The sequence below is a fragment of the Bacillus sp. iso_77 genome, assembly GCF_056173625.1.
The window spans coordinates 57672-115342 of sequence record NZ_CM149683.1 but is presented as its reverse complement, the minus strand read 5'-3'; the positions used below and the strand labels follow the sequence as shown (position 1 = coordinate 115342).

The window sequence follows — 57671 nt, the reverse complement described above, 5'->3', positions numbered from 1 at the left end:
CAATTGCTCGTGGTATAGAGAAATGAGTTTGCGCACCCACGTGTTTTCTTCTTCTGTCAGCTGCTCACTTACCTTGCCTGCCTTTTGAAGATGTGGAAGTGTAAGTGCCACAACTTGATCAAGATCAAGTGCTTTTACGTATTGGTTATTCACCCATTTTAGTTTATGCATATCAAATAGAGCTGGTGACTTAGAAAGTCGATTGACATCGAAAATATCAATGAACTGCTCTTTTGTAAATAGTTCCTCTTCACCAACTGGAGACCATCCAAGCAGTGCAATGAAGTTAAACAAAGCTTCTGGTAAATAGCCCAAGTTCTTATACTGTTCGATGAACTGGATAATTGATTCATCACGCTTGCTTAATTTCTTGCGGTTCTCGTTTACAATCAGCGTCATATGTCCGAACAGCGGAACATCCCAGCCAAATGCATTGAAGACCATAATTTGTTTAGGTGTATTCGAGATGTGATCCTCACCGCGAAGAATATGAGTCATTTTCATCAAATGATCATCCACCGCTACAGCGAAGTTATACGTTGGCGTACCATCTTTCTTCACAATAACAAAGTCACCGATGCCGTCTGTTTCAAATGAAATCTCGCCTTTGACCATATCGTCAAATTTGATGATTTCTCCTTTAGGCACTCGGAAGCGGATGCTTGGCTCTCTTCCTTCCGCAATCAGCTTGTCCTCTTCTTCTTTTGATAAATGACTGCATTTACCAGAATATCGAGGCATTTCACTGCGGGCAATTTGTGCTTCTCGCTCTTCTTCTAGTTCTTCAGCCGTACAATAGCACTTATATGCCAAATCTTTCGCTAGTAGCTCGTCATAATATTTTTTGTAAATATCATTACGCTCTGATTGTCTGTAAGGACCGTAGCCGCCATCTTTATCAATGCTCTCGTCCCAATCAATCCCGAGCCATTGCAGGTGGCGAAGCTGACTTTCTTCTCCGCCTTCTACATTACGCTTTTGATCCGTATCCTCGATTCGAATAATAAATTTGCCGCCTTGACTGCGTGCGAACAAATAGTTGAAAAGAGCCGTTCTAGCATTCCCAATATGTAAATGACCAGTTGGACTCGGTGCATAACGAACACGCACTTCATTTCCCATGAGTTTAACTTCCTTTCATCTGCATCATGTTGTCTGACACCAATTTTTTATAAACGTATTTTATCATCAAAACCCATTCTCATCAAAACGGATTTTACTTTTTCTGAAGAAGTACGGTTGCTTGAGAGGCAATTCCTTCGCCTCTTCCTGTAAATCCAAGTTTCTCTGTCGTTGTTGCTTTGACATTCACCTGTGTGACATCTGCCTCAAGGGCTTCTGCGATTTTCTCACACATTGGCTGAATGTATGGTGCCATCTTTGGTTTTTGCGCCATGATCGTGCAATCGATATTCACCAGTGTATAGCCTTTTTCTTTTACAAGTGCCCACACGTGCTGAAGTAATTTAAAAGAGTCTGCATCTTTAAACTCCGGATCCGTGTCTGGGAAATGTCTGCCGATATCTCCTTCTGCAATCGCACCTAGGCAGGCATCCGCCACAGTATGAAGCAGTACATCCGCATCTGAATGCCCAAGTAGACCCTTTTCATAAGGGATCGTCACACCGCCAATAATAAGAGGTCTTCCCTCTGTTAATTGATGCACATCAAAACCTTGTCCTATTCTAAACATGTTCTAGTACCCTCTTTCCGCATCCATAATTGCCTTGGCAACCAATAAATCATCCGGTGTTGTCAGTTTAATATTGGTATAGTCTCCTTGGACAATATAAACACTCTCACCGTGTAATTGTTCCACAAGACTGGCGTCATCTGTTCCAAGAAAGCCTGTCCGCTCCGCGTGTTCATGCGCTTCTTTTAAAATAGAATGACGAAAAGCTTGTGGGGTCTGGACTGCCCACAAGCTCTGACGTTCAATGGTTTGTTCCACTTTGCCTTCTTGAACGCGTTTGATTGTGTCTTTCACTGGTACCGCTACGACTGCGGAGCCTTTTTCAATCGCTGCTTTAACGAGCAAGTCAATCTGTGTATGCTTAATAAAAGGCCTTGCGCCATCATGAACAAGCACGATGTCCGCATCTTGCACAGCCTTCAACCCTTCGTATACACTTTGCTGCCGTTCTTCACCGCCAGTGACAAGTGAAACAGGCGTTTGAAAAGCGTGTACCTTCAGTAGCCTTTCAAAGTCACGACGCTCTTCTTCATTGATCGCTAAGATCATGCGTCTGCATTGTGAATGAGCGTCAAACACCTTCAGTGTGTGGATGATGACCGGCATTCTTTTCAATTCAATAAAAAGTTTATTGCGGCCGGCCTTCATTCGCTTCCCCTGCCCCGCAGCCGGAATAACTACTTCATAATACATGTTCGTTCTCCCTTTAGAGCGCCTTCTCCAGAAGTTTTGGCTTCGCAAAAATCATTCTTCCAGCAGCAGTTTGCAGCACACTCGTGACGAGCACATCAATGTCTTTTCCAATATAATTGCGTCCTTCTTCGACCACAATCATCGTACCGTCATCTAAGTAAGCAACACCTTGGTTATGCTCTTTCCCATCTTTGATGACCTGTACCTTCATTTCTTCCCCAGGCAGTACAACCGGTTTGACTGCATTGGCTAGATCATTGATGTTTAACACTGCTACTTTTTGAAGTTCGCATACTTTATTTAAATTAAAATCATTTGTCACAACAACACCTGAAGTTAACTTAGCGAGTTTCACAAGCTTGCTGTCAACCTCTTGAATATCTTCAAAGTCACCTTCGTAAATTTCAACTTTAATATCCAGTTCTTTTTGGATACGATTTAAAATATCAAGACCTCTTCGGCCTCTATTTCTCTTTAATACATCAGAAGAGTCTGCAATATGCTGTAATTCCTCGAGTACAAATTGAGGAATGACCATCACACCTTCTAGGAATCCAGTTTGACAAATATCTGCGATTCTTCCATCAATGATAACACTTGTGTCTAAAATTTTCAGCTTTTTATCTTCTATTTCAGGTTCATCATCAGCTGCTCCTTTTTTCTTTGTGACCTTTGCAGATCGGGAGAACAGCCCCATCATTTCATCCTTCTTCTTAAACCCTACCTGAAATCCAAGGTATCCTAAAAAGAAAGCCAGGAAAATCGGAATAATGGTACCAAAAATATGATATGGGATATTGTTTAGCGGGATCACGTTTACAATAAGATATGCTAGAATAAGTCCAAATACTAAACCGAAACTTCCAGATATAAGATCAGGAAGAGGCGCCTTCAATAGAGAATCCTCGATCCATTTCACCCAATTAACCACATAGCCTGTGCACCATTTACCAATGATAAAGAACACAGCGGCTCCTATTAGTGCTGAAGAGTAAGCATTTGTTATGAAAGGTATGTCCTTCACATTTAACAGCAGAAATAACTCTGGAATGATAAAAATCCCTACAACTGCACCGAAAATGATAAAAAACGCCTGAACGATTCTTTTTAACATACCTTCACCTCCTTTATTTTTCATCTGTCAATCCACCTTCATCTGACATTGATATATGCTTAAGTTTCCTATCATCATGAACAGAAAACAAAACCATCATTAATATACCCATATTCATCCATTTTTAACCGTATTTAAGAAAAATTTCTCTTTTTATAGCTGACGGTCGATATAATGTTTTTCTTGCAGTCTTTTTAATCCTTTTTTTATCTTTTTCGCTCTTACTTCTCCAATTCCTTCTACTTCATCCAAATCTTGTACATCTGCTTCCATAATTCGATCTAGCACACCAAATGCTTCGACCACGTTTTCAACGATTGGCATAGGCAGTCTAGGGATTTTATGAAGTAATCTGTATCCTCTAGTGTACACATATTCGTCAATATTTGTAGATGCTGGATAGCCGAGTAACTTGTACAAAATGGAATCATCTAAAAGTTCAAAGCTCGACATATCTTGGAGCTGTTTCAACAGCACATATGGATCTTTGATCTTTTCTTTCACGTAATCTTTAATAAATAACGCCGCTTCCTGCTCCATATCTGTAATCAGCTCATTGACTTGCAGACGGATCAAGTGTCCTTCTGTCCCAAGCTCTTTGATATACATATTGATTTCATTTTTGATTCTAAGTACCATTTCATAACGATGTAGCACGGATAATACATCACCAAAGGTCACAAGCTCTTCAAATTCTAAGGCGCTTAACGCAGAAATGGCGTGGTCTAAAATGGTTTTATATTTCTCAAGTGTTTGTATCGCTTGGTTGGCCTTCGTCAAAATAAAACCAATATCTTTCAACGTATATCGTCGATTCCCTTGGTATAAGGTAATGACGTTCCGACGTTCAGAAATGGCAATGATTAAGCAACCTGTCTGCTTTGCTACACGTTCAGCCGTTCGGTGTCTCATACCTGTTTCTGATGAATGAATGGTTGCATCCGGCATGAGCTGTGTATTCGCATACAAGATCTTTTGACCAGAGTCACTTAAAATAATCGCCCCATCCATCTTCGCCAATTCATATAAATGTGCTGGGGAGAAAGCAGAATTAATATGAAATCCTCCATCTACCACACTTTTCACTTTATCATTATAACCAACAACAATGAGCCCTCCAGTATTGGCTCTTAGGACGTTTTCAATCCCTGCCCGCAGGGGTGTCCCCGGTGCCACAAACTGGACAATATCTAAGAGATCGACTTCTCTCGCTCCTTTTTTCTCTTTTTCCATTTCTATGATCCCCCTAGTGAAATACGAAGTGCCTCTGCTACATTTTCTACACCGACTAACTCAATCCCTCTCGGTTTTTTCCATCCATCTATATTCGCCTGAGGAATAAACATTCGCTTAAATCCTAGTTTAGCAGCTTCCTGCACACGCTGTTCAATTCTTGATACTCTTCTGACTTCTCCCGTCAGACCCACTTCTCCTATAAAGCAATCTGCTTGATGCGGCGCTGCATCTTTAAAACTTGATGCAATACTAACGGCAATAGCCAAGTCTATCGCTGGTTCATCAAGTTTCACACCACCTGCGACCTTTAAGTAGGCATCTTGGTTTTGCAGTAGCAGCCCTACCCGTTTTTCTAAAACGGCCATAAGCAATGACACTCGGTTATGATCAAGGCCAGTAGCCATTCTCCGTGGATTCCCAAAGCTCGTCGGTGAAATAAGTGCTTGTATCTCCACTAGAACAGGTCTTGTTCCTTCCATTGAGGCAACAACACACGATCCAGATACACCTGCTGACCGCTCTTCTAAGAAGATTTCTGATGGGTTTAATACCTCTGTGAGCCCTTCCTCTCTCATTTCAAAAATTCCTAATTCATTCGTTGAACCAAAACGGTTTTTCACTGCCCGTAAAATACGAAACGTATGATGGCGCTCCCCTTCAAAATAAAGAACTGTATCTACCATATGCTCTAAAAGGCGCGGCCCAGCAATCGAGCCCTCCTTCGTCACGTGACCAACGATAAAAATAGGAATACCATTCGTCTTGGCAATTTTCATCAGCTGGGCAGTGCATTCCCTCACCTGAGAAACAGATCCAGGAGCTGACGTGATATCGCTTTGATAAACGGTTTGAATTGAATCGACCACAACAAAAGCGGGTTTCATCTCTTGTATAGCAGACGTTATATACTCCATATCGGTTTCAGCCAAAACATGTAAAGAGGCACTTTCAATACCGAGACGGTCCGCCCTAAGCTTCGTTTGTTTGATTGATTCCTCACCAGATATGTATAACACATTCTGATTTTGATCTGATAGCTGTGCTGAAACTTGTAATAATAGTGTGGACTTCCCAATCCCAGGATCACCGCCAATAAGAACGAGTGAACCTTTGACAATTCCACTTCCTAATACTCGGTTAAATTCTTCTAAATTCGTTTTAATTCGGGGTTCTTCGGATGTTTCAATTGCAGATATAGGTGAAGGTTTTTGAATGGTTTGAACAGAATGATTAAACGCACTTCGACGATTTGCCGGCTCTTTACGAACGACCTCTTCTGTCATACTGTTCCAAGTGCCGCAGCCGGGACATTTCCCCATCCATTTGGCTGACTCATAACCGCACGATTGGCATATAAATTTTGATTTTGACTTAGCCATAGATTGAAGAATACAACTCCTTATACTGGTCAGAAAATAAGTAAAGGGAGGCATCCAACTTACTGGTATGCCTCACACTTTTTTCTTACTATATTAGTTCGTAGCAGCCGTTGCTTTTACGACAATTTCTCCATCTTCTACATCTAATACGATATGTTGGCCCTTTTCAATATTGCCTTTCAGCAATTCCTCAGAAAGTCGATCCTCGACGTGCTTTTGAATCGCTCTTCTTAACGGACGAGCACCATACTCAAGATCTACGCCTTCGTCGGCAATCTTGGCTTTTGCTGCTTCCGTCAATTCAATTGAAAGGTCCTGCTCTTTTAGTCGTTTTGTCAATTGATCAGACATGAGAGACACAATCTCTTTTAGATGTTTCTTTTCGAGTGAGTGGAAGACAATGATTTCATCAATACGGTTGATGAACTCCGGTCTAAACGCACGTTTCAGCTCACCCATAACTTTGCCTTTCATATCTTTGTAATTTTGACTTTCATCCTGCACGTTAAAGCCAACATATTTATTGCGCTTCAGCTCACTAGCTCCAACGTTTGAAGTCATAATCAAAATCGTATTTCTAAAGTCAACAGTACGACCTTTAGAATCAGTGAGACGACCATCTTCTAACACTTGAAGTAAGATGTTAAACACATCAGGGTGCGCCTTTTCAATCTCATCTAGAAGCACGACAGAATACGGCTTTCTTCTCACCTTTTCAGTCAGCTGACCACCCTCATCATAGCCCACATAGCCTGGAGGTGATCCAACAAGTCTTGAAGTCGAGTGTTTTTCCATGTACTCAGACATATCAATACGAATCATCGCTTCTTCATCACCGAAGATAGACTCAGCGAGTGCTCTTGCAAGCTCAGTCTTACCAACACCTGTTGGCCCTAAGAAAATAAAGGAGCCAATCGGACGTTTCGGATCTTTTAGTCCAGCACGGGCACGTCTTACAGCTTTTGCAACAGCAACAACTGCTTCATCCTGTCCAATGACGCGAGAGTGGAGCAATTGTTCCATGTTTAGAAGCTTATCTGTTTCTGTTTGAGCAATTTTTGAAACAGGTACTCCCGTCCAGCTAGAAACAACCATTGCGATATCATCCACAGAAACCTCTGAATTCTCTTGTCCCTGCTTTTCTTTCCAAGATTTCTTCGTCACTTCTACCTTTTCACGCAAACGTTGCTCCGTATCACGAAGTGAAGCGGCTTTTTCAAATTCTTGACTTTGAACAGCTGCATCCTTTTCCTTGCGTACTTCATCCAGCTTTTGCTCAAGTTCCTTTAGATTAGGCGGTGTTGTGAAAGAACGTAAGCGAACTTTTGAACCCGCCTCATCAATTAAGTCGATCGCCTTATCTGGAAGGAAACGATCGGAGATATAACGATCAGAAAGCTTTACCGCCGCCTCAATGGCTTCATCTGTAATAGACACACGGTGATGTGCTTCATAACGGTCTCTAAGCCCTCTTAAAATTTGAATACTTTCATCGACAGATGGCTGGTCCACTTGAATTGGCTGGAATCGACGTTCAAGTGCAGCATCTTTCTCAATATATTTACGGTACTCATCTAACGTTGTTGCCCCGATACATTGAAGCTCACCACGTGCTAAAGATGGTTTTAGAATATTAGAGGCATCAATCGCACCCTCTGCTCCACCTGCACCAATCAGTGTATGAAGCTCATCAATGAAGAGAATGATATTTCCAGCCTGACGGATTTCGTCCATGACTTTTTTCAAACGATCCTCGAATTCACCACGATATTTCGTTCCCGCTACAACGGTTCCCATATCAAGTGTCATGACTCGTTTATCACGCAGAATTTCAGGCACTTCGTTGTGAATAATTTGCTGTGCGAGACCTTCTGCGATCGCTGTTTTACCAACACCAGGCTCTCCAATCAAGACAGGGTTATTCTTTGTTCTTCTACTTAGGACCTCTATGACACGCTGAATTTCTTTGCTGCGGCCAATCACAGGGTCCAAGCTGTCCTCTTTCGCAATAGCCGTTAAGTCTCTTGCCAAGCTATCTAAAGTTGGTGTATTGGCATTGCTATTAGATCCTGACGCAGATGCACCCGTTTCATTGCTGCCTAGAAGCTGCAATACTTGCTGGCGTGCTTTATTTAAGCTCACTCCGAGGTTATTTAAGACACGGGCAGCTACACCCTCTCCCTCACGAATAAGACCTAAAAGAATATGTTCTGTCCCTACATAGGAATGACCAAGCTTTCTCGCTTCATCCATAGAAAGCTCCGTAACCTTCTTCGCTCTAGGTGTGTAATGAGGAATAGCTTGAGACACCTCTTGCCCTCTTCCAATCAAGCTCTCGACTTCTTTTTGGATTTTATCTGAAACAAGGCCCAGTGCTTCTAATGCTTTTGCGGCGATGCCCTCACCTTCACGTACAAGACCAAGTAAAATATGCTCTGTACCGATGTTCTTATGGCCTAGGCGAATGGCTTCTTCTTGTGCAAGTGCTAATACCTTTTGAGCTCTTTCAGTGAATCTTCCAAACATCATATCGTTTCATCCTCCTGTCCATTCCTATGCATTTCTAAGCGCAGCCTTTCTCTGATAATTGCTGCTCGTTTTATATCTCTTTCATTTGGTTCCAAGGCTCCTCCTGAATATTGCTGAAGGAAGCCAGGCTGTGTCAAAATCATGAGTTCATTCAGTATATTACTTGAAAGCCCCTTAATGATACCTAAATCAATTCCAAGTCGCACATCTGACAAACACTTAGCCGTTTCCTTAGATTCAATCATGCGACAATTAGCCAAAATCCCCAAGGAACGGTACACTCTGTCTTCAAGTTCAATTTTAGACGTCTGATATAATGCCTTACGTGCAGATCGCTCTTGTTCAATGAGCTGCGCCGTCACACTATTCAAGTCATCTACAATATCTTCTTCTGATTGACCCAGTGTCATTTGATTTGAAATTTGAAAGATGTTCCCTATTGCTTCGCTACCCTCACCATAAATTCCTCTGACCACAAGACCTAATTGATTAATTGCAGGAATAATGCGATTCATTTGTCTTGTCAGGGCTAATGCTGGTAAGTGCATCATGACTGAAGCCCTAATACCTGTACCTACATTGGTCGGACAGCTCGTTAAGTATCCTCGCTTTTCTGAAAACGCATAATCCACTTGCTCTTCAATCCAGTCATCTATTTGGTTAGCTGCTTTTAGTGCATTAGCCAGCTGAAATCCTGGGAACAAGCATTGAATACGAATATGGTCTTCCTCATTCAGCATGACACTGATTTCTTCATTTTCTGAAAGCAAACAGCCGCCAAATCTTGATTCTGCTAAATTGGGGCTAATCAAATGCTTTTCAACAAGTACCCTTTTAGCCAAAGGCTGCGTTTCATTCATTCGAATCAGAACAAAGTTTCCAATGTCCTTCACTTCCTGGCTCGCAAACTTTTGCTCGAATTGCTGAAGAACAGCTTCAGCCTCCTCTTGAGAAAACTGAGTTGGGAAACGAACATGCTCTAGATTGCGTGCCAGTCGAATACGACTGCTTAGAACAATGTCACTTTCTGGTCCTTTCTGTTTCATCCATTGACTTAATGCGTCTTGAATAAAATGCTGGAGCGACATGTCGTTAATCTCCCTCCCTCTGCTGAGATTGCTCATGCTCTAATGCACGAATTTGATCTCGAACTTCCGCTGCTTTTTCAAACTCTTCCTGTTCAATCAGCTGCTTCAGTTCTTGCTGCATTAACTCAAGTTTCCGGCGAACATGCAGACTGCCGGCAATCCGTTTAGGGACTTTTCCATTATGGACTGTATTTCCACTATGGACTTTCCTTAAAACAGGATTTAAATACTGATCAAAGGTTCGATAACATTCTGCACAGCCAAAACGGCCTGTTTTCCTGAATTGCTGAAAAGTTAAGCCACACTTAGGACATTGATCCACTTCTCTTGCCTCTTGAAAAATAGATGATCCTTTATTCGCACTTGTGGTAAAGCTAGGATCAATATTCAATAAGCCTGATAATAAGTTGTGAATCGAGAAACCTTGGTTTCCACTCATAGCATATGAATCACTGTTTTCTTTTGCACATTGTTCACATATGTGCATTTCTTGTTTTTCTCCATTTATTACTTTCGTAAAGTGAAAAGTGGCTGGTCTCTCATTGCATTCTTGACAAATCAATCTTTTCACCCGCTTTACTTTAATTTCAAAGCATTTAACATCGCTTTCATCATCCGAGCTCTCAGTTCATCTCGTTCAGGTAAATCAATGTGTAAAACAGAACGGTCCATGACACTAATCATCATCTTTGCTTCTCTTTCGGATAAAATGTTGTTCTCAACAAGACGCATGATGATATGATCAGATGCAGCCTGTGATAAACGATGATATATTTGGGAAATAATGTTGTTCAATAAATCGACTTCATCATTCATTTTGACTTTAATGATACGGATATAGCCACCGCCGCCACGCTTACTTTCAACGATATAACCTCTTTCGCTCGTAAAGCGTGTATTGATAACATAGTTAATTTGTGAAGGTACGCATTGAAACTTATCTGCAATTTCATTGCGTTTAATTTCTAATATTTCTCGACCATTCTGATCCAAGACTTCCTTCAAATACTGCTCGATGATATCAGAAATATTTTGTGCCACTCCGCCTCCTCCTCCATTGACTTTGACTATATTTGACTTTAATCTTACTATAAATTTTTTCGATCGATTTTTCAAGATAATCGCTCAACTAACAATATTATTTCCACATTTATCTGGTGCCAAACGTCCCAAAAACACAAAAAAGACCAGTTCCGATTGGAACTGATCCTTTGACAAGCTTGGCGGCGTCCTACTCTCACAGGGGGAAACCCCCAACTACCATCGGCGCTGAAGAGCTTAACTTCCGTGTTCGGTATGGGAACGGGTGTGACCTCTTCGCTATCGCCACCAAACCTGATGGAGAGAATGTTCTCTCAAAACTAGATAACAATGTTCATTTTTCACATTAGAATATAGGTTAAGTCCTCGATCTATTAGTATCTGTCAGCTCCACATGTCACCACGCTTCCACCTCAGACCTATCAACCTGATCATCTTTCAGGGATCTTACTTCCTTGCGGAATGGGAAATCTCATCTTGAGGGGGGCTTCATGCTTAGATGCTTTCAGCACTTATCCCGTCCGCACATAGCTACCCAGCGATGCCCTTGGCAGAACAACTGGTACACCAGCGGTGCGTCCATCCCGGTCCTCTCGTACTAAGGACAGCTCCTCTCAAATTTCCTGCGCCCGCGACGGATAGGGACCGAACTGTCTCACGACGTTCTGAACCCAGCTCGCGTACCGCTTTAATGGGCGAACAGCCCAACCCTTGGGACCGACTACAGCCCCAGGATGCGATGAGCCGACATCGAGGTGCCAAACCTCCCCGTCGATGTGGACTCTTGGGGGAGATAAGCCTGTTATCCCCGGGGTAGCTTTTATCCGTTGAGCGATGGCCCTTCCATGCGGAACCACCGGATCACTAAGCCCGACTTTCGTCCCTGCTCGACTTGTAGGTCTCGCAGTCAAGCTCCCTTGTGCCTTTACACTCTGCGAATGATTTCCAACCATTCTGAGGGAACCTTTGGGCGCCTCCGTTACATTTTAGGAGGCGACCGCCCCAGTCAAACTGCCCACCTGACACTGTCTCCCTGCCCGATAAGGGCAGCGGGTTAGAAGGTCAATACAGCCAGGGTAGTATCCCACCGATGCCTCCACCGAAGCTAGCGCTCCGGTTTCCAAGGCTCCTACCTATCCTGTACAAGCTGTACCAACATTCAATATCAGGCTGCAGTAAAGCTCCACGGGGTCTTTCCGTCCTGTCGCGGGTAACCTGCATCTTCACAGGTACTATAATTTCACCGAGTCTCTCGTTGAGACAGTGCCCAGATCGTTGCGCCTTTCGTGCGGGTCGGAACTTACCCGACAAGGAATTTCGCTACCTTAGGACCGTTATAGTTACGGCCGCCGTTTACTGGGGCTTCAATTCGCACCTTCGCTTACGCTAAGCGCTCCTCTTAACCTTCCAGCACCGGGCAGGCGTCAGCCCCTATACTTCGCCTTACGGCTTCGCAGAGACCTGTGTTTTTGCTAAACAGTCGCCTGGGCCTATTCACTGCGGCTTCTCGGGGCTTTAACACCCTAAGAAGCACCCCTTCTCCCGAAGTTACGGGGTCATTTTGCCGAGTTCCTTAACGAGAGTTCTCTCGATCACCTTAGGATTCTCTCCTCGCCTACCTGTGTCGGTTTGCGGTACGGGCACCTCTCACCTCGCTAGAGGCTTTTCTTGGCAGTGTGGAATCAGGAACTTCGCTACTAAATTTCGCTCGCCATCACAGCTCAGCCTTCACGGGAAACGGATTTACCTATTTCCCAGCCTAACTGCTTGGACGCGGATATCCAATACCGCGCTTACCCTATCCTCCTGCGTCCCCCCATTGCTCAAATGGTGAGGAGGTGGTACAGGAATATCAACCTGTTGTCCATCGCCTACGCCTTTCGGCCTCGGCTTAGGTCCCGACTAACCCTGAGCGGACGAGCCTTCCTCAGGAAACCTTAGGCATTCGGTGGACGGGATTCTCACCCGTCTTTCGCTACTCATACCGGCATTCTCACTTCTAAGCGCTCCACCAGTCCTTCCGGTCTGACTTCACTGCACTTAGAACGCTCTCCTACCACTGTTCGTAAGAACAGTCCGCAGCTTCGGTGATACGTTTAGCCCCGGTACATTTTCGGCGCAGAGTCACTCGACCAGTGAGCTATTACGCACTCTTTAAATGGTGGCTGCTTCTAAGCCAACATCCTGGTTGTCTAAGCAACTCCACATCCTTTTCCACTTAACGTATACTTTGGGACCTTAGCTGGCGGTCTGGGCTGTTTCCCTTTCGACTACGGATCTTATCACTCGCAGTCTGACTCCCAAGGATAAGTCATCGGCATTCGGAGTTTGACTGAATTCGGTAACCCGGTAGGGGCCCCTAGTCCAATCAGTGCTCTACCTCCGAGACTCTTACCTTGAGGCTAGCCCTAAAGCTATTTCGGAGAGAACCAGCTATCTCCAGGTTCGATTGGCATTTCACCCCTACCCACACCTCATCCCCGCACTTTTCAACGTGCGTGGGTTCGGGCCTCCATTCAGTGTTACCTGAACTTCACCCTGGACATGGGTAGATCACCTGGTTTCGGGTCTACGACCACGTACTCATGCGCCCTATTCAGACTCGCTTTCGCTGCGGCTCCGCATCTTCTGCTTAACCTTGCACGGGATCGTAACTCGCCGGTTCATTCTACAAAAGGCACGCCATCACCCGTTAACGGGCTCTGACTACTTGTAGGCACACGGTTTCAGGATCTATTTCACTCCCCTTCCGGGGTGCTTTTCACCTTTCCCTCACGGTACTGGTTCACTATCGGTCACTAGGGAGTATTTAGCCTTGGGAGATGGTCCTCCCGGATTCCGACGGAATTTCACGTGTTCCGCCGTACTCAGGATCCACTCTGGAGAGAACAACATTTCAGTTACAGGGCTGTTACCTTCTTTGGCGGGCCTTTCCAGACCTCTTCGCTTATATCGTTCCTTTGTAACTCCGTATAGAGTGTCCTACAACCCCAAGAGGCAAGCCTCTTGGTTTGGGCTGTTCCCGTTTCGCTCGCCGCTACTCAGGGAATCGCATTTGCTTTCTCTTCCTCCGGGTACTTAGATGTTTCAGTTCCCCGGGTATGCCTTCTCATACTCTATGTATTCAAGTATGGATACTACTCCATTACGAGCAGTGGGTTTCCCCATTCGGAAATCTCCGGATCAAAGCTTGCTTACAGCTCCCCGAAGCATATCGGTGTTCGTCCCGTCCTTCATCGGCTCCTAGTGCCAAGGCATCCACCGTGCGCCCTTTCTAACTTAACCATTTCTTACTTTAGAAAGAATCACTATGTGTGATGAACTTTGCATTGCATTCAATGTGAATGTATTACTTATTGTTATCTAGTTTTCAAAGAACAATCCTGTCTCGCTAGAGACATGTTTGAAGGAATGATCCTTCAAAACTAAACAAGACGAGAAACGTACGCTGCTCCATATATCCTTAGAAAGGAGGTGATCCAGCCGCACCTTCCGATACGGCTACCTTGTTACGACTTCACCCCAATCATCTGCCCCACCTTCGGCGGCTGGCTCCATAAAGGTTACCTCACCGACTTCGGGTGTTGCAAACTCTCGTGGTGTGACGGGCGGTGTGTACAAGGCCCGGGAACGTATTCACCGCGGCATGCTGATCCGCGATTACTAGCGATTCCAGCTTCACGCAGTCGAGTTGCAGACTGCGATCCGAACTGAGAACAGATTTGTGGGATTGGCTAAACCTTGCGGTCTCGCAGCCCTTTGTTCTGTCCATTGTAGCACGTGTGTAGCCCAGGTCATAAGGGGCATGATGATTTGACGTCATCCCCACCTTCCTCCGGTTTGTCACCGGCAGTCACCTTAGAGTGCCCAACTGAATGCTGGCAACTAAGATCAAGGGTTGCGCTCGTTGCGGGACTTAACCCAACATCTCACGACACGAGCTGACGACAACCATGCACCACCTGTCACTCTGTCCCCGAAGGGAAAGCCCTATCTCTAGGGTTGTCAGAGGATGTCAAGACCTGGTAAGGTTCTTCGCGTTGCTTCGAATTAAACCACATGCTCCACCGCTTGTGCGGGCCCCCGTCAATTCCTTTGAGTTTCAGTCTTGCGACCGTACTCCCCAGGCGGAGTGCTTAATGCGTTAGCTGCAGCACTAAGGGGCGGAAACCCCCTAACACTTAGCACTCATCGTTTACGGCGTGGACTACCAGGGTATCTAATCCTGTTCGCTCCCCACGCTTTCGCTCCTCAGCGTCAGTTACAGACCAGAGAGTCGCCTTCGCCACTGGTGTTCCTCCACATCTCTACGCATTTCACCGCTACACGTGGAATTCCACTCTCCTCTTCTGCACTCAAGTTTCCCAGTTTCCAATGACCCTCCCCGGTTGAGCCGGGGGCTTTCACATCAGACTTAAGAAACCGCCTGCGAGCCCTTTACGCCCAATAATTCCGGACAACGCTTGCCACCTACGTATTACCGCGGCTGCTGGCACGTAGTTAGCCGTGGCTTTCTGGTTAGGTACCGTCAAGGTGCAAGCAGTTACTCTTGCACTTGTTCTTCCCTAACAACAGAGCTTTACGATCCGAAAACCTTCATCACTCACGCGGCGTTGCTCCGTCAGACTTTCGTCCATTGCGGAAGATTCCCTACTGCTGCCTCCCGTAGGAGTCTGGGCCGTGTCTCAGTCCCAGTGTGGCCGATCACCCTCTCAGGTCGGCTACGCATCGTCGCCTTGGTGAGCCGTTACCTCACCAACTAGCTAATGCGCCGCGGGTCCATCTGTAAGTGACAGCCGAAACCGTCTTTCATCCTTGAACCATGCGGTTCAAGGAACTATCCGGTATTAGCTCCGGTTTCCCGGAGTTATCCCAGTCTTACAGGCAGGTTACCCACGTGTTACTCACCCGTCCGCCGCTAACATCCGGGAGCAAGCTCCCTTCTGTCCGCTCGACTTGCATGTATTAGGCACGCCGCCAGCGTTCGTCCTGAGCCAGGATCAAACTCTCCGAAAAAGTACAAAACCGAAGTTTTGCTTTTCGCCAGTTTGACTGACTACCTATGATGTATCATAGGATTTTTTTATAAAAACTCGAATTAACAGGTACGTTTTGTCTTGTTTAGTTTTCAAAGATCATATTGGTGGAGCCTAGCGGGATCGAACCGCTGACCTCCTGCGTGCAAGGCAGGCGCTCTCCCAGCTGAGCTAAGGCCCCATAAAAGATGGTCGGGAAGACAGGATTCGAACCTGCGACCCCTTGGTCCCAAACCAAGTGCTCTACCAAGCTGAGCTACTTCCCGATCTTAATGGCGCGCCCGAGAGGAGTCGAACCCCTAACCTTTTGATCCGTAGTCAAACGCTCTATCCAATTGAGCTACGGGCGCTTATTTTATAATGCCGAGGGCCGGACTTGAACCGGCACGGTAGTCACCTACCGCAGGATTTTAAGTCCTGTGTGTCTGCCAATTCCACCACCCCGGCGTGGATGGTATAAGCGGAAGACGGGATTCGAACCCGCGACCCCCACCTTGGCAAGGTGGTGTTCTACCACTGAACTACTTCCGCATTACAGGATTTCTTTATGTTGTTTGGCAATGCGGGTGAAGGGACTTGAACCCCCACGTCATAAAGACACTAGATCCTAAGTCTAGCGCGTCTGCCAATTCCGCCACACCCGCATGAAAATGGTGAGCCATGAAGGACTCGAACCTTCGACCCTCTGATTAAAAGTCAGATGCTCTACCAACTGAGCTAATGGCTCGCTTTTAAAGCGACTTGTCTATCTTACCATATGAAAGTGGTGCCGGCAAGAGGACTTGAACCCCCAACCTACTGATTACAAGTCAGTTGCTCTACCAGTTGAGCTACACCGGCTTTATCTATCCTAACATTATGTAAGAATAAATATGGTGGAGGATGACGGGCTCGAACCGCCGACCCTCTGCTTGTAAGGCAGATGCTCTCCCAGCTGAGCTAATCCTCCATATTATGTCGTTTCGAATGTCTCTCGATCTGACAAATAGTATTATATAACGATAAGATATTGTTTGTAAAGACTTTTTTAAAATAATTTTTGAATTTATTTTAAAGCTATTTTTTCACATCTTTTCGTTAAGGCACCTAAAGAATTTTACCACTTGTCTCTTCATTTTAAAAGTCTTTTTTTCATTTTTTTATGTTTTTTTGTTAAAAAGGGCATTAATAGCGCTTTTTCAATGTAAAAACAGCTCTTTTAAAGCTGAAAAATGTTTGTTTCATTCCTTAAATCCTCAGATAGCGTGCATATAGAAACGAATTTTTTTATTATTTTATTTTTCCGAGAAACCATTTTGTATATTTGCTTTATATTAAATTGATCCTGGTCATTTTCCAAAAATTCGTCTCAATGTTCCCTTGCCTCATCAAACATTGTGGTGCTTAACTCAAATCTTCCTCCCCTCTCTCATTAGCAAACCAAGATGCCCTTTGCTCTCTTATGTAGGTTTCAATGATCTAGCAGCAAGCGCAGTTCACTACATATGGTTGCCAGAAGAGAAGATCCTTTTTAGACATGTTTACTCTTTCGATGTTGACTCTTAGCAAGATGAGCGAGCGACGAGATTGGATGATAAGAATTTTATAGAATGTCTAGAATTCCAGTGAAGGGGATGAAATGAATGAGTTATTGAGAATGTAGTAAAAGACCACTATTTTCAATATAAATAGATATATCATTTATTAAAACACAAAAAAGACCAGTTCCGACTGGAACTGATCCTTTGAAAAGCTTGGCGGCGTCCTACTCTCACAGGGGGAAACCCCCAACTACCATCGGCGCTGAAGAGCTTAACTTCCGTGTTCGGTATGGGAACGGGTGTGACCTCTTCGCTATCGCCACCAAACCTGATGGAGAGAATGTTCTCTCAAAACTAGATAACAATGTTCATTTTTCACATTAGAATATAGGTTAAGTCCTCGATCTATTAGTATCTGTCAGCTCCACGTGTCACCACGCTTCCACCTCAGACCTATCAACCTGATCATCTTTCAGGGATCTTACTTCCTTGCGGAATGGGAAATCTCATCTTGAGGGGGGCTTCATGCTTAGATGCTTTCAGCACTTATCCCGTCCGCACATAGCTACCCAGCGATGCCCTTGGCAGAACAACTGGTACACCAGCGGTGCGTCCATCCCGGTCCTCTCGTACTAAGGACAGCTCCTCTCAAATTTCCTGCGCCCGCGACGGATAGGGACCGAACTGTCTCACGACGTTCTGAACCCAGCTCGCGTACCGCTTTAATGGGCGAACAGCCCAACCCTTGGGACCGACTACAGCCCCAGGATGCGATGAGCCGACATCGAGGTGCCAAACCTCCCCGTCGATGTGGACTCTTGGGGGAGATAAGCCTGTTATCCCCGGGGTAGCTTTTATCCGTTGAGCGATGGCCCTTCCATGCGGAACCACCGGATCACTAAGCCCGACTTTCGTCCCTGCTCGACTTGTAGGTCTCGCAGTCAAGCTCCCTTGTGCCTTTACACTCTGCGAATGATTTCCAACCATTCTGAGGGAACCTTTGGGCGCCTCCGTTACATTTTAGGAGGCGACCGCCCCAGTCAAACTGCCCACCTGACACTGTCTCCCTGCCCGATAAGGGCAGCGGGTTAGAAGGTCAATACAGCCAGGGTAGTATCCCACCGATGCCTCCACCGAAGCTAGCGCTCCGGTTTCCAAGGCTCCTACCTATCCTGTACAAGCTGTACCAACATTCAATATCAGGCTGCAGTAAAGCTCCACGGGGTCTTTCCGTCCTGTCGCGGGTAACCTGCATCTTCACAGGTACTATAATTTCACCGAGTCTCTCGTTGAGACAGTGCCCAGATCGTTGCGCCTTTCGTGCGGGTCGGAACTTACCCGACAAGGAATTTCGCTACCTTAGGACCGTTATAGTTACGGCCGCCGTTTACTGGGGCTTCAATTCGCACCTTCGCTTACGCTAAGCGCTCCTCTTAACCTTCCAGCACCGGGCAGGCGTCAGCCCCTATACTTCGCCTTACGGCTTCGCAGAGACCTGTGTTTTTGCTAAACAGTCGCCTGGGCCTATTCACTGCGGCTTCTCGGGGCTTTAACACCCTAAGAAGCACCCCTTCTCCCGAAGTTACGGGGTCATTTTGCCGAGTTCCTTAACGAGAGTTCTCTCGATCACCTTAGGATTCTCTCCTCGCCTACCTGTGTCGGTTTGCGGTACGGGCACCTCTCACCTCGCTAGAGGCTTTTCTTGGCAGTGTGGAATCAGGAACTTCGCTACTAAATTTCGCTCGCCATCACAGCTCAGCCTTCACGGGAAACGGATTTGCCTATTTCCCAGCCTAACTGCTTGGACGCGGATATCCAATACCGCGCTTACCCTATCCTCCTGCGTCCCCCCATTGCTCAAATGGTGAGGAGGTGGTACAGGAATATCAACCTGTTGTCCATCGCCTACGCCTTTCGGCCTCGGCTTAGGTCCCGACTAACCCTGAGCGGACGAGCCTTCCTCAGGAAACCTTAGGCATTCGGTGGACGGGATTCTCACCCGTCTTTCGCTACTCATACCGGCATTCTCACTTCTAAGCGCTCCACCAGTCCTTCCGGTCTGACTTCACTGCACTTAGAACGCTCTCCTACCACTGTTCGTAAGAACAGTCCGCAGCTTCGGTGATACGTTTAGCCCCGGTACATTTTCGGCGCAGAGTCACTCGACCAGTGAGCTATTACGCACTCTTTAAATGGTGGCTGCTTCTAAGCCAACATCCTGGTTGTCTAAGCAACTCCACATCCTTTTCCACTTAACGTATACTTTGGGACCTTAGCTGGCGGTCTGGGCTGTTTCCCTTTCGACTACGGATCTTATCACTCGCAGTCTGACTCCCAAGGATAAGTCATCGGCATTCGGAGTTTGACTGAATTCGGTAACCCGGTAGGGGCCCCTAGTCCAATCAGTGCTCTACCTCCGAGACTCTTACCTTGAGGCTAGCCCTAAAGCTATTTCGGAGAGAACCAGCTATCTCCAGGTTCGATTGGCATTTCACCCCTACCCACACCTCATCCCCGCACTTTTCAACGTGCGTGGGTTCGGGCCTCCATTCAGTGTTACCTGAACTTCACCCTGGACATGGGTAGATCACCTGGTTTCGGGTCTACGACCACGTACTCATGCGCCCTATTCAGACTCGCTTTCGCTGCGGCTCCGCATCTTCTGCTTAACCTTGCACGGGATCGTAACTCGCCGGTTCATTCTACAAAAGGCACGCCATCACCCGTTAACGGGCTCTGACTACTTGTAGGCACACGGTTTCAGGATCTATTTCACTCCCCTTCCGGGGTGCTTTTCACCTTTCCCTCACGGTACTGGTTCACTATCGGTCACTAGGGAGTATTTAGCCTTGGGAGATGGTCCTCCCGGATTCCGACGGAATTTCACGTGTTCCGCCGTACTCAGGATCCACTCTGGAGAGAACAACATTTCAGTTACAGGGCTGTTACCTTCTTTGGCGGGCCTTTCCAGACCTCTTCGCTTATATCGTTCCTTTGTAACTCCGTATAGAGTGTCCTACAACCCCAAGAGGCAAGCCTCTTGGTTTGGGCTGTTCCCGTTTCGCTCGCCGCTACTCAGGGAATCGCATTTGCTTTCTCTTCCTCCGGGTACTTAGATGTTTCAGTTCCCCGGGTATGCCTTCTCATACTCTATGTATTCAAGTATGGATACTACTCCATTACGAGCAGTGGGTTTCCCCATTCGGAAATCTCCGGATCAAAGCTTGCTTACAGCTCCCCGAAGCATATCGGTGTTCGTCCCGTCCTTCATCGGCTCCTAGTGCCAAGGCATCCACCGTGCGCCCTTTCTAACTTAACCATTTCTTACTTTAGAAAGAATCACTATGTGTGATGAACTTTGCATTGCATTCAATGTGAATGTATTACTTATTGTTATCTAGTTTTCAAAGAACAATCCTGTCTCGCTAGAGACATGTTTGAAGGAATGATCCTTCAAAACTAAACAAGACGAGAAACGTACGCTGCTCCATATATCCTTAGAAAGGAGGTGATCCAGCCGCACCTTCCGATACGGCTACCTTGTTACGACTTCACCCCAATCATCTGCCCCACCTTCGGCGGCTGGCTCCATAAAGGTTACCTCACCGACTTCGGGTGTTGCAAACTCTCGTGGTGTGACGGGCGGTGTGTACAAGGCCCGGGAACGTATTCACCGCGGCATGCTGATCCGCGATTACTAGCGATTCCAGCTTCACGCAGTCGAGTTGCAGACTGCGATCCGAACTGAGAACAGATTTGTGGGATTGGCTAAACCTTGCGGTCTCGCAGCCCTTTGTTCTGTCCATTGTAGCACGTGTGTAGCCCAGGTCATAAGGGGCATGATGATTTGACGTCATCCCCACCTTCCTCCGGTTTGTCACCGGCAGTCACCTTAGAGTGCCCAACTGAATGCTGGCAACTAAGATCAAGGGTTGCGCTCGTTGCGGGACTTAACCCAACATCTCACGACACGAGCTGACGACAACCATGCACCACCTGTCACTCTGTCCCCGAAGGGAAAGCCCTATCTCTAGGGTTGTCAGAGGATGTCAAGACCTGGTAAGGTTCTTCGCGTTGCTTCGAATTAAACCACATGCTCCACCGCTTGTGCGGGCCCCCGTCAATTCCTTTGAGTTTCAGTCTTGCGACCGTACTCCCCAGGCGGAGTGCTTAATGCGTTAGCTGCAGCACTAAGGGGCGGAAACCCCCTAACACTTAGCACTCATCGTTTACGGCGTGGACTACCAGGGTATCTAATCCTGTTCGCTCCCCACGCTTTCGCTCCTCAGCGTCAGTTACAGACCAGAGAGTCGCCTTCGCCACTGGTGTTCCTCCACATCTCTACGCATTTCACCGCTACACGTGGAATTCCACTCTCCTCTTCTGCACTCAAGTTTCCCAGTTTCCAATGACCCTCCCCGGTTGAGCCGGGGGCTTTCACATCAGACTTAAGAAACCGCCTGCGAGCCCTTTACGCCCAATAATTCCGGACAACGCTTGCCACCTACGTATTACCGCGGCTGCTGGCACGTAGTTAGCCGTGGCTTTCTGGTTAGGTACCGTCAAGGTGCAAGCAGTTACTCTTGCACTTGTTCTTCCCTAACAACAGAGCTTTACGATCCGAAAACCTTCATCACTCACGCGGCGTTGCTCCGTCAGACTTTCGTCCATTGCGGAAGATTCCCTACTGCTGCCTCCCGTAGGAGTCTGGGCCGTGTCTCAGTCCCAGTGTGGCCGATCACCCTCTCAGGTCGGCTACGCATCGTCGCCTTGGTGAGCCGTTACCTCACCAACTAGCTAATGCGCCGCGGGTCCATCTGTAAGTGACAGCCGAAACCGTCTTTCATCCTTGAACCATGCGGTTCAAGGAACTATCCGGTATTAGCTCCGGTTTCCCGGAGTTATCCCAGTCTTACAGGCAGGTTACCCACGTGTTACTCACCCGTCCGCCGCTAACATCCGGGAGCAAGCTCCCTTCTGTCCGCTCGACTTGCATGTATTAGGCACGCCGCCAGCGTTCGTCCTGAGCCAGGATCAAACTCTCCGAAAAAGTACAAAACCGAAGTTTTGTTTTTCGTCAGCGTTTGACTGACTACCTATGATGTATCATAGGATTTTTTTATAAAAACTCGAATTAACAGGTACGTTTTGTCTTGTTTAGTTTTCAAAGATCATCTTCGTTATCGCTCGTAAGCGACTTTAATATCTTAACATTTCGCTTTGGTTGAAGTCAAGAACTTTTTTCATTTTCTTTTTTCAACCTCGTTGCTGTTTTGCGGCAACGAATAATAATATACCATCTGAATTCTTTTCTTGCAATAGTTTTTTTGAAAAAAGTTTCATTTTATGAAAAATAAAAAGCGCCACAGATCAAATGGCGCTTTTGTTGATGTATTAACGGTTTCTCATTTGCGGGAAAAGCAGTACATCTCTGATTGATGGAGAATTTGTTAGCAGCATGATTAATCGGTCGATACCGATTCCTAGTCCGCCTGTTGGCGGCATGCCATATTCTAATGCTTCAACAAAATCGTCATCCATGAGATGCGCTTCGTCATTTCCTTCTTCACGTTCTTTTAATTGAGCTTCAAAACGTTCTCTTTGGTCGATTGGATCATTCAGCTCGGTGAATGCATTTGCATGCTCGCGACGCACGATGAATAGCTCAAAGCGGTCCGTGAAGCGCGGGTCTTCAGGATTTTTCTTAGCTAATGGAGAAATCTCAACTGGGTGCCCGTAAATAAAAGTAGGCTGAACCAGTGTTTCTTCTACTTTTTGCTCGAAGAACTCATTGATAATATGACCTACTGTCATGTTTTTTGTGATTTCAACATCGTGATCAGCAGCATGCTGTTTTGCTTCTTCTACAGACATCTCCTGCCAGAAGTCTACACCTGTTGCTTCTTTGACTGCTTCAACCATATGGAGTCTCTTCCATTCAGGTTTTAGATCAATTTGATCTTCTCCATATTGAATTGTTGTTGTTCCCAGCACCTCTTGGGCAATATGAGCAATCAAGTTTTCCGTTAGGTTCATGATGTCTTTATAGTCTGCATATGCTTCATACAGCTCAATCATAGTAAATTCCGGGTTATGACGAGTTGAGACTCCTTCATTACGGAATACGCGACCAATCTCGTATACTTTCTCTAGACCACCGACAATTAGACGTTTTAAATGCAGCTCGATCGCAATACGCATATAAAGTGGCATATCAAGTGCATTGTGATGAGTAATGAAAGGACGAGCTGATGCACCACCAGGGATGCTATGCATTGTTGGTGTTTCAACTTCTAGGTATCCTTTTGAATCTAAGTATCTTCTCATTGATTGAATGATTTTGCTTCGCATGATGAACGTCTGCTTACTTTCTGGATTGACAATCAGGTCAAGGTAACGCTGACGATAGCGTTGTTCTACATCTTTTAGTCCGTGATATTTATCAGGGAGCGGGCGAAGTGCTTTTGTAAGAACCTCAAAGCTAGTCGCTTTAATTGAAAGTTCTCCTACATTCGTTTTAAATACGGTTCCAGTCACACCGATAATATCGCCTAGGTCCGAGCTTTTGAATAATTCGTAAGCTTCTTCTCCTACACTATCTTTACGTACATAGATTTGAATTTGTCCTTCTAAGTCTTGAATGTGTGCAAAGCCAGCTTTCCCTTTTCCGCGTTTTGTCATCATACGGCCAGCAATTGTTACTTGAGCTGCTTTTTCTTCTAAGTCTTCTTTTGAAAACTCGTCATATTCAGCAATAATTTGTGCGGATTGATGAGAACGGTCATATCGTTCACCGAATGGATCGATACCCTCTTCTCTCATTTTATTCATTTTGTCACGTCTTACTTGGAATTGATCATTTAATTCTTCGTTATTAAGCCCTTCATTACTCATTTATATCACTCCAATAATGTATTTTGCAGAGAAAAGCAGAAAAACTGCCAGTACGTGCACTAGCAGTGAGCTACAAAAAGAAAGATAGTCTTATCCTACTTTTATTCTTTGAAGCTCTTTTGCCTCGGCTTCGATCGTAAAGTCATCTAGAACTTTTACAAGCTCCGCTCTCGTTTCACTTTGATTGATTTGGTTTCTTACATCAGCATTGCCTCGGACACCTTTTAAGTACCATGCTGCATGTTTTCTCATTTCTCTGACAGCCACATGCTCGCCTTTCAGGTCTATGAGTCTGTCTAAGTGAAGTTTGCACACAGACATTTTCTCACGCACATTAGGCTCTTCTTTTAGTTCACCCGTTTCTAAATAATGAACCGTCCGGTAAATCATCCACGGGTTTCCTAGTGCGGCTCTTCCGATCATGACAGCATCTGCACCCGTTTCATCAAGCATACGTTTTGCATCTTGAGGGGTTTTGACATCTCCATTGCCGATGACTGGAATGGAAACAGATTGTTTGACCTCTTTTATAATATCCCAATTCGCTGTTCCTTCGTACATCTGCACACGTGTCCGTCCGTGAAGCGCAACCGCTTGTCCACCTGCTCGTTCAACAGCACGGGCATTTTCGATAGCGAAAATATGGTCTTCGTCCCAACCCATTCTCATTTTCACAGTAACAGGTTTATCTACAGCTTCTACGACTGCGGATACCATTTCGTAAATCTTGTTTGGATCCAGCAGCCATTTCGCTCCTGCGTCACATTTCGTGATCTTTGGTACAGGACATCCCATATTAATATCAATAATGTCCGCCGTTGTATTCTGGTCTACAAACTTGGCCGCTTCTACGAGCGTGTCCTTTTCTCCCCCAAATATCTGAAGGCTCAACGGTTTTTCACGTTCATCAATGTACAGCATGCCCATCGTTCTGGCATTATTAATCAAGATCGCTTTGTCACTGACCATTTCAGCGCAGACTAAGCCCGCTCCAAACTCTTTCACCGTGAGTCTGAAAGCAGAGTTACACACACCAGCCATTGGTGCGAGCACTACTTTGTTTTTAATTTCGATATCTCCGATTTTAAACATCATGTCCCCTCCTTTCTTCTTCAAGAATTGGTGAAAGTTCTTCCACCGTTATATTTAAAGCATCTGCTATTTGACCAACCATTTGGTTTGTTGGTAATCGATTGCCTCGCTCAATTTCCCCTAAGACAGAGACAGAGATGCCCAGTCTTTTGGCGAACCCTTCCTGAGTATACCCTTTTAGCTTTCGGTATGCACGAATTCTTCTACCCCACATGTCTTTTTCCATATGCTTACACCTTCTTGGTCTGTTACGGCGTTTATCTGGGCTTCGCCGATTTCTGGGCAAATCTCACTCATCGGAACAAGAACGAATAAACGTTCGTACATTCTAGGATGCGGCACTACAAGTTGTTCTGTTTCAATATTTTCACGATTATAAAGTAAAATGTCAAGGTCAGCTGTCCGTGGACCCCACCTCACTTCTCTTGTTCTGCCTAACTCCTGCTCAATGTTCTGAGTCAGTGATAGAAGTTCTTCAGGACGAAGCGAGGTGGAAATCTTCACAGCCATGTTCAAGAAGTCATCCTGATTCTCGTAGCCTACAGGTGTTGTCTCATATATAGATGAAATGGATTCAACTTGAACACCTGGATGTTCGTGAAGTTTTTTGACAGCTTCTTTTAAGTAGGTTTCCTTTTTTCCTATGTTTGAGCCTAAAGCGATATATGCTGTATTGTTCATGCGCGTGATCTCGTCATTTCAATGGCAACGGACTGATAGTGTCCTGGAATTGGCGGATCTGGTTTGATTACTTTTACTGTACATTCTTGAACTGTCGGAAAGTCCTTTAACACTTGGTTTGCAATTCTTTCTGTCAGCGTTTCAACGAGGTTCACTGGGTTCCCTTCTACAATATTTTTGCAGATGTTGTAGAGCTCAGCATAGTTGATGGTCTCATTTAGGTCATCCGTTTGTCCTGCCTTACTTAAATCCAGTGAAGCTGTTAGGTCCACACGAAAGCGCTGGCCTAGTTTATTCTCTTCTGCAAATACACCGTGATAGCCGTAAAATTCCATTCCGTTTACATATACTTTATCGATGATAAGCGCCTCCTTTATTCAGCATGGCATCCATCATTTTTGCCATTCTTGCGATTTCTTTTACATCGTGCACTCGGACCATCGCGCTGCCCTTTTGAATCCCAAGACAGACCGTCGCACCCGTTCCTTCAGTACGTTCTTCAGGCGGCAGGTCTAAAACTGCACCGATGAATCGTTTGCGGGATGTTGCTAGAAGCAGCGGATACCCTAGGTGGCAAAAATGTTCAAGTTCATTCATGACCATGAGGTTGTCAGTTTTATTTTTCGCAAATCCTACACCAGGGTCTAATATAATCATGTCATCACCGACACCCGCTTGTTTTACAATTTGAACACTTTCTTTCAGATCTGCAATCATATCTGAAATCAGATGGGTGTAATTCCGCTCTGGTCGATTGTGCATTAAGATGATTGGCACGTTGTGCTTCGCTGCCACATGCGCCATTTGAGGATCAGCTTTCGCCCCCCATACATCATTAATGATTGAGGCTCCCGCTTTCACTGCCTCATCTGCGACATGGGCTTTATACGTATCAATAGAAATAGGTATGTCCAATTCTTTTGTGATCTTCTCAATGACAGGAATGACCCTTGAAAGCTCCTCTTGCTCTGAGACAAGTGCCGCTCCCGGCCGAGTCGATTCACCGCCAATATCAATAATATGCGCCCCATCTTCTATGAGCTGCGTTGCATGAGCTAGCGCTTTATCAATTTGATTGAATTTTCCTCCATCTGAAAAAGAGTCCGGTGTGACATTTAAAATGCCCATGACCAATGTCTTCTCTTCATAACTAAGGGTATGGTGCTTGGCTTGTATGATTTTAGGCTGTTTTATCAATTGTTGTGTCATTGTGTCCACCTACTCTTTATGTTCTAGACGTTCTTTTGTATATTCTGTTCTCAGCTTGGTCGAAATCGTTCGGTTGTGGTTTTGCAGAACGGTGTCTCCGATATTTTTAAAAGGCACAATTCCCTGAACCGAATTGGTCATCCACGCCTCATCAGCTGAGAGCAAGTGCGAGAGTGGATATCTTCCTTCTATTAGTGGGATCCCCGAAGCTTGCAGCGTTTCGATACAATATCGACGGGTAACCCCGTTTAAAATGCCGGTATCAAGTGAAGGTGTATAGATCACATCTTTTTTTCGCCAAAATAGATTTGACGTAATTCCTTCTGCCACATCGTCTTCTTTTGTTAAAAAGATCCCTTCTACAGACGGATCGTTCCCTACTTCTCTTTTCGCCAGCAGGTTGTTCATGTAATGATGCGACTTGAGCCGTCTTGGACCTTCCGGTGTGTTTCTTCTTGTATCAAGAATGATTCCCTGTTTTTCATCTACTATTGATTCTGGCCGGAATGGGGAGATCATCACAAAAACAACAGGCTCCTCATAAGGGTCTGCAGAAAATCCATTACCTCTGCCCGCAGAAACATTGAAGCGGATCCTCGCATGACCGTCCGTTATTTGGTTTTGATTGAATAATGTATGAATGATGTCGAGTACAAATGGTTTCTCTATTGTGGATTCGATGCAAAGGTCACGCAATGATTGATTGAGCCTTTCAAGATGCCAGTCTAACAAGAAGACTTGTCCTGCTAGAGAGGTAAATGTTTCGAATACACCGATGCCATATAGAAAACCATGATCAAAAGGAGAAAGAGTCGCATCTTTCTCCTCTATATACTGACCGTTCAGGTAAATGATCATGCGTTTACTTCATTCCCCTTTTTACGATAGGTTTCAATGAAATTTCTGAGCATTTCCTTACCGAAGGATGTCATAATCGATTCTGGATGGAATTGAACACTTTCAATCTGAAGTTCTTTATGGCGAATGGCCATGAGTTCGCCTTCTTTTGTGCTCGCTGTTCTGACAAAGCACTCCGGTAGCGTCTCGTCTTTAACAATTAATGAATGATATCTCGTTGCGACGAGCGGATTTTGGAGTCCCGTGAAGACACCTTTGCCGTCATGTTCAATCTCTGATGTTTTCCCATGCATTAACCGCTCCGCACGAATGACATCTCCACCAAATACTTGTGCAATGGATTGATGACCTAAACAGACACCGAAGATCGGAATCTTCCCAGCAAAATGTTTGATCGCTTCCATACTAATTCCTGCTTCATCCGGACTGCAAGGTCCTGGAGAAATCATCAGAAAGTCTGGCTTAAGCTCTTCGATTTCTTGAATAGTGACTTGATCGTTTCGTTTTACAATCAGTTCTTCCCCAAGCTCACCTAAATACTGGACCAGGTTGTACGTAAATGAATCGTAATTATCAATCATTAATATCATACTCTGCTCACCTCTAACTCAAAATAGTCTCTTCTTTGCTCAACTGTAATGCTTTTTTCACTGCATAGGCTTTTTTAATCGATTCTTTGTATTCGTGCTTTGGTACAGAATCGATGACAATGCCTGCACCTGACTGCATGAAGGCTCTGCCCCCTGTACAATAAGCCGTACGAATGACGATATTAAAATGCATATCTTGATTGAATCCAAACCAGCCTATAGATCCAGTATAAAGCCCACGCCTTGTCGGCTCAAGCTCTTCTATGATTTCCATTGTTCTCACTTTTGGCGCACCTGTAATTGTGCCGCCTGGGAATACAGCTCTCATGACATCTACTGCATCACAATCATCACGCAGCTCCCCTTGGACATTTGATACAATGTGCATCACGTGTGAATATTTCTCAATGGCCATAAATTCGTTCACCTTGACTGAGCCATAAATAGACACTCGTCCAAGATCATTCCGCTCAAGATCAACGAGCATCACATGTTCTGCACGTTCTTTTTCATCTTCAATGAGTTCTTTTGCCAGCGCTTGATCTTCCGCATCATCCTTGCCTCTTGATCTTGTGCCAGCGATCGGTCTTGTTTCGAGCTGAATGCCTTTTTTCTTAATAAGCAGCTCTGGAGATCCACAGACAATTTGGAAATCTGGCGTGTGCAGATATGACATATATGGAGATGGATTCACGTGACGTAATGTTTTGTATAAATGATATGGGTGGGTATGAAGCTGTTCATCTTGTCTAATGGATAGGTTCACTTGGAACACGTCACCGCTGGCGATATATTGTTTAATCGTTTCTACAGCTTCCCCGAAAGCTTCTTCAGTAAAAGGTACAGCAGGTACACATTCCGAAGAAGACACATTGACAGGTGAATGTGCTGATTCTTCTGATGTGCTTGTCCAGCTTTGCTTTAATTCTTCGAGTCTTTGATGAACTTCACTGACAGGTTCGTCTCCTTCTGTATGAGTCATCAGCCAGAGGACGTCTTTATTATGATCAAAGACAGCGACATCATTGAATACGAGGAAATACAAATCAGGCGTCTTCAAATCATCGATGGACAGCATTTTAAAATGCTCGATATATCTTGCGTAATCATAGCTTAAAAATCCAATCGCTCCACCTTGGAAGTCAGGATATTCGTCGTTCGTTTCTGTTTGTAGGGTTTGAAACCAATCAGCAAATGCCCTAAAAGGATCTCCCTCTTTGAACAACACCTCATTCTGATAATGGATGGTGGTCATCCCGTCCTTCCCTTTCGCTTTAGCGATCGGATGAATGCCGGCAATACTGTATTCTCCGCCACGTGCACTTTCAAGAAGGACGTGATGTGATTCATGAGCCGTTAATTGTTCGTATCGTTTCAAGAATGCATCTTTCGTAAAAGGAATTTTGATGCCCATCGGCCTACGTTGTGTCATGTTATCATCCTTTTTCATTTTCATTAATCTTATTGTAATGCAATCCAATTTATTTAGAAAATAGTATTTGCTTTCCATCTTCAGAATTCATAAAAAAACCCCAGCAAATGCTGGGGTGTATTGTTTAATCAAATTGATAAAGCGGCGTACTAAGGTAACGTTCACCGTTACTTGGAATAATCGCTAGAACTTTTTTCCCTTTACCAAGCTTCTTCGCTGTTTGAAGCGCTGCATAAATGGCTGCTCCTGAAGATATACCACCAAGGATTCCTTCTTCTTTCGCTGCCTTTCTTGCAAGTTCAAATGCATCTTCGTTTTTCACTTGGATAATGCCGTCATATACTTCTGTGTTCAAGATAGATGGAACAAATCCTGCTCCGATGCCTTGAATTTTATGCGGACCTGGTTTCCCGCCTGATAGTACAGGAGAATCTGTTGGTTCTACCGCATAAAGCTGAATAGATGGAATGGCTTCTTTCAGGACTTCACCAGCACCTGTAATCGTACCACCCGTACCAACTCCTGCAATAAATGCATCAAGTTCGCCGTCAAACTGTTCAAGAATCTCTTTCCCTGTTGTGCGGCGGTGAATCTCAGCGTTGGCTTCATTGCTGAACTGCTGAGGCATGAAGTATCCGTGCTCTTCTGCTAATTCTTCTGCTTTTTTGATGGCACCTTTCATTCCTTCTGCACCCGGTGTTAATACAAGTTCTGCACCGTAAGCGCGTAAAAGGTTGCGGCGCTCCTGACTCATTGTATCCGGCATAACTAAAATCGCATTGATTCCTTTTGCAGCCGCGACCATCGCAAGACCGATTCCTGTGTTTCCGCTTGTTGGCTCAATGAGTGTGTCACCAGCTTTTAATGTACCTTTTGCTTCAGCATCTTCGATCATCGCTAACGCAATACGATCTTTTACACTGCTGCCTGGGTTCATATATTCAAGTTTCAAGTAGACATCCGCACTGTCTTCATCTACTAAACGGTTTAATTTAACGACTGGTGTATTTCCTATTAGTTCAAAAACTGAATTTGCAATACGAGCCATCACTAACACCTCTATCTCCGAGTAATTTTATTGTATTAATATTAAATTATCAATTTCGAAAAATTTTGTCAATGCTTTTAGTCCTGCTCTCCATCGTAAAACCATGTGACTTTTGCTTCTTTCCACAGGGTTTTGACATTCGCCTTTTCACCCAGATCTTCCATGGCGATCTGTCTTTTGATCTGATCTTTGACTTCTTCATAAGAGAAGGAGCGGCCATTTAATTTTTCTTTTAATTGTATGATGGCATAACCGTTTTTGATCTCGATCGGCTCTTTCGTCCATTCATCCGGCTGAAGCTTTTGGGCTTCTTGTATGTATAGGGCTGGAATGCTTTCTTGCTCTTCTGTGACAAATCCAAGATCTCCGCCGTAAGGAGAGGTATATCGATCGGTGGATCGTTCAGCTGCTACAGCTTCGAAACTAGATCCGCCCTTTAAATCTTTTAATACACTTTGTGCCTCGTCTTTTGTTTTCACAACAATGTGGCGAATTCGGTATGAGTCATCATATTGATACAAGTCTTTGTTTTTTTCATAAAAGGATTTGGCTTCTTTTTCAGAAACGACCGCATCTCTCGTTAGAAGCTGTTCTAATAAAATTTGATAACGAATCTGCTCTTTCCATTCCTTTTCACTTGTATGACCGTCTTCGTAGAAATTATTAGATACCGCTTTCAGCATCAGCAGCTCACGATTGATCTCCTTTGAAGATACCTCCAGCTTGTTTTCTTTCGCAAGCTGATTGACTACCTTCTGATTAATCATTTGTTCAAGTGTTGCCTTTCCGTAGCGGTCTTCCATTTTCTTTAACCATTCTTGACGTGTGACTTTCTCTTTCCCAATAGAAGCAATTTCTTCACCGCTCTTCCCATTTGAAGAAGCCTGCGACATTTGTGACTTTGTTAATACATATGCAATGACAACGGCATTAATCATGAGCAGAACGAGGATAAATGTCCATACCACTCTTGCTTTCAGTCTCATCTTTCGTCTCCTTTCCATTCTAAAAAGAAAACCCGCTGCTTAGAGCTTAGCGGGTTATTTCTTCACGTAGCTCTTCTAGCTCTTCTTTTGTAAATACATACGTTTCGTTACAAAAATGGCATTGAGCTTCTGCTTGTCCGTCTTGTTCAATCATATCCTCAATTTCGGCTTTCCCTAGGCTGATAATACCGTTGGCAAACCGTTCTTTTGAGCAGTTACAAGAAAATTCGACAGGTACAGTTTCTAAGATTTGAGGTTTTTCACCGAGCACTTCTTCTAAAATTTCTTCAGGAGTCATCCCTTTTTCAATCAGTTTAGAGATCGGTTCAATGGTTGATAATCTCTTTTCGAGTCTTTCGATGACTGCATCTTCTGTTCCAGGCAGCAATTGAATGATGAAACCGCCTGCTGCAAGGATCGAGTTGTCTGGATTGACAAGAACACCCACACCTACAGAGGATGGCACTTGTTCAGAGGAGACCAGGTAATAAGTAAAGTCATCTCCAATTTCACCTGAGACAATTTCCGTTTGCCCTGTAAAGTGGTCTTTCAGTCCGATATCTTTGACAACACTTAACGTTCCAGATGTTCCAACAGCACGTCTAACGTCCAGCTTCCCATGTTCATTTAAATCAAAGTGAACTTGTGGGTTTGAGACATATCCGCGCACCTGACCTTTTGCGTTTCCATCTGCAATGATGGCTCCGATCGGCCCACCGCCTTCAATTTTGACAGTTAATTTATTCTCGCCTTTCAGCATGGCTCCCATCATGACAGTCGCTGTCATGGTTCTGCCGATAGCAGCTGAAGCAGTTGGCCACGTATGGTGTCTTCTCTGCGCTTCGTTGATTGTATCTGTTGTGTTCGCAGCATACGCACGGACTTTCCCGTCATATGCTAACGCTTTAACTAAATAATCCATTTTGATTAAACCCTCCTATAATACACCGACACGATTGCGTTCATAAATTAATTGAAGTCCTTTTAATGTGAGGAACGGATCGACAATATCAATACAGTCTGATTCATTTCCAATCAATGTAGACAAACCGCCTGTTGCAATGACTTTCGGTGTTTGTTTGGCTTGCTGCTTCATCCGTTTCACTATGCCCTCGACTTGCCCAACATATCCATAAAGGATGCCGGATTGCATCGCACTGATGGTATTTTTTCCAACAATGTGATCTGGACGGACAATTTCAATTCTTGGCAGCTTAGCCGCTCTTGTATATAAAGCCTCTGTTGAGATGGTAATACCAGGTGCAATCGCCCCACCCATGTATTGTTTTTGTTCATTGATATAGCAGTAGGTTGTGGCTGTTCCAAAGTCTACCACAATGAGAGGTGCCCCATACAGGTGAATGGCCGCCACTGCGTTCACAATTCGATCAGCGCCGACTTCCTTTGGATTGTCACACATAATGTTTAATCCAGTCTTCATGCCAGGCCCAACGATTTGAGGAGTAATGTGAAAATACTTTTCGCACATTCTTTCCAGAGCAAACATCATTGGCGGGACAACAGAAGAAATGATAATCCCTTCTATCTGGTCAAACATCAGCCCTACATAGTCAAATAAGGATCGGATTGCCATACCAAATTCATCTTCTGTTTTATGACGGCTTGTTTCAATCCGCCAATGGTAGTTCAAATCGCCATTATGATAAACACCTAAAACGGTATTTGTGTTTCCTACATCTATCACGAGTAACAACTTCATCACCACTTTGAATAGTGTCTCAAAAAGAGCATTTTTCGACTTTCTATCATACCATACACGAATTGAGTTCCATTTGTAAACAATTCGAAACCGATCCATTCATGAATCGAAATAAAAAAAAGCTGCCGGTGAGCCCGACAGCTTTTTATAGAAGGAGATTAGATCTCCTCGTCTTCTTCTTTTTTCTTGATGTTCACTTTCACATCATCGTTTTTCTCTTCGTCATCTGCGTATACACGCTCTGGAAGCTTTCCAGTTTCGTAAAGAGATTTAATTTGTTCAGCATCTAATGTTTCCACTTCTAGAAGAGCTTGTGCGATGATTTCTAGCTTATCTTTATTCTCAGTGAGAATTTGTTTCGCACGTTCGTAGCTTTCTTTGATGAAGCGCTGAACTTCTTGGTCAATTTCATAAGCGATCGCTTCACTATAATTCGGCTCGTTGTTGAAATCACGGCCAAGGAATACTTGACCTCCTTGTGCTTGACCGAATTGTAGAGGACCAAGTTTATCAGACATACCGAACTCTGTGACCATTCTTCTTGCAATGCCTGTTGCACGCTGGAAGTCGTTGTGTGCGCCTGTACTTACTTCACCAAACGTAATTTCCTCTGCAACACGGCCGCCGAGCAAGCCGACGATTTTATCAAGAAGCTCTGGCTTCGTTTGGAAATAACGGTCTTCTCTTGGAAGCATGACCGCATATCCGCCTGCCTGACCACGAGGAACGATCGTTACTTTATGCACCATATCCGCTTCGTCTAGGATAAGCCCAATGACGGTATGACCTGCTTCATGGTACGCCACGATATTACGTTCTTTCTTCGAAATGACACGGCTTTTCTTAGCCGGTCCAGCAATGACACGGTCAGTTGCTTCGTCGATATCACGCATATCAATTTTCTTTTTGTTTTGACGGGCAGCAACAAGTGCTGCTTCGTTTAGTAAGTTCTCAAGATCTGCCCCAGAGAACCCTGGTGTTCTGCTTGCAATGGCTTTCAAGTTGACTGTATCATCAAGCGGTTTGTTTTTCGCATGAACCTTCAGTACTTCTTCACGACCAATGACATCTGGGCGGTCAACCGTAATTTGACGGTCAAAACGTCCCGGACGTAGCAATGCAGGATCTAGGATATCTGCACGGTTCGTTGCAGCAATGATGATAATCCCTTCGTTGGCACTAAAACCATCCATTTCAACAAGAAGCTGGTTAAGCGTTTGTTCACGCTCATCATGACCACCGCCAAGACCTGCTCCACGCTGACGACCCACTGCATCAATCTCATCAATAAAGATTAAGCAAGGTGCATTCTTTTTCGCATTTTCAAACAAATCACGTACACGTGATGCACCGACACCGACGAACATCTCGACGAAGTCAGAACCACTGATGCTGAAGAAAGGAACGCCTGCTTCTCCTGCAGATGCTCTCGCAAGCAATGTTTTACCTGTACCTGGAGGTCCTACTAGTAAAACCCCTTTAGGGATTCTTGCGCCAAGCTCCGCAAATTTACGTGGATCTTTTAAGAATTCAACCACTTCTACGAGCTCTTGTTTTTCTTCATCCGCACCGGCAACATCTTTAAATTTCACACGTTTCTTCTCTTCTGTGTAAAGCTTTGCCTTACTCTTACCAAAGTTCATGACACGGCTTCCACCGCCTTGAGCTTGGTTCAATAAGAAGAAGAACAGGATAAAGATGATGATGAATGGAATGATGGTTGTCAGAACTTGCAGCCATCCATTTGTTTCAGGTGCTGGTTCTACTTTTACATCTGTATTCTTCAGTGCACTGTAAATCTGGTCAACACCTTGACCATCTGGAACATGGGTAATGAAGTATTCATCTTTCTTCGCGCCATCTAATTGACCACGAATTTCATAAACCCCTCTTACAGGCTGGATGGAGATACTCTCCACTTTTCCCGCACTTAAATTTTGCGAAAATTTGCTGTAAGACATGTTCTCAGGCTTTTGATTAGGGGATCCTAACCAACTGACAACCCCTATCACAAGTAATAAAATAAGTATATAAAAAATCGTATTACGAAAAACCCGATTCATTCCTTACCTCCTCCCACAGTAAGCACAACTATGTTCAATAGTATCATAGAAAATCATTCCAACACAACCAATAACCTCATGTAAACGTGTGCTCATTAGCCTTCGTAAACAGATGGTTTTAACACTCCAATATACGGGAGGTTTCGGTAACGTTCGGCAAAATCCAATCCATAGCCAACAACAAATGCATCTGGTACTTCAAACCCAACATAATCTGCTTTGATGTCTGCTTTGCGGCCGCTTGGTTTATCAAGCAATGTCACAATTTTAATGGAGTTTGCTTTACGGTATCGGAAAAGCTCTACCAGATAACTCAAAGTTAACCCACTGTCGATGATATCTTCCATAATTAGAATATCTCTTCCTTCAACAGAAGTATCTAGATCTTTGATGATCTTCACTTCTCCAGAAGATACGGTAGACTTTCCGTAGCTAGATACATCCATAAAATCAAGCTCTAAATATGTATCAATGTGTTTGATCAGGTCTGCCATGAATGGAAGAGCCCCTTTCAAAACACCAATAGCCAGGGGAAATTTACCATCATAATCGCTGGTTAATGTTGCACCCAGTTCTTTCACTTTTAGCTGGATCTCTTCTTCTGAGATCAAAATCTTTTCAATATCTTGTTTCATGCTTTTGCTTGCCCCCTACAAATTTTCGTGCTGTCTATATTGTAATACAATGAGATCGCTGTTTGTCATATCAATTTCTTCAAAAACGGATTTTTTCAGACCTGGGATCCAGATGATTTGATGATCCGAGTCAGTGACGATCGGCCAGCTGTCTCTTTCTGCAAGAGGCACTTTTTTATCAATAAATATATCTTTCACCTTTTTTGATCCATTCATCCCTTTAAGTTTGATTCGATCACCGTTTTTTCGTGAGCGAATGATCAAAGGAAGACGAACATGATCTTTTTGAAGCAAGAAAAAATGGTTTCCGTTCCGTGCATCCTTCGGAACATGATTTGATACCAAGATAGACTGTCCATTCGGGAGAAAAAGTTCCTCGCCAAGCTCACCTTTTAAATGATGAGTATATGACTGATCTATGACAAGCGATCGTTCAAAGGTAAACATACAGTGATCATAAGATTTGACAGCTTGTAAACCTTTTGGCAAATCTAATGATCCAGACGGTTGATCAGTATGAGATAACCAGTCCAAAGTCCCTAGAATATGCTGGTTTGAAAACGCTGATTGAGTGTTTTCATAAAGATAGTTTAATATTAGTTGAATGCCTCTTCTTTGTAAAGGCAAAGGCAGGTCAAGCAAAGGCTTCGTTTTGATCTCAATTTGCTTAGGCGTTTGATTCGTAATGACTTGATGCATTTGATCCTTTGTTAATGCCTGCAAGTACTGCTCATCCTCAGTCAGCATGTCACTTACAAACTGAAAGCTTTCATGCACATGAGGTGCCTCTTCTTTTAACACGGGAAGAACGTGTCTTCTGATCCGGTTTCTCAAGTAGTCATCGGTGTGATTGCTTTGATCAATGACATAAGGAACTTGTTCTTTTTCGCAAGCAGTGAGTACATCATCCTTAGAATATCCAATCAGCGGACGAATCAGCCACCCTTCTTGAAAAGGGCGCTTTGCTTGCATACCTGCGAGTCCTATTCCAACAGTCCCTCTTGTCAGCCTCATCACCATTGTTTCTACTTGATCGTCTCCATGATGTGCAAGCGCTATAAATTGAGCGTTGTACTGTTCCATCAATTGACGAAAGAAAGCATATCTGCACTCTCTTGCAGCTGCCTGTTTGTTTAAGCGGTTTTCTTTTGCATATTGGGTGACCTGTATACGAGCCGATTCAAAAAGGATCTCATGCTCTTTACAGTACGCTTCAACAAATGCCAAATCAGCAAAGGATTCTTCTCCTCTGAACATGTGATCTACATGGGCTGCAATCAGCTGAAAGGAACCTTTTCGACGTTTGTTTAGTTCATGCAGCAAGAGCATAGAATCTGGTCCGCCAGAAACCCCGACAATGACTGTCGTATTTTCAAGGAAAACATCATGTTTTTTCAAAAAAGATTCAATTCTATTCACAACTTCCTCCTCACAAAGAGCAGGTAATTTAAAGATATACATATCCTATCACTTTCATTAGCTCCAAGCAAAGAAGAAGCCTGCTTTTTTACAGCTCTATAATAGGAATAAAACCACATAGGCACAGTAAAGAGCGAGCACACTGCATAAGATGAGAATGGTTTCAAAAAGACCGCCTGATTTTTTGCGTACTGATGTTCTTTTCGCAGCAGCAGCTCTTGATCGTGAAGGTGCGGCCTGTTGATGTTGGGGAACAGCTGGCTTTTGCCTATTTGGCTGTGATGGCTTCTTCTGTCGTGATTTTCTTGAAGCAAGCAATTGTCCTTCTTTCAACATCGCGCTTTTCATGTCTGCCGCTGATTGATATTTGCCTTGGAGAGCCGCTTTTAACACCCTCTCATATCGCTTTAATAAAGGATGTCCTTCAATCGCTCGATAAAGCTGCTTTTCTGGTTCTGCCCCTTTTTTAAATTCTTTTTTATAGGCACAGTTCACCATGACCATACTTAAGGCAAATAGATCATAAGAAGGTTCTGCTTTTCTTGTACCGAAGCCCCAGTAGCCGCGGTCAAAAAACTCGGTGTATTCCTTAATCGCCCTTCCCGCCTTCGTTGTTCCTCCAACATCAATACATCGAATCGTAGCTGGGGGGCCTGAAACGATGAGATTATCAGGCTTCAAGTCACCGAAGATCCAGCCTTCCTTATGTAAGTGAGCAAGGTTAGACAACAGTTGAATCATGAGAACGACGATCCATTCATCGCCTTTTTGTTTCACAAATTCAAGCAGCAATGGCCCTCTGACATACTCCATGACATAAAACGACCGTTTCTCTGACATTCCAGGATAAAGAGCATCATCCATATCATAAAAAGAAGGCCCCATGGTTTTCACAGGAGCCTTTGAAAAGGATTTTAATACATTGACTTCAGATGCAATGAGCATACTGTCATCACTCACTTTAAGGGCCACTTGTCCCTTTGGCGATTCGGCCAGATAGACCACACCGTTCGCCCCTTTTCCCAGCTCTTTTACAATGCGGTAATGTTGGTGATGCCATTTTCCTTTTATCATTGTACCTAATGGGATGTTAGAAGCCGAATTCATCATGTTCTTCCTTCGCTTCAAGCAGCCCTTTTCGTGAACGAACTGATTTGAAATGCTGGAGTGCTTCTCGAATTGCTGGTCCTGTCGGTGTAATTCCTCCTGTTGTCAGCTTCGGGAAAATCGATGATAACGAATCGAACCGTGGCGTCCAGTTCAACACAATTTCTGCATCTGAGTTTTTCCCGGGAAATACACACATCCCAAACTGATTTTCACCAATTCTCGAATTTAGACTAATAGAGAGATCGATGAGTGCTTCTTTGACCGTTGGCAACTTCGGTTTCATACTTGCACTCGTATCCACAAGCACAAGCACTTGAAGATGAACAGTCTCACCGAGCTCGTCCACAACCTCCATCACTTCTCCACGCTTATCTGGGGGAAGTTCTTCAATTTCAGTATCTTTGCCAAGAATTTGCTGCAATTCTTTATTCACAACACCTTGTAACGTTTGCGTCATCGCCTTTTTTGTAACCATTTGTACGGTTTGAGACAATTGCTGAACGTAGACAACCTGATGAATGCCTCCGCCTGCTAGAGCAATCCCCTCTACTTCTTTCATCGCTTCATGATCGTGTCTGTTCTCTTCCATAATGCCAATGACATTGACTGTGATCCCTTGCTCCTTTGCCAATGCGGCAATCGCAAGTGGGTCTTCCCCATGATTTGAGCAGCCATCTGTAATCAGTAAGATTTGGTTTACGTGACCTTTTCGCATCTTCATTCCTCCTGGGATTGTAACTGAATGCTTATATCCCCATCATCGCCAGAAGAAATTCATATTATACGATATTTCAAGAAATCTCTTGTTTCTGGAGATAGAATGTACCTGTCGGAATGGATGCCCATTTTGGTGTATTGTGGTCGAGCCTAATGACGACAACCGTCATATCGTCATCGATTTGACCTGCTCTTGTGCGAATGACCTCCTCCATTAATAAATCAGCAATCTCTTGCGGATCTTCTGTTTTAAAGCTCTTCATTTTTCGTTTGACCCACAAATCATGATTTTCGATATGCTTTGGTCCTTCAAAGATACCGTCGCTCATCATGATAAGGAGATCTCCTGCCTTCATCTGTTCACTCACCACTTCTACTTCAAATTCATCAATAATGCCAATAGGCAAGTTGCTGGCCTGTACCTTCATCACTTGATCACCACGTTTAATAAAACTTGGGGTGGAGCCAATCTTGAGGAACTTACAGCTCGCATCCTGTAAATCAATGATGGATAAGTCTAATGTGGAATAGACTTCATCTGTTGTCCGTAAAGATAAAATGCTATTAATCGTTTTAATCGCTACTTTTTCATCAATACCAGACGCCAAGATTTTTTCTAACAGCTTGATCGTTTCATTGCTTTCAAAATGGGCTCTTGCTCCATTTCCCATCCCATCACTAATAGCTGCGGCATATTTACCTGCACCCAGCTCCATCATGCTGTAGCTGTCTCCAGATACTAATCCTCCGCCTTTCGCTGCATGTGCTACACCTGTAGACACTCGATACGATTTTGCAGAACCGAATACAACATGACAATAACCTGTTGGATGCTCCGCACACTGCTCTGCTTTGACTAAAACTTGTTCTTCTAAAATATCCGAGAGCATTGGAGCGATGATTTTTTCGCATTCCCCATGACCTTGGCAATAGGGAATTCTCATCTCTATATCAACATTTCCCTGTTCTAAGCTATAAATTTCAACTTGCTGAATTTCAATTCCAAAGTTCTGAAGTGCTTCTATCATCTGCTCTTCCTGAATAAAATGCTGCTCTCTTTCACGTTTTATTTCCCGGGAAAAATCCTCCATGACTTGCGAAACACCCATCAGTTGTTCGGCGACAAGGCGCCTGCTGTCTTGGACCTTTTTCTTTAAGGTCTGATTTGCTTTATAGTAAGCTATCTCCTCTTCAATCAATTCTTCTACATGCTTTGATTTTGAGCAGTGCTGACTGAATTTCTTTTTCAACTTCCGGTTATGCTCGTACGTTTTTTCATCAGATTCATGCATAACTTGTTTCATGAGTTCATAGGTTGTATCAAAGTTCTGCACCCAGCATTTATTTTTCTTATAGCACGTTTGACAGGAACGTTCTGTGATCGTACTTAAAAAAAGATCTACATCCTCTTCCTGCTTCTTCTCCTCAGGAATGGATTCGTAAAATGTCGCAAAACTCTCAGACAGCGCATGAAATACATTAGAGAATTGATCTACCTTTTTTGCTGTCACGTCTCTTACTTTTCTGGCATATTGCTGCTGTTCCTGTACATGCTCTACCGTACCAGGAATATATTTTGCCACCTTGGACGTTACTGACTGTGGCGTGAGCAAAAACAGTGCAACTGCGATGAGTGATTCATATAGCGTTGTCATTAGCCCTGCTGACCCTTCACCGTAGAGGGAGATTAGTAAAGAACCCACAATCAAGCCGATGGCTGCTCCTGCTTTTTTCCCCTCTTTTAGTAATCCGCCTAATAAGCCCGAAAAGGCAAGCAGACTCATCTGATAAAGGTTGCCGATGTTGGCGAGACCAAGAATTAATCCAGTTACAACACCCACTGTACAACCAATACTCGCTCCTCCAATAAAGGCAAAGCTCAGCACTACATATCGTGACAAAATATGCTCTGCCTGCATTCCTTGAAATGTGATCCCAGCCAGACCTGTTAAAACTGAAGCGATTAATATCATAAAGCAAATAATTTCTTCAACCTTTAAAGAGTGTTTGATTTTCCTGACTGTAAAAATCGGCAAACTTTGAAGAAAAATCAGTGTCAAAATGAAGGCAAGTCCAGCTTCAACCCCCGCCATCACATAGTCATAGCTTTGAACCGCACCCTGCTCGAGGTAAACAAAAGTTCCCCTGGTCATCAGCATTGAGAGCACAATCACAACCGGTAATGTTTTCACTGGGTCTTTGATGATGAATGAAACGACCTTTGACATGAGAAGGAACACGATCAATGACGCAAACACGAATAATGCATTTTGAGGTGATATCGTCATCGCTCCAGCGAGTAAAGCAAGACAAGCAAGCATTGCTTTATCCCTTTTAATGAGCAGCATGGACCCAAAGAAAGGCAATGCAAACGGCATAATTTCAGATAAGATAAAGGCTCGTCCCAATAAAAAGCCCAGAACAACATAAATAAACCCTTTATAGAAAAAAAGAGAATGCGTATGATGAAGAAACAGGTTTTTCATCTTTTTTAACCCTGCACTGATTCTTTCAAACCCGGCTCCCGTTAAATCAGTTCTTCTTTCTAGTTTTTCCATCTTTTCATCCCCCACCTGATATTCGTTGCTTGTCATTATAGCGAAGGTGAAAAAGAAATTTTGTCAAAAGAAGTTGTCGTTTCCATAAAACGTTCGACGCTTTATTTGCCAAAAAGGCATACTTTCTTGAAAGTCGATGTCTTTCATCAGAATTTTACGAAAGCACAAAAAAACAGCTTTCCTATAGAAAGCTGTTTGGAAGATGACCCGTACGGGATTCGAACCCGTGTTACCGCCGTGAAAGGGCGGTGTCTTAACCGCTTGACCAACGGGCCTTGCTTATTGTTCTTTTTAAAAGGATAGCGGCGGAGGGGATCGAACCCCCGACCTCACGGGTATGAACCGTACGCTCTAGCCAGCTGAGCTACACCGCCATAATGTAAAATGCGCTAAGAAGCACAAGAACTATAATACAAAGGATTCGCTTGTCCGTCAATAGAAAGTTTTAAATTAAATGGCGAAATCACAAAAAACGTTGAATTTGTATTGAAAAAAAGCACCCGCTAAACAGCAGGTGCTTTGTTGTGAAAGATATATAGAAAGCAGCAACAAGTTAACCTCTTCTTGCTCCGCGTCCCCCACGTTTTGATTCCGTGTTACGTTTTAAAGATGTTAAGCGGTCTTCACTATCTTTTAAGAATTTGTTCATTTTTTGCTCAAACGATTCCTTCGGACGGAAATCATTTCTGCTCGGTCTTGATTGTTGTTGTTGAGGACGATCTTTTGCTTTTTTAATGGACAAGCCGATTTTACCGTCTTTTTCAACGTTAATCACTTTCACTTCAACTTGTTCACCGACTTTTAAATGCTCATTAATATCTTTTACATAGTTATCGGCTACCTCACTGATATGAACGAGACCAGTTGAACCGCCTGGCAACTCCACAAAAGCTCCAAAATTTGTAATGCCCGTAACTTTCCCTTGTAACTTGCTGCCAACTTCAATCGACATAAAAAAAGTGCTCCTCCTTAGACTTATAAAAAAATCTCATTTGTTCAATTATACATAAACTGAATTTTAAGTGTCAACAAGGCTAATCGCTCTTATTGCCCACATCAAAGATTTTTTCGCCTTTTTTAGACATATAATAGTCCCGTCGTGCCAGTTCGAGTACGTATTCTTTGCTTTTCAGCTTTTTGATTTCATCAGAAATATCTTCCTGCTTTGTTTGTAATTGCTTCAATTCTTTTTCAAGCGCAACCTTCTTCTCTTCTTTTTCTTTCAATGCAGACGATTGCGACCAGAGGGCACTTGTTACCAAAACAGCAAACATGAGCACAATGACTCCAAACACGGTAAGCCTTCTAAGGAGTCCCCGGCGTTTGCGTTTTAGGCGCTGCGCTTGCTGTTCCATTTGTTTTTGATAATCATTTTGAATTTGTGCGATATTTCTTTTTCTCTCGTTCAAGGATGAAGGCCTCCTCTCTTACTTTGTCCAGAATTGTTTCCATTTCGTTTTCATGGTACGAGATACTTTCTTGATCCCTTGTAAAATTCCTGCTCCTTTTGAGAAAAACAACCTCATTGATGTTCGCCATTTTTCGGGAATTCGATGAATAATGGTTACATTGAGTAACCAAATAAGCGGATAACAAACAATATACAGCACCTTCCACACGAGTCGAAACGCAAAACGAACAAGGCGTAAGAGCGAGTGGAACAAGAACAGAAGAGCACTTATGATCAAACCAACGATCCAGCGAATGGGCTGGAAAACCATCGACATGATCAGCCTTTTCAGGACGAGAACAGTCTGATAAATACACCTCATCACAAACTTGAGGATGTTCATATACAGCTGTTTCATCAATGCCTGGTACATCGAGAAACCTAAAGCAACAGCTAGAAAAATATAAAGCCTGAATTCTCCCTCATTGGTCAGCAGCAGGACATAAAAGAATAAGAGACCCTGCACCACCCAAAAAAGGAGGTCGTGAATGACCAGCAGCCATTTTGCTGTTTTTTCACGGTTCACAAACAGCTTGTACGTATCCAGCGATGCGCCCAGCCAGATGCCCATCGCCGCCATCGAAAGCATCGTATAAAACTGGACCGTCAGTGTCATTTAAACAGCTTGCTAAAAAATCCTTTAGCTTTCTCCCCGTGCTGCTCATCTACATAGATTAAGTCAAAGACACGCCCTTTAATGGACACAACGCCCTTTTCTACATCTAAGTTTTTCATTTGCAGATTTTCTCCGCGAATGGCGAGGACTCCCATGACAGTCTCAAGCAGAAATTCTTCATTATCAAAGCTCTCGACTTGTTTGACCCCGGTAATATCTAAATGCTTTCTGTTGCGCATTGTGACATGATGCTCGGCTTCTGATGACAACTTCGTGCCTTGAGGTTGATTATAATATTGATTCATTTATACATCCCCCATATCTCATACTTGCATTGTTACTGCATTGTATGTGACAGGCGGGACATTTAGAACAAGCCCTATTCTGCTGTTTTCTCTTCTTTTAGCACGGTATACATGCCAGCAGCTTCTTCTTTTTTCGTTGTGTCTTTTAACTCGTTGACTTGAACAGTCACAAGCTTTTGGCCGAAGCGAATTTGAAGCTCGTCCCCTTCTTTCACGTCAGAGCTGGCTTTCGCCTGCGTGCCATTAATGGAAATTCTCCCTTGATCGGCTACTTCTTTTGCCAATGTTCTTCTTTTAATTAAACGAGACACTTTTAAGAATTTATCTAGTCTCATGTATGTTCACCTCTTTCTATGCGTTTGGCATCGTTCCACAGATCGTCCATTTCTTCTAGGGTCAAGTCTTCTAGTGAACGCCCTATGTCCTTTGCTTTTTGTTCAATATGCTGAAAGCGCCGCATGAATTTTGTGTTTGCAGAAGAGAGGGCGGTTTCAGGCTCTAGGTGATAAAATCTGCCGATGTTGACGAGAACAAATAAAAGATCCCCAAATTCATCCTTCATCTGCTTTGTTGCACCTTCATCCGTTTTCTCTGCCACTTCCACAAGGAATTCCCGCTTTTCCTCTTCGTATTTGTTCCAAATATCCTCTACTTCTGTCCAATCGAAGCCCACTTTCGCTGCTTTCTTTTGGAGCTTATAAGCTTTTGTTAAAGCTGGAAGTGTCGTTGGAATGGATTGCAAAATAGATGCTGCACGCTCCGGTTTTTCCTGCTGCTTGATTTTTTCCCAGTTGGCGACGACATCTGATGCTTCAGACACATCCGTATCACCAAACACATGCGGATGTCGTCGAATCATTTTTTCTGTGACATGCTGGATGACGTCATCCATTGAGAAGTAACCATCATCTTCACCAATTTGAGCATGGAGTAAAACTTGAAGCAGTACATCTCCGAGTTCTTCAACCATATGATCTGGATCGTCTTCATCTATGGCTTCCAGCAGCTCATAACATTCTTCAATTAAATATGATTTGAGCGACTCATTCGTTTGTTTTTGATCCCAAGGACAGCCGCCAGGACCTCTTAATGTACGAATGACTTCACGGAAAGTGTCAAATTGTTGATAGAGTAGCTTTTCATCTTGGATTGGAGGCACATAAACACTCGTTAAGTTATTTATCGACACATCTCGATCAAGTTCAAATAAAGGAACACCTGTAATCTGTTCCTGACTGCTTCCAGCTGCCGTTACGATAAAGACTTCATAATCGTCAGGTAGCTTTTCCATGAGGGTCAGCTTCACATTCGAGGCTGTCATCTGATCATATACTTGACAGATCAACACATGCTGAGTCAACTTCAGATCATCCGCTCTCATATCCCCTGCGTCAACGAATTGCAGCCCTTCAATTGGGTCAATCTGTAAGGAATTAAACGTCGCATCCAAAAAGCTTTGTCCACCAGCCACGTACACCTCAACCCCGCGCTCCTTCTGTTGTGAAACAAGAAGTTGCACTGTCTTTTCCGCTACAAACGGGTGACCTGGTACTGCATACACAATATCTTTCTCCGCAGCCTCTCGGAAGAGAATGTCTGTGATTTCCTCATACACTGCATCAAACTGATCATGCTTTTCATAAATCTCATCAAAAAAGGTCAGAGACGGGACCTCCTGCATCAATTCTGCGGTGAGTGGATGATCCTGCGTTCTCATGTATACTTCTTTCGCCTGCTTCAGTTGCTTATATACACCGAGCGTCAGCTGATCCATGTCGCCTGCCCCAAGACCAACGACTGTAATCTTACCTGCCATTTCGATTCCCTCTCATCTGTTTAAAATATAAAATCTTTTCTCCTAATGGAATGAGTCTCCATTCCTCTTCCGTAAATACGTCTAGCTTAAGAATACTATATAAAAAGGCGAAACCACCAATAAAAACTGAAGTCAGGCTCTCTAAAACAGAAAACGGACGTTTCTCAAAGGGAATGACCCAAGAAAACAATGCCTGATATCCAATTAAAACGACGGCCATGAATGCTGCTGATAAAAGAATTTTCACTGGGAATAGCTCTCTTATTGAAATCCACCCTTTATGCTTCAAATACACCGCATTGAGCGCAGCGGCGGCGAGAAACCCACAAACAGTCGACCAAGCAGCTCCATAAATGCCGAATAACGGGACAAGAGCCAGCGTCAGCCCCCATTTCACCAGTACACTGATCAGGACCACAACAGCCGGGTACACGGTATGTCCCAGACCCTGAAGTAAAGCGGTTTGCGTAATCGCCATTGATGTAAAGGCAATGGATATGCAAAATATTTGCAACGCATCTGTCCCTAAGTCATTACGAAAAAGCATAATGTTCACAGACGATAAAATACATATAAGCCCGACAGCTGAACCAATCCCCAGCACCGATGTTGCCTTAAACGATGTACGTACTTTTTCACGAATTGCTTCATGCTGCCCTTTTCTTAAGGCCGACGACAAAAACGGAACAAGAGACGTCCCGATACTAATTGCAAACACCGTCCCGAGCTGCAGGAACGGCTGACCTCGGTCATATACGCCTTTTGCCGCCTTTGCAGCTGCTTCACTCAGTCCCTCACTGCGCAGTAGCGCATACAAGTGAAAAGCATCGATCATTTGCATCCATAGGATCAGCAATCCACTCACACAAATCGTCAATGTATACAGCACCAAACTCTTCAGCACATCTTTTTTCCGCAGTGTAGCCTGTTTTAATGTCTTGCTCGCTGACAACCGCTTCCGATAGGTCAGCCAAAGGAAAAGAAGCAAAAGGAGTGAAGCAGCACTTCCAGCTATAGAAGAGAACACCGCACCCGCTCCTGTTTCATAAAGCGAATAGCCATGTCTCACGAAATAGAAAGATAAAACAAGCAGGACGCCTACTCTGATGAGCTGCTCAGCCAATTGAGAGACCGCAGTGGGGAGCATCAGCCCATCACTCTGAAAAACACCCCTCAGCATCACGGTAAGCGGCAGAAATAGAAACACAAACGAACTCATCTGGATGAGAAGCATTAATTGACTGTCTGCCATGAGATTCGCAATTGTGCCTGCTCCTATATATAAACAAAGAAATAAGACCAAGCTCAGCAAAGTGATATACACCAAGGATACCTTTGTAATAATTCGGCGATTCTCCTCACCATGCTCGCTCAGGAGCTTGGACACCATCACAGGAAAACCAGTGGTGCCGAGCATGATCGCAATGCCAAGAAAGGGATAGACCTGCTGATAAATATAAAAACCTGTGTCTCCTACGATATTTTGAAAAGGGACACGATATACGGCACTCAGTACCTTTGATAACAAGCCTGCGATGGTTAAAATCACCGCACCTTGGAAAAGCCAATGCGGCTGATTCACAGCATTTTTCATGGATGACTCCTTTATGTTCAATCAAAAAATATACCTGCATTAAAACGCACTCATTATATCATATGTGACTGGCAAGCCGTTTCTTTCTAAGGAGTAGACGATACATTCATTATTTTGTTTCATCCCATATAAAAAACGCCGACAAAATCAGATGATTTCATCGGCATTCTTTCTTTTTATCAAGATGATATAGAATTATTAGACCTAATGTTCCATTTGACGGGCTAAGAAGCCAGCTGCCGTTTCTGCCGCTTTATGCTCCACTTCTCCCATTGAACGCTCTTTAGAAAATAAAACGACGGCGCCAATTGGATCTCCGTTTGCAACAATAGGTGCAATGGTATAAGCTGATACATCATCATCAATACCATCCACAAGCTGAATTTCTTTTTTGCTGTCCTCTAATACAGAATTACGCTGATCCATTGTTCGTTCAAGTAAATCACTAATGGATTTGTTTAAGTACTCTTTTTTTGAACTGCCGGATACAGCAATATACGTATCACGATCACAGATGAGGATAGAATGACCCAAACTGTCGAATAAAGCATCAGCATATTCCTTCGCAAAGTCTCCTAGCTCACTAATCGGTGAATACTTCTTCAAAATGACTTCTCCATCGCGGTCGACAAAAATCTCAAGTGGATCTCCTTCCCGGATACGCAATGTTCTGCGAATCTCCTTCGGTATAACCACTCTACCTAGATCATCGATGCGGCGTACAATTCCAGTTGCTTTCATTCACTGCTGCCTCTCTTTCGTTTGATGATGTGTTGGGTGAATGGAACAAAAGCGTCCACTTTATGCAACATTCACCACTTGACCCTGAGATTAGTATCCGTCACATCAAACGTAATATACACGAGAGACCAACAAAATTTTATGAAGATGGAATGGTTTCTTTTTTCACATCTTGAAGACCTCGAAGCATACGAAGAACGACTTCAAGCCACTCCTCCGTTTTCTTGCCTTTTGTTTGGACAGAAATAATCAGCTTGCTGCCTTCCATGCCAAGACCGATATCACGTCCATATTGACTGCCAAGCTCAAATAATTTTTGACCATCGATGTCGCTGCTTGCTTTTTCATCGAGAGTTAGTCTGACAATGCCTTTCTCCATCTTGATCAACTCGACACGTTCCTGCACAGCGTACACCTTCATCGTCGCAATCGTGAACAAGTCAGCCACTTCTTGCGGATATTCTCCGAATCGGTCAATCATTTCATCTTGAAGCTCTTTCCGCTCTTCTATTGATCCAATCGCTCTAAACTGTTTATACATCTCGATCTTTTGTTTGCCATCAGAAATATAGCTATCTGGAATGTAGGCATCAATTTGGAGATCAATTTCCGGCTCAAATTTTTCTTGAGCAGTCGTATCGCCTCTTCTTTCTTCAATGGCTTCTTTCAGCATCTGAGAGTAAAGGTCGAATCCAACAGAATCAATAAATCCATGCTGCTGTGCACCAAGTAAATTTCCTGCTCCTCGAATCGTTAAGTCACGCATCGCAATCTTAAAGCCTGATCCGAGCTCAGTGAATTCTTTAATAGCTTGAAGTCTTTTCTCAGCTACTTCAGAAAGCACTTTGTCTTTTCGATAAGTGAAATAAGCATAGGCCACACGATTCGAGCGCCCAACTCGTCCTCTTAACTGGTACAGTTGCGAAAGCCCCATTTTATCAGCATCATGAACAATGAGCGTGTTCACATTTGGTATGTCTACGCCCGTTTCGATAATGGTTGTACTGACGAGTACATCCGATTCACCTTCTAGGAAATTAATCATCACGGATTCCAGCTCGTTCTCACTCATTTTCCCGTGTGCGTAGCTTACTTTTGCGTCTGGAACAAGCATCGAGATTTCATCTGCTTTTCGTTCAATATCCTCCACTCGGTTATAAAGGAAGTACACTTGGCCGCCTCTTGCCAGTTCTCGCTCAATGGCTTCTCTAACTAACGCACCATTGTACTCGACAACATAGGTTTGAACTGGGAAACGGTTCTCAGGTGGTGTTTCAATAACAGATAAGTCACGTACGCCAAGCATCGACATATGAAGCGTACGAGGAATTGGCGTTGCCGTTAACGTCAGCACATCAATATTGGCTTTCATTTGTTTAATTTTCTCTTTATGCGTCACACCGAAGCGCTGCTCTTCATCGATAATTAACAGTCCTAAATCCTTGTACACAATGTCTTTTGAAAGAAGACGATGCGTCCCAATGACCATATCAATCGTTCCGTTTTTCAGCCCTTTTAATGTTTCTGTTGTTTCTTTTCGTGTACGGAAGCGGCTAAGCTGAGCGATTTTAACAGGATAGTCTTGGAATCTGTCCATAATCGTGTCAAAATGCTGCTGCGCTAAGATCGTTGTTGGTACAAGCAGTGCCACCTGCTTCCCGTCAGCAATGGCTTTGAAGGCCGCTCGAATCGCCACCTCTGTTTTTCCATAGCCCACATCTCCACAAAGCAGACGATCCATCGGGCGCTCCCGCTCCATGTCTTGCTTGATTTCATGAATCGAGCGAATTTGATCGTCTGTTTCTTGGTAAGGGAATGCAGATTCAAACTGGCGCTGCATCTCATGGTCAGGCGAGAAGGCATACCCTTTGCTTGCTTCACGTTCTGCGTACAGCTTAATTAGATCATCTGCAATGTCCTGCACAGATGATTCTACTTTTTTCTTCACGCGCTTCCAGTCGCTACCGCCTAGTTTGTATAGCTTTGGTTCTTTTCCTTCTGACCCAACATACTTCTGCACCTGATCAATTTGTTCAACAGGGACATAAAGCTTGTCGCTTCCTTGATAATGAATATTTAAATAATCTTTATGAATGCCGCCAATTTCAAGCGTTTCAATTCCTAAATACTTACCGATCCCGTGGTTAATGTGCACCACGTAATCGCCCACTTGCAGCTCTGAATAGCTTTTGATTCGCTCTGCGTTCGTCAGCTTTTGCTTACGTGCCTGCTTCTTCACACGTTTCTTGAAAAGTTCACCCTCTGTAATGACAGCAATTTTGGATAAAGGCAGTTCAAAACCGGTTTGCAGCTCACCTTGTAAAATATATACTTGCCCGCTGACAAGCTCAGCATCAGGTTTAGCAAGAGCTGCTTCAATGTCATAATCATGCAAAACAGATGACAGCTTCTCTGTCCGCTCTTCATCCGCACCTAAAAAGACTACCGTATAATTCTGCTTTTTGTAGCGTTCAATTTCACTTGCAAGCACATTCATCTGCCCGTGGAAATTCTGCATTTGCTTACTAGATACATTGACGATATTTTGCGGATTGGTCTGCTGAACATGTCTCAAAAATAAGGAATAGTACAGAATCGATCTCGATTGCTGATTGAACAGCTCTTGAAATGGGAAGGAAAGGGCTAGATCATGCAGGATATTCCCTTCTTCCAGCAGACTAATTGTCCAATCTGCTTCTTCCTGTTCAAGCTGTTCTTCCATCTCCTGAATTCTGCTGATTTCATCTAGAATGATAATCGTATCCTGCGATGTATAATCTAGCAAACTAGCAGGCTTTTCATAGAAATAGGACAGATACTTCGTCATTTCTTGTGTCACAATACCTTCTAGCAGCTTCTCACGATCAGCAGAAATATTCTGATGGAGCAGTTCTTTTTGTTTATCCGAGTTGAATTTCTTTAAGCTACTGGCAAGACCTTCGTCAAGCTGTTCAATCGCTCTCACTCGTTCAGGCCCTCTTACAATCAGCTCTTTCGCCGGGCCAATCTTGATTTCTTGAAGTGTTTCCAATGAACGCTGCGTGTCAGAGTGGAAGGACCGAATAGAATCCACTTCTGTATCAAACAGCTCAATACGGATCGGGTGGTCTTCCGTTAACGCATAAATGTCAATGATGCCTCCGCGCACACTAAAGTCTCCGGGCGCAGCGACCATGGACGTCCGGTCATAACCGATTTGCACGAGTTGTTTTGAAAACGCCTCCAAATCAATTTCTTCACCAACCTTTAAATGGATCTGACTCTCCTTCCAGAGCTCAACAGGAGGAAGCATTCTACGCACTGCAGCTGCTGGGGTCACGACAATCGGATTTTCTCCATTCGCGAGACGATTCAATACATCAAGACGCTGCGCTCTAAGCTCCGGGCTTGCCACAGCAATTTCAGATGCAATGAGTTCATTGACAGGATAAAGAAGGACCGAGCGATCTGGCATCACACTTGCTAGATCATCTGTGACCTTCTGCGCTTGATATAAGTTGTGTGTCACAATAAACATCGGCCGCTTTAATTCGTCTGATATGGCGGCTGTAAATAAAGATCTGACGGAGCCTGATAGTCCGGCGAGCAGTTGTTCTTTTAAACCTTCCTTTAGCCCATTAAAAATGGACTGAAAATCATCACTTTGTTTGATAAATGATTGTATATTTTTCATTTGGCTCCTCCTCCCTGCTTGTTTAAAACAGAAAAACGCTTTGGTCTATTATCTACACCAAAGCTTTTTATTGAATAAAGGTATGATACTGATGGTAATCAGGATTTCTTTCGAGCGCCTCTTGGCAATCCTCACAAATGGTTTGTACATGTAAATCACCATTTTCCCTATAAGAAATCATATCGTTTCTTTCCTCATTTGTTAAGTGATGAAATCCAAGTGCTTCACTTTGGACAGCGGATTCATCTAGACTGCCAACCTTTACACCACAGTGCCGGCAGTAATAGTGCAAAGCCATACGTGATCCTCCCATGCTGAGATTTTATGATCAGTATGTGCTTTGCTTATCATTCTTATACCTTCTTGTTAAAATCATTCATCACTTCTAAAAATGGCTTTGTTAAAGCCGCTTCACAAGCTTCAACAGATGCTTGAATAGCAGATGAGATATCGGGCTGTTCTTCCTCTGAGAAGCGTCCTAGCACGTAATCGACGACCTTCATGCCGTTTTGTGGACGGCCGATGCCGATACGGAATCGGTCAAACTCTGGTGAACCTAAATGCTGAATCAACGATTTGATTCCGTTATGTCCGCCTGCACTTCCTTTAGTACGCAAACGAATCCGGCCCGTTGGCAAATCAAGATCATCATAGATGACCTTCAAATGTTCAAGGGGAATATCATAGTAATCCATCAGCGGACGCACACATTCCCCTGATAAGTTCATATATGTAAGAGGCTTCACAAGTAGAACCTTTTGCCCCGAAACAAACCCAGTTCCATATTGTCCATGGAATTTTGATTGATTTAATGGGATGTCCCATTTTTTTGATAGTTCATCTATTGTCATAAACCCGACGTTATGTCTTGTTTTTTCATATTCTTTTCCTGGATTACCCAATCCAACGAACGCAATCATGAAACCAATAACCTCCTTTGTCGCACATGCACACGCCTAAAAAATGAGCCAATGTGATTGCCTCATGCAAAACGTATGAATTCTTTTCATTCTAGCACAAAAGACGTAACCGCGGGAGGGTTACGTCTCTAATTGACCAGTTATTCTTCGCTGTCATCTTTTTCTTTAATGGCCTCAGGCTCTTGCGTTTCCTTTTCACTATCTGGCTCTGGAACCTCTGATTGCTGAGGCGGTAAGATCGAAGCAACAACTTCTTCTGGATCATTATTAATCTGATACGTAGACTGAACAGACAGATCACCAACTGTTAGTACGTCATTTACTTCTAAGTTCGTAATATCAGCTTCAATATTTTGCGGGATATCCTTTGGTTTTGCTGTAATGGATAGCTCAAATAGTGGCTGCTGAAGCACACCGCCATCCTTTACACCTTTGGATTCGCCAATGAGTTGTACAGGTACATCTGCGTCAATTTCTCGCTGTAAGTCGACCACTTGGAAATCAGCGTGGACAAGCTCATTTTTCAACGGATCTGTTTGCAGTTCTGTTACCATCACAGATTTTGTTTCACCGCCAACGTCTAATGTGATGATTGTGTTTTTTCCTTCATCACGTAATGTCTTTAATAAATCAATACTGTCTAATGAAACAGCAAGGTTGTCTGTATTTTTTCCGTATATGACACCAGGAACGTGTCCTGAATGACGGATTTTTTGCAGTGTGGAACGTTTGAAATCAGTTCTTTTATTTGCTTTTAAAGTTGCCATATTCAGCACCATCCTATTTCTTTTTTGTCACTACTTTCATAAATACCCATAACTGAATCATTTTAAACATGTTTGCCTTTCATTTATCACAGCAAAAAGACCCCAAGCTGATGCCTAGGGCCTTTTTCAATCAGAAAATTAGCTGAAAAGGTAGCTCACAGATTCTTCTTCATGTACACGGATGATGGCTTCTGCAAGCAAAGGCCCAACTGAAAGCGGAATGAATTTTCCAACTTTCTTGTCATCTGTTAAGTGAATACTGTTTGTCACAACTAATTCTTTAATTTTAGAGTTTGTAATACGTTCTACTGCTGGTCCAGACAATACTGGGTGAGTACAACAAGCATAGACTTCAGCCGCTCCATTTTCCACAAGTGCATTTGCAGCAAGTGTAATCGTACCAGCTGTATCAATGATATCATCGATGAGAATCGCCGTTTTGCCTTCAATGTTCCCAATGATGTTCATCACTTCAGCCACGTTCGGCTTCGGACGACGTTTGTCGATAATTGCGATTGGTGCTTTCAGGCGGTCCGCCATTTTGCGCGCACGCGTAACACCACCGTGGTCAGGAGACACAACAACGATATCATTCAAGTTTTTCTGTTCAAAATAGTTTGTTAAGATTGGCACAGCCATTAAGTTATCGATTGGAATATCAAAGAAACCTTGGATTTGCGGCGCATGAAGGTCAAGTGCAATGACACGTGTAGCACCTGCTGTTTCAAGTAAGTTCGCAAAAAGCTTCGCCGTGATTGGCTCACGAGGTTTCGCCTTACGATCTTGACGTGCATATCCGTAATAAGGGATGACAATATTGACCGTTTTCGCAGAAGCGCGTTTTAGTGCATCTACCATAATGAGTAGCTCCATAATGTGCTCATTGACTGGCGCACTAGTAGATTGAATAACATAACAATCACAGCCACGGATACTTTCTTCAATATTGATTTGGACTTCACCGTCACTAAAACGTTTAACAGAGCTCTTTCCTACATCAACTCCGATACGATCGGCAATTTCTTTGGCAAGTTCAGGGTTTGAATTCAAAGAGAATATCTTTAAATTCGCATCAGCATAACGATTAGACATGGTAAACCTCCGGGTATTTGGATTATTTTTTATGAATATTTTTCACATAATCTTCTTTATTGACTTGTCTTGCTCTAGCAATAGACAATGCATCCTGCGGTACATCTTCTGTAACCGTTGAACCGGCTGCAACATATGCCCCTTTTCCGACAGTGACTGGTGCAACGAGATTTGAATTGCAGCCAATAAATGCGCCATCTTCAATCTTCGTTAAGAATTTGTTCTTCCCATCATAATTAACTGTAATGGATCCACAACCAAGGTTTACATCCGCTCCGACCTCTGCATCTCCAATATAGCTGAGATGAGACGCTTTGCTTCGGTCACCGAAAACTGTTTTCTTGATTTCGACAAAATTTCCGATCTTCACTTCATCGCCAATTTTCGACAACGGGCGAATATGAGCAAACGGTCCAATTGTCACATCTACCCCAACTTCACTATCGCAGACAACAGACTGCTTAATGACTGTCCGATCTCCAATTACGCTATCAACAATTTCAGTGTTCGGACCGATTGTGGCATCTGCACCAATCTTTACATTCCCTTTGATGACCGTCCCAGGATAAATCATTGTATCTTCACCGATGACTGCATCTGGCGAGATATACGTGTTCTCAGGATCAATCAAGGTTACACCATTCTTCATATGCTGATGATTAATACGTCGCTTCATGAATTGCTCTGCTTGTGATAGAGCGCTACGATCATTGACTCCAAGTGTTTCTTCAAAATGCGGTGTTTGATACGCTGCAACCGTCTGTCCTTCATTCTTTAGAATTTCAATGACATCCGGCAAATAGTATTCACCTTGTGCATTTTCATTTGACACTTGCTCAATCACACGGAAAAGATCTTCATTTGAAAAGCAATAGGTTCCAGTATTAATTTCATTCACTTGACGTTCAGCATCATTTGCATCTTTATGCTCGACGATTTTTACTACAGCACCTGTTTCATCACGAATAATACGTCCATAACCTGTTGGATCATCCGCGTGTGCTGTCAAAATCGTCACTTTCGCTTGTTGTTTTTGATGCTCGCTTAACATGGCTTCCATTGTTTCCGCTGTCAATAATGGTGTATCTCCACAAATGACAATGGTTGTTCCCTTTTCCTGCGCGAGGAACGATTTAGCTTGTTTGACGGCATGTGCTGTTCCCAGCTGTTCTTCTTGAAGTGCATATTCACTTCTGTCCCCAAGCTGCTTCTTGACGTCCTCTGCTCCATGACCGACAATCGTCACAAGCTTGGCTAAAGATAGCTTTAACGCTTGATCTGCCACATGCTCGACCATTGGCTTTCCGCAAACTGGATGAAGTACTTTGTATAACTTTGACTTCATTCTTGTTCCTTTTCCCGCTGCTAAAATCACTGCGAACCGCTTATCCATTGATTGGCCTCCAATATCCCTATTATCCATAGAAAAATATATCCTAAATAAGGACTGATTTCAAGGATACAAGAGGAAGTGCATTAATTTTCTAATGAACGGGAGACATAAGGAACAAGAGAAAAAACGCAAAAAAGACAGCATTTAAAAGAAAACATTCATTTTCTCTTAAAGCTGTCTTTTTAGGTTCACATATCTTTAAGAAGCTCCAGCTTCTTCATATTCAATTGTCTCTTCCTCTTCGCCTAAGCGATGATACTCATTTAAAACAGCATCTTGGATTTTACCCCGAGTGCTTGAATTAATTGGATGTGCAATGTCGCGAAACTCTCCATCAGGCGTACGTTTGCTAGGCATTGCAACAAACAAGCCATTGTTTCCATCAATCACACGAATATCATGAACAACAAATTCGTGGTCCAGCGTGATGGATGCAATCGCCCTCATGCGACCATCGGTATTCACGCGGCGTAATCTTACGTCAGTAACTTCCACAGTAGTTCACCACCTTTTCCCAATATAAAAGCATTAATTAGGTATTCAACGATTGTGGTGATTCTCCTGCTCTTTTTTTAAACTTTTTTTGAAATATCGGGATATTTATACATTTTTTGTCATTTTAATGACGGCGCTTACATCGGTTGCGTGAAAAAAGACATCATGACGATGCCTTTTCATACATATAATGAAACCAATCGGTTTCCAAAGAGATGGCCTGTTTATTTCACTAATGCCACAACTTCAATTTCTACAAGTGCATCTTTTGGAAGTCTGGCTACTTCTACACATGAACGAGCTGGCTTATGTGTATGGAAGTATTCACCGTACACTTCATTCACTTCAGCGAATTGTTCCATATCTTTAATGAAAACCGTTGCTTTCACGACTGTTTCAAAGGAAGCACCCGCTGCTTCAAGGACGGCTTTAAGATTATGAAACACTTGATGTGTTTGTTCTTTAATA

Annotated in this window: 44 protein-coding genes, 11 tRNA genes, 6 rRNA genes and 1 pseudogene (2 of these 62 cut by a window edge); all 62 read right to left on the bottom strand. The window is 43.8% G+C overall.

Annotation, left to right across the window (positions count from 1 at the left end):
• On the bottom strand, nt 1-1122 hold the 5' portion of the coding sequence (gene gltX / locus AC0VYC_RS00615; protein ID WP_327872199.1) for a glutamate--tRNA ligase. It extends 330 nt beyond the left edge of the window; the window shows 1122 of its 1452 coding nt (coding positions 1-1122); the start codon lies at nt 1120-1122; its stop codon lies off the left edge, out of view.
• 94 nt (nt 1123-1216) lie between these two features.
• Nucleotides 1217-1693 (bottom strand): 2-C-methyl-D-erythritol 2,4-cyclodiphosphate synthase, encoded by a 477-nt coding sequence (ispF, locus tag AC0VYC_RS00610; RefSeq protein ID WP_007496273.1) that lies wholly within the window; start codon nt 1691-1693, stop codon nt 1217-1219.
• A gap of 3 nt (nt 1694-1696) precedes the next feature.
• Entirely contained in the window at nt 1697-2386 is a 690-nt protein-coding gene (ispD, locus tag AC0VYC_RS00605) for a 2-C-methyl-D-erythritol 4-phosphate cytidylyltransferase (protein ID WP_008345432.1), read from the bottom strand.
• A 13-nt stretch (nt 2387-2399) separates the two neighbouring features.
• Complete coding sequence (locus tag AC0VYC_RS00600) at nt 2400-3500, bottom strand: PIN/TRAM domain-containing protein (protein WP_003217214.1); 1101 nt, start codon at nt 3498-3500, stop codon at nt 2400-2402.
• Between the two features lie 153 nt (nt 3501-3653).
• Nucleotides 3654-4733: a DNA integrity scanning diadenylate cyclase DisA gene (gene disA, locus AC0VYC_RS00595; RefSeq protein ID WP_007496267.1), complete on the bottom strand. Its 1080-nt coding sequence runs from the start codon at nt 4731-4733 to the stop codon at nt 3654-3656.
• Between the two features lie 2 nt (nt 4734-4735).
• On the bottom strand, nt 4736-6115 hold the full coding sequence (radA, locus tag AC0VYC_RS00590) for a DNA repair protein RadA (protein WP_017359160.1): 1380 nt from the start codon (nt 6113-6115) through the stop codon (nt 4736-4738).
• A gap of 93 nt (nt 6116-6208) precedes the next feature.
• Entirely contained in the window at nt 6209-8644 is a 2436-nt protein-coding gene (clpC, locus tag AC0VYC_RS00585) for an ATP-dependent protease ATP-binding subunit ClpC (RefSeq protein ID WP_058337230.1), read from the bottom strand.
• Entirely contained in the window at nt 8641-9732 is a 1092-nt protein-coding gene (locus AC0VYC_RS00580; protein WP_024718295.1) for a protein arginine kinase, read from the bottom strand. Before AC0VYC_RS00580 ends, clpC begins: the two co-directional genes overlap by 4 nt.
• Nucleotides 9733-9736: 4 nt before the next feature.
• Nucleotides 9737-10294, bottom strand: coding sequence for a UvrB/UvrC motif-containing protein (locus tag AC0VYC_RS00575; protein WP_007496258.1), 558 nt, complete (start codon nt 10292-10294; stop codon nt 9737-9739).
• 14 nt (nt 10295-10308) lie between these two features.
• On the bottom strand, nt 10309-10773 hold the full coding sequence (locus AC0VYC_RS00570) for a CtsR family transcriptional regulator (protein ID WP_003217184.1): 465 nt from the start codon (nt 10771-10773) through the stop codon (nt 10309-10311).
• Between the two features lie 177 nt (nt 10774-10950).
• Nucleotides 10951-11066, bottom strand: a 5S ribosomal RNA gene (gene rrf / locus AC0VYC_RS00565).
• Between the two features lie 61 nt (nt 11067-11127).
• A 23S ribosomal RNA gene (locus AC0VYC_RS00560) occupies nt 11128-14058 on the bottom strand.
• Between the two features lie 182 nt (nt 14059-14240).
• Nucleotides 14241-15789 (bottom strand): 16S ribosomal RNA (locus AC0VYC_RS00555).
• Between the two features lie 125 nt (nt 15790-15914).
• A tRNA-Ala gene (locus AC0VYC_RS00550) sits at nt 15915-15990 on the bottom strand.
• 8 nt (nt 15991-15998) lie between these two features.
• A tRNA-Pro gene (locus tag AC0VYC_RS00545) sits at nt 15999-16075 on the bottom strand.
• Nucleotides 16076-16082: 7 nt separating this feature from the next.
• Nucleotides 16083-16159: transfer RNA gene (locus AC0VYC_RS00540), tRNA-Arg, on the bottom strand.
• A gap of 11 nt (nt 16160-16170) precedes the next feature.
• Nucleotides 16171-16256, bottom strand: a tRNA-Leu gene (locus tag AC0VYC_RS00535).
• A 12-nt stretch (nt 16257-16268) separates the two neighbouring features.
• Nucleotides 16269-16340 (bottom strand) — tRNA-Gly (locus AC0VYC_RS00530).
• Nucleotides 16341-16370: 30 nt separating this feature from the next.
• Nucleotides 16371-16453, bottom strand: a tRNA-Leu gene (locus tag AC0VYC_RS00525).
• 7 nt (nt 16454-16460) lie between these two features.
• A tRNA-Lys gene (locus tag AC0VYC_RS00520) sits at nt 16461-16536 on the bottom strand.
• 37 nt (nt 16537-16573) lie between these two features.
• Nucleotides 16574-16649: transfer RNA gene (locus tag AC0VYC_RS00515), tRNA-Thr, on the bottom strand.
• A gap of 33 nt (nt 16650-16682) precedes the next feature.
• Nucleotides 16683-16758: transfer RNA gene (locus AC0VYC_RS00510), tRNA-Val, on the bottom strand.
• 782 nt (nt 16759-17540) lie between these two features.
• Nucleotides 17541-17656 (bottom strand): 5S ribosomal RNA (gene rrf / locus AC0VYC_RS00505).
• A 61-nt stretch (nt 17657-17717) separates the two neighbouring features.
• A 23S ribosomal RNA gene (locus tag AC0VYC_RS00500) occupies nt 17718-20648 on the bottom strand.
• A gap of 182 nt (nt 20649-20830) precedes the next feature.
• Nucleotides 20831-22379 (bottom strand): 16S ribosomal RNA (locus tag AC0VYC_RS00495).
• Together the 16S, 23S and 5S rRNA genes with 9 tRNA genes alongside form the textbook arrangement of a ribosomal RNA operon.
• A gap of 344 nt (nt 22380-22723) precedes the next feature.
• Nucleotides 22724-24223: a lysine--tRNA ligase gene (lysS, locus tag AC0VYC_RS00490; protein WP_024719373.1), complete on the bottom strand. Its 1500-nt coding sequence runs from the start codon at nt 24221-24223 to the stop codon at nt 22724-22726.
• Between the two features lie 90 nt (nt 24224-24313).
• Nucleotides 24314-25315, bottom strand: coding sequence for a tRNA dihydrouridine synthase DusB (gene dusB / locus AC0VYC_RS00485; protein WP_035704043.1), 1002 nt, complete (start codon nt 25313-25315; stop codon nt 24314-24316).
• The gene (locus AC0VYC_RS00480) at nt 25308-25541 is read right to left on the bottom strand and encodes a helix-turn-helix domain-containing protein (protein ID WP_008341798.1); all 234 of its coding nucleotides are present in this window, start codon (nt 25539-25541) and stop codon (nt 25308-25310) included. The genes dusB and AC0VYC_RS00480 overlap by 8 nt, the downstream gene beginning before the upstream one ends.
• A complete protein-coding gene (gene folK, locus AC0VYC_RS00475; protein ID WP_007496156.1) occupies nt 25493-25996 on the bottom strand; it encodes a 2-amino-4-hydroxy-6-hydroxymethyldihydropteridine diphosphokinase in 504 nt (167 codons plus the stop codon). Before folK ends, AC0VYC_RS00480 begins: the two co-directional genes overlap by 49 nt.
• Nucleotides 25993-26355 (bottom strand): dihydroneopterin aldolase, encoded by a 363-nt coding sequence (folB, locus tag AC0VYC_RS00470; RefSeq protein WP_216099589.1) that lies wholly within the window; start codon nt 26353-26355, stop codon nt 25993-25995. Before folB ends, folK begins: the two co-directional genes overlap by 4 nt.
• Nucleotides 26348-27205 (bottom strand): dihydropteroate synthase, encoded by an 858-nt coding sequence (gene folP / locus AC0VYC_RS00465; RefSeq protein WP_058337199.1) that lies wholly within the window; start codon nt 27203-27205, stop codon nt 26348-26350. The genes folB and folP overlap by 8 nt, the downstream gene beginning before the upstream one ends.
• Nucleotides 27206-27214: 9 nt before the next feature.
• A complete protein-coding gene (gene pabC / locus AC0VYC_RS00460; RefSeq protein WP_061417642.1) occupies nt 27215-28063 on the bottom strand; it encodes an aminodeoxychorismate lyase in 849 nt (282 codons plus the stop codon).
• Nucleotides 28060-28653, bottom strand: coding sequence for an aminodeoxychorismate/anthranilate synthase component II (pabA, locus tag AC0VYC_RS00455; RefSeq protein WP_268372938.1), 594 nt, complete (start codon nt 28651-28653; stop codon nt 28060-28062). The genes pabC and pabA overlap by 4 nt, the downstream gene beginning before the upstream one ends.
• Before the next feature lie 13 nt (nt 28654-28666).
• On the bottom strand, nt 28667-30085 hold the full coding sequence (locus tag AC0VYC_RS00450) for an anthranilate synthase component I family protein (RefSeq protein ID WP_178929426.1): 1419 nt from the start codon (nt 30083-30085) through the stop codon (nt 28667-28669).
• A gap of 124 nt (nt 30086-30209) precedes the next feature.
• Complete coding sequence (gene cysK, locus AC0VYC_RS00445; protein WP_017359310.1) at nt 30210-31133, bottom strand: cysteine synthase A; 924 nt, start codon at nt 31131-31133, stop codon at nt 30210-30212.
• Between the two features lie 77 nt (nt 31134-31210).
• Nucleotides 31211-32113, bottom strand: a complete 903-nt coding sequence (locus AC0VYC_RS00440; protein WP_025206605.1) for a peptidyl-prolyl cis-trans isomerase — start codon at nt 32111-32113, stop codon at nt 31211-31213.
• A 52-nt stretch (nt 32114-32165) separates the two neighbouring features.
• On the bottom strand, nt 32166-33041 hold the full coding sequence (gene hslO / locus AC0VYC_RS00435; RefSeq protein ID WP_007496169.1) for an Hsp33 family molecular chaperone HslO: 876 nt from the start codon (nt 33039-33041) through the stop codon (nt 32166-32168).
• 15 nt (nt 33042-33056) lie between these two features.
• Nucleotides 33057-33833: a type III pantothenate kinase gene (locus AC0VYC_RS00430; protein ID WP_008341820.1), complete on the bottom strand. Its 777-nt coding sequence runs from the start codon at nt 33831-33833 to the stop codon at nt 33057-33059.
• Between the two features lie 164 nt (nt 33834-33997).
• The gene (gene ftsH, locus AC0VYC_RS00425; RefSeq protein ID WP_024719367.1) at nt 33998-35902 is read right to left on the bottom strand and encodes an ATP-dependent zinc metalloprotease FtsH; all 1905 of its coding nucleotides are present in this window, start codon (nt 35900-35902) and stop codon (nt 33998-34000) included.
• Nucleotides 35903-35997: 95 nt separating this feature from the next.
• On the bottom strand, nt 35998-36537 hold the full coding sequence (gene hpt, locus AC0VYC_RS00420; protein ID WP_007496175.1) for a hypoxanthine phosphoribosyltransferase: 540 nt from the start codon (nt 36535-36537) through the stop codon (nt 35998-36000).
• A pseudogene (gene tilS / locus AC0VYC_RS00415) lies at nt 36534-37956 on the bottom strand (tRNA lysidine(34) synthetase TilS). Before tilS ends, hpt begins: the two are co-directional and overlap by 4 nt.
• Nucleotides 37957-38052: 96 nt before the next feature.
• Entirely contained in the window at nt 38053-39063 is a 1011-nt protein-coding gene (locus tag AC0VYC_RS00410) for a protein kinase domain-containing protein (RefSeq protein WP_135009440.1), read from the bottom strand.
• Nucleotides 39047-39781, bottom strand: coding sequence for a vWA domain-containing protein (locus AC0VYC_RS00405; RefSeq protein WP_008341829.1), 735 nt, complete (start codon nt 39779-39781; stop codon nt 39047-39049). The genes AC0VYC_RS00410 and AC0VYC_RS00405 overlap by 17 nt, the downstream gene beginning before the upstream one ends.
• Nucleotides 39782-39857: 76 nt before the next feature.
• Complete coding sequence (spoIIE, locus tag AC0VYC_RS00400; protein ID WP_025206603.1) at nt 39858-42341, bottom strand: stage II sporulation protein E; 2484 nt, start codon at nt 42339-42341, stop codon at nt 39858-39860.
• Between the two features lie 203 nt (nt 42342-42544).
• A tRNA-Glu gene (locus AC0VYC_RS00395) sits at nt 42545-42616 on the bottom strand.
• A 25-nt stretch (nt 42617-42641) separates the two neighbouring features.
• A tRNA-Met gene (locus AC0VYC_RS00390) sits at nt 42642-42715 on the bottom strand.
• Nucleotides 42716-42894: 179 nt separating this feature from the next.
• Complete coding sequence (locus AC0VYC_RS00385) at nt 42895-43293, bottom strand: S1 domain-containing RNA-binding protein (protein ID WP_003217901.1); 399 nt, start codon at nt 43291-43293, stop codon at nt 42895-42897.
• A gap of 82 nt (nt 43294-43375) precedes the next feature.
• Nucleotides 43376-43750 carry an FtsB family cell division protein gene (locus AC0VYC_RS00380; protein WP_007496186.1) on the bottom strand — a complete coding sequence of 125 codons (375 nt, stop codon included), beginning with the start codon at nt 43748-43750 and terminating at the stop codon, nt 43376-43378.
• An 18-nt stretch (nt 43751-43768) separates the two neighbouring features.
• A complete protein-coding gene (gene yabQ, locus AC0VYC_RS00375) occupies nt 43769-44407 on the bottom strand; it encodes a spore cortex biosynthesis protein YabQ (RefSeq protein WP_024719361.1) in 639 nt (212 codons plus the stop codon).
• Nucleotides 44404-44712, bottom strand: coding sequence for a sporulation protein YabP (yabP, locus tag AC0VYC_RS00370; RefSeq protein ID WP_007496190.1), 309 nt, complete (start codon nt 44710-44712; stop codon nt 44404-44406). Before yabP ends, yabQ begins: the two co-directional genes overlap by 4 nt.
• A gap of 74 nt (nt 44713-44786) precedes the next feature.
• On the bottom strand, nt 44787-45047 hold the full coding sequence (locus AC0VYC_RS00365) for an RNA-binding S4 domain-containing protein (protein WP_008341839.1): 261 nt from the start codon (nt 45045-45047) through the stop codon (nt 44787-44789).
• A complete protein-coding gene (yabN, locus tag AC0VYC_RS00360) occupies nt 45044-46528 on the bottom strand; it encodes a bifunctional methyltransferase/pyrophosphohydrolase YabN (protein WP_335350728.1) in 1485 nt (494 codons plus the stop codon). The genes AC0VYC_RS00365 and yabN overlap by 4 nt, the downstream gene beginning before the upstream one ends.
• A complete protein-coding gene (locus AC0VYC_RS00355; RefSeq protein ID WP_072368351.1) occupies nt 46518-48122 on the bottom strand; it encodes a putative polysaccharide biosynthesis protein in 1605 nt (534 codons plus the stop codon). Before AC0VYC_RS00355 ends, yabN begins: the two co-directional genes overlap by 11 nt.
• Before the next feature lie 204 nt (nt 48123-48326).
• Nucleotides 48327-48863, bottom strand: a complete 537-nt coding sequence (gene spoVT, locus AC0VYC_RS00350) for a stage V sporulation protein T (RefSeq protein ID WP_007496196.1) — start codon at nt 48861-48863, stop codon at nt 48327-48329.
• A gap of 139 nt (nt 48864-49002) precedes the next feature.
• Nucleotides 49003-52536 (bottom strand): transcription-repair coupling factor, encoded by a 3534-nt coding sequence (gene mfd / locus AC0VYC_RS00345; RefSeq protein WP_019743557.1) that lies wholly within the window; start codon nt 52534-52536, stop codon nt 49003-49005.
• 67 nt (nt 52537-52603) lie between these two features.
• Complete coding sequence (locus AC0VYC_RS00340) at nt 52604-52834, bottom strand: anti-sigma-F factor Fin family protein (RefSeq protein ID WP_003217967.1); 231 nt, start codon at nt 52832-52834, stop codon at nt 52604-52606.
• A 55-nt stretch (nt 52835-52889) separates the two neighbouring features.
• Nucleotides 52890-53456, bottom strand: a complete 567-nt coding sequence (gene pth / locus AC0VYC_RS00335) for an aminoacyl-tRNA hydrolase (protein ID WP_007496201.1) — start codon at nt 53454-53456, stop codon at nt 52890-52892.
• Nucleotides 53457-53596: 140 nt separating this feature from the next.
• Nucleotides 53597-54223 carry a 50S ribosomal protein L25/general stress protein Ctc gene (locus AC0VYC_RS00330; protein WP_335350727.1) on the bottom strand — a complete coding sequence of 209 codons (627 nt, stop codon included), beginning with the start codon at nt 54221-54223 and terminating at the stop codon, nt 53597-53599.
• A gap of 138 nt (nt 54224-54361) precedes the next feature.
• Nucleotides 54362-55315: a ribose-phosphate diphosphokinase gene (locus AC0VYC_RS00325; protein ID WP_003217907.1), complete on the bottom strand. Its 954-nt coding sequence runs from the start codon at nt 55313-55315 to the stop codon at nt 54362-54364.
• Nucleotides 55316-55337: 22 nt separating this feature from the next.
• The gene (glmU, locus tag AC0VYC_RS00320) at nt 55338-56708 is read right to left on the bottom strand and encodes a bifunctional UDP-N-acetylglucosamine diphosphorylase/glucosamine-1-phosphate N-acetyltransferase GlmU (RefSeq protein WP_475389142.1); all 1371 of its coding nucleotides are present in this window, start codon (nt 56706-56708) and stop codon (nt 55338-55340) included.
• Nucleotides 56709-56906: 198 nt separating this feature from the next.
• Nucleotides 56907-57203 (bottom strand): septation regulator SpoVG, encoded by a 297-nt coding sequence (spoVG, locus tag AC0VYC_RS00315; protein WP_008357439.1) that lies wholly within the window; start codon nt 57201-57203, stop codon nt 56907-56909.
• 224 nt (nt 57204-57427) lie between these two features.
• Nucleotides 57428-57671, bottom strand: the 3' portion of a protein-coding gene (gene ridA, locus AC0VYC_RS00310; protein ID WP_008341860.1) for a 2-iminobutanoate/2-iminopropanoate deaminase. Its footprint extends 134 nt past the window's final position; the window shows 244 of its 378 coding nt (coding positions 135-378); its start codon lies off the right edge, out of view; the stop codon is at nt 57428-57430.

What these genes read in the sequence shown, in the direction of transcription:
- ispF (WP_007496273.1), bottom strand. Translation starts at nt 1,693, where the DNA reads ATGTTTAGAATAGGACAAGGTTTTGATGTGCATCAATTAACAGAGGGA.
- ispD (WP_008345432.1), bottom strand. Translation starts at nt 2,386, where the DNA reads ATGTATTATGAAGTAGTTATTCCGGCTGCGGGGCAGGGGAAGCGAATG.
- AC0VYC_RS00600 (WP_003217214.1), bottom strand. Translation starts at nt 3,500, where the DNA reads ATGTTAAAAAGAATCGTTCAGGCGTTTTTTATCATTTTCGGTGCAGTT.
- disA (WP_007496267.1), bottom strand. Translation starts at nt 4,733, where the DNA reads ATGGAAAAAGAGAAAAAAGGAGCGAGAGAAGTCGATCTCTTAGATATT.
- radA (WP_017359160.1), bottom strand. Translation starts at nt 6,115, where the DNA reads ATGGCTAAGTCAAAATCAAAATTTATATGCCAATCGTGCGGTTATGAG.
- clpC (WP_058337230.1), bottom strand. Translation starts at nt 8,644, where the DNA reads ATGATGTTTGGAAGATTCACTGAAAGAGCTCAAAAGGTATTAGCACTT.
- AC0VYC_RS00580 (WP_024718295.1), bottom strand. Translation starts at nt 9,732, where the DNA reads ATGTCGCTCCAGCATTTTATTCAAGACGCATTAAGTCAATGGATGAAA.
- lysS (WP_024719373.1), bottom strand. Translation starts at nt 24,223, where the DNA reads ATGAGTAATGAAGGGCTTAATAACGAAGAATTAAATGATCAATTCCAA.
- dusB (WP_035704043.1), bottom strand. Translation starts at nt 25,315, where the DNA reads ATGTTTAAAATCGGAGATATCGAAATTAAAAACAAAGTAGTGCTCGCA.
- AC0VYC_RS00480 (WP_008341798.1), bottom strand. Translation starts at nt 25,541, where the DNA reads ATGGAAAAAGACATGTGGGGTAGAAGAATTCGTGCATACCGAAAGCTA.
- folK (WP_007496156.1), bottom strand. Translation starts at nt 25,996, where the DNA reads ATGAACAATACAGCATATATCGCTTTAGGCTCAAACATAGGAAAAAAG.
- folP (WP_058337199.1), bottom strand. Translation starts at nt 27,205, where the DNA reads ATGACACAACAATTGATAAAACAGCCTAAAATCATACAAGCCAAGCAC.
- pabC (WP_061417642.1), bottom strand. Translation starts at nt 28,063, where the DNA reads ATGATCATTTACCTGAACGGTCAGTATATAGAGGAGAAAGATGCGACT.
- pabA (WP_268372938.1), bottom strand. Translation starts at nt 28,653, where the DNA reads ATGATATTAATGATTGATAATTACGATTCATTTACGTACAACCTGGTC.
- AC0VYC_RS00450 (WP_178929426.1), bottom strand. Translation starts at nt 30,085, where the DNA reads ATGACACAACGTAGGCCGATGGGCATCAAAATTCCTTTTACGAAAGAT.
- cysK (WP_017359310.1), bottom strand. Translation starts at nt 31,133, where the DNA reads ATGGCTCGTATTGCAAATTCAGTTTTTGAACTAATAGGAAATACACCA.
- hslO (WP_007496169.1), bottom strand. Translation starts at nt 33,041, where the DNA reads ATGGATTATTTAGTTAAAGCGTTAGCATATGACGGGAAAGTCCGTGCG.
- ftsH (WP_024719367.1), bottom strand. Translation starts at nt 35,902, where the DNA reads ATGAATCGGGTTTTTCGTAATACGATTTTTTATATACTTATTTTATTA.
- hpt (WP_007496175.1), bottom strand. Translation starts at nt 36,537, where the DNA reads ATGAAACAAGATATTGAAAAGATTTTGATCTCAGAAGAAGAGATCCAG.
- AC0VYC_RS00410 (WP_135009440.1), bottom strand. Translation starts at nt 39,063, where the DNA reads ATGAATTCGGCTTCTAACATCCCATTAGGTACAATGATAAAAGGAAAA.
- AC0VYC_RS00405 (WP_008341829.1), bottom strand. Translation starts at nt 39,781, where the DNA reads ATGCGAAAAGGTCACGTAAACCAAATCTTACTGATTACAGATGGCTGC.
- spoIIE (WP_025206603.1), bottom strand. Translation starts at nt 42,341, where the DNA reads ATGGAAAAACTAGAAAGAAGAACTGATTTAACGGGAGCCGGGTTTGAA.
- AC0VYC_RS00385 (WP_003217901.1), bottom strand. Translation starts at nt 43,293, where the DNA reads ATGTCGATTGAAGTTGGCAGCAAGTTACAAGGGAAAGTTACGGGCATT.
- yabQ (WP_024719361.1), bottom strand. Translation starts at nt 44,407, where the DNA reads ATGACACTGACGGTCCAGTTTTATACGATGCTTTCGATGGCGGCGATG.
- yabP (WP_007496190.1), bottom strand. Translation starts at nt 44,712, where the DNA reads ATGAATCAATATTATAATCAACCTCAAGGCACGAAGTTGTCATCAGAA.
- AC0VYC_RS00365 (WP_008341839.1), bottom strand. Translation starts at nt 45,047, where the DNA reads ATGAGACTAGATAAATTCTTAAAAGTGTCTCGTTTAATTAAAAGAAGA.
- yabN (WP_335350728.1), bottom strand. Translation starts at nt 46,528, where the DNA reads ATGGCAGGTAAGATTACAGTCGTTGGTCTTGGGGCAGGCGACATGGAT.
- AC0VYC_RS00355 (WP_072368351.1), bottom strand. Translation starts at nt 48,122, where the DNA reads ATGAAAAATGCTGTGAATCAGCCGCATTGGCTTTTCCAAGGTGCGGTG.
- spoVT (WP_007496196.1), bottom strand. Translation starts at nt 48,863, where the DNA reads ATGAAAGCAACTGGAATTGTACGCCGCATCGATGATCTAGGTAGAGTG.
- mfd (WP_019743557.1), bottom strand. Translation starts at nt 52,536, where the DNA reads ATGAAAAATATACAATCATTTATCAAACAAAGTGATGATTTTCAGTCC.
- AC0VYC_RS00340 (WP_003217967.1), bottom strand. Translation starts at nt 52,834, where the DNA reads ATGGCTTTGCACTATTACTGCCGGCACTGTGGTGTAAAGGTTGGCAGT.
- pth (WP_007496201.1), bottom strand. Translation starts at nt 53,456, where the DNA reads ATGATTGCGTTCGTTGGATTGGGTAATCCAGGAAAAGAATATGAAAAA.
- AC0VYC_RS00330 (WP_335350727.1), bottom strand. Translation starts at nt 54,223, where the DNA reads ATGGCAACTTTAAAAGCAAATAAAAGAACTGATTTCAAACGTTCCACA.
- AC0VYC_RS00325 (WP_003217907.1), bottom strand. Translation starts at nt 55,315, where the DNA reads ATGTCTAATCGTTATGCTGATGCGAATTTAAAGATATTCTCTTTGAAT.
- glmU (WP_475389142.1), bottom strand. Translation starts at nt 56,708, where the DNA reads ATGGATAAGCGGTTCGCAGTGATTTTAGCAGCGGGAAAAGGAACAAGA.